This window comes from Mucilaginibacter achroorhodeus (assembly GCF_007846095.1).
In the GTDB taxonomy this organism is placed as follows: domain Bacteria; phylum Bacteroidota; class Bacteroidia; order Sphingobacteriales; family Sphingobacteriaceae; genus Mucilaginibacter; species Mucilaginibacter achroorhodeus.
This window is the reverse complement of record NZ_VOEI01000005.1, coordinates 173,015-230,685: the sequence shown is the minus strand read 5'-3', so window position 1 is coordinate 230,685 and position 57,671 is coordinate 173,015. Positions and strand designations below refer to the sequence as shown.

Annotated in this window: 46 protein-coding genes and 1 tRNA gene (2 of these 47 running past the window's edge); 16 read left to right on the top strand and 31 right to left on the bottom strand. The window is 43.0% G+C overall.

Annotated elements, in window-relative coordinates; translation table 11 throughout:
- Together FPZ42_RS14745 and FPZ42_RS14740 are read right to left on the bottom strand one after the other, a co-directional pair.
- Positions 1-1,023, bottom strand: the 5' portion of a protein-coding gene (locus FPZ42_RS14745) for a M56 family metallopeptidase (protein WP_146272444.1). Its footprint begins 921 nt before the window's first position; 1,023 of the gene's 1,944 nt are visible here — the first part of the coding sequence; the start codon lies at positions 1,021-1,023; its stop codon lies beyond the left edge, outside the window.
- A 2-nt stretch (positions 1,024-1,025) separates the two neighbouring features.
- On the bottom strand, positions 1,026-1,397 hold the full coding sequence (locus tag FPZ42_RS14740; protein ID WP_146272442.1) for a BlaI/MecI/CopY family transcriptional regulator: 372 nt from the start codon (positions 1,395-1,397) through the stop codon (positions 1,026-1,028).
- 130 nt (positions 1,398-1,527) lie between these two features.
- Between FPZ42_RS14740 and FPZ42_RS14735 the strand changes: the two genes are divergently transcribed.
- Positions 1,528-2,931 carry an MBL fold metallo-hydrolase RNA specificity domain-containing protein gene (locus FPZ42_RS14735; protein WP_146272440.1) on the top strand — a complete coding sequence of 468 codons (1,404 nt, stop codon included), beginning with the start codon at positions 1,528-1,530 and terminating at the stop codon, positions 2,929-2,931.
- Between the two features lie 199 nt (positions 2,932-3,130).
- Here the strand turns inward: FPZ42_RS14735 and FPZ42_RS14730 are convergent, their stop codons facing one another.
- Positions 3,131-4,093 carry an isopenicillin N synthase family dioxygenase gene (locus FPZ42_RS14730; protein WP_146272438.1) on the bottom strand — a complete coding sequence of 321 codons (963 nt, stop codon included), beginning with the start codon at positions 4,091-4,093 and terminating at the stop codon, positions 3,131-3,133.
- 178 nt (positions 4,094-4,271) lie between these two features.
- On the opposite strand from FPZ42_RS14730, the gene FPZ42_RS19230 reads away from it, so the two are divergent.
- The gene (locus tag FPZ42_RS19230) at positions 4,272-6,056 is read left to right on the top strand and encodes a DUF6600 domain-containing protein (protein WP_186458786.1); all 1,785 of its coding nucleotides are present in this window, start codon (positions 4,272-4,274) and stop codon (positions 6,054-6,056) included.
- 73 nt (positions 6,057-6,129) lie between these two features.
- Here the strand turns inward: FPZ42_RS19230 and FPZ42_RS14720 are convergent, their stop codons facing one another.
- Positions 6,130-6,978, bottom strand: a complete 849-nt coding sequence (locus FPZ42_RS14720; protein ID WP_146272436.1) for a ferritin-like domain-containing protein — start codon at positions 6,976-6,978, stop codon at positions 6,130-6,132.
- Between the two features lie 11 nt (positions 6,979-6,989).
- Complete coding sequence (locus tag FPZ42_RS14715; RefSeq protein WP_146272434.1) at positions 6,990-7,682, bottom strand: ferritin-like domain-containing protein; 693 nt, start codon at positions 7,680-7,682, stop codon at positions 6,990-6,992.
- A gap of 656 nt (positions 7,683-8,338) precedes the next feature.
- Between FPZ42_RS14715 and FPZ42_RS14710 the strand changes: the two genes are divergently transcribed.
- The 3 genes from FPZ42_RS14710 to FPZ42_RS14700 all read left to right on the top strand — a co-directional run bounded on the left by FPZ42_RS14710 (position 8,339) and on the right by FPZ42_RS14700 (position 10,398).
- A complete protein-coding gene (locus FPZ42_RS14710; RefSeq protein ID WP_146272432.1) occupies positions 8,339-8,650 on the top strand; it encodes a hypothetical protein in 312 nt (103 codons plus the stop codon).
- Positions 8,651-8,799: 149 nt separating this feature from the next.
- Positions 8,800-8,874 (top strand) — tRNA-Val (locus FPZ42_RS14705).
- A gap of 324 nt (positions 8,875-9,198) precedes the next feature.
- Positions 9,199-10,398, top strand: a complete 1,200-nt coding sequence (locus FPZ42_RS14700) for a site-specific integrase (protein ID WP_261382308.1) — start codon at positions 9,199-9,201, stop codon at positions 10,396-10,398.
- A gap of 1,147 nt (positions 10,399-11,545) precedes the next feature.
- Here the strand turns inward: FPZ42_RS14700 and FPZ42_RS14695 are convergent.
- The 9 genes from FPZ42_RS14695 to FPZ42_RS14655 all read right to left on the bottom strand — a co-directional run bounded on the left by FPZ42_RS14695 (position 11,546) and on the right by FPZ42_RS14655 (position 24,114).
- A complete protein-coding gene (locus tag FPZ42_RS14695; RefSeq protein ID WP_146272428.1) occupies positions 11,546-12,754 on the bottom strand; it encodes a relaxase/mobilization nuclease domain-containing protein in 1,209 nt (402 codons plus the stop codon).
- Complete coding sequence (locus tag FPZ42_RS14690) at positions 12,751-13,083, bottom strand: plasmid mobilization protein (RefSeq protein ID WP_186458785.1); 333 nt, start codon at positions 13,081-13,083, stop codon at positions 12,751-12,753. Before FPZ42_RS14690 ends, FPZ42_RS14695 begins: the two co-directional genes overlap by 4 nt.
- A 168-nt stretch (positions 13,084-13,251) precedes the next feature.
- Positions 13,252-13,536 carry a helix-turn-helix domain-containing protein gene (locus FPZ42_RS14685; RefSeq protein ID WP_261382307.1) on the bottom strand — a complete coding sequence of 95 codons (285 nt, stop codon included), beginning with the start codon at positions 13,534-13,536 and terminating at the stop codon, positions 13,252-13,254.
- A gap of 881 nt (positions 13,537-14,417) precedes the next feature.
- Positions 14,418-15,962, bottom strand: a complete 1,545-nt coding sequence (locus FPZ42_RS14680) for a DUF5689 domain-containing protein (protein WP_146272423.1) — start codon at positions 15,960-15,962, stop codon at positions 14,418-14,420.
- A gap of 29 nt (positions 15,963-15,991) precedes the next feature.
- Complete coding sequence (locus FPZ42_RS14675; protein WP_146272422.1) at positions 15,992-17,434, bottom strand: SusD/RagB family nutrient-binding outer membrane lipoprotein; 1,443 nt, start codon at positions 17,432-17,434, stop codon at positions 15,992-15,994.
- 12 nt (positions 17,435-17,446) lie between these two features.
- On the bottom strand, positions 17,447-20,851 hold the full coding sequence (locus tag FPZ42_RS14670) for a SusC/RagA family TonB-linked outer membrane protein (protein ID WP_261382306.1): 3,405 nt from the start codon (positions 20,849-20,851) through the stop codon (positions 17,447-17,449).
- 10 nt (positions 20,852-20,861) lie between these two features.
- Positions 20,862-21,821, bottom strand: a complete 960-nt coding sequence (locus FPZ42_RS14665; RefSeq protein ID WP_146272420.1) for a FecR family protein — start codon at positions 21,819-21,821, stop codon at positions 20,862-20,864.
- A 145-nt stretch (positions 21,822-21,966) separates the two neighbouring features.
- Complete coding sequence (locus FPZ42_RS14660) at positions 21,967-23,463, bottom strand: calcineurin-like phosphoesterase C-terminal domain-containing protein (protein WP_146272418.1); 1,497 nt, start codon at positions 23,461-23,463, stop codon at positions 21,967-21,969.
- Positions 23,464-23,535: 72 nt separating this feature from the next.
- Positions 23,536-24,114 carry an RNA polymerase sigma factor gene (locus tag FPZ42_RS14655; protein ID WP_146272416.1) on the bottom strand — a complete coding sequence of 193 codons (579 nt, stop codon included), beginning with the start codon at positions 24,112-24,114 and terminating at the stop codon, positions 23,536-23,538.
- A 798-nt stretch (positions 24,115-24,912) separates the two neighbouring features.
- Between FPZ42_RS14655 and FPZ42_RS14650 the strand changes: the two genes are divergently transcribed.
- Genes FPZ42_RS14650 through FPZ42_RS14635 form a run of 4 tightly spaced genes read left to right on the top strand, consistent with a single transcriptional unit; the run spans position 24,913 to position 28,106 of the window.
- On the top strand, positions 24,913-25,845 hold the full coding sequence (locus FPZ42_RS14650; protein ID WP_146272415.1) for a cytochrome P460 family protein: 933 nt from the start codon (positions 24,913-24,915) through the stop codon (positions 25,843-25,845).
- Positions 25,845-26,321, top strand: a complete 477-nt coding sequence (locus FPZ42_RS14645; protein WP_146272413.1) for a hypothetical protein — start codon at positions 25,845-25,847, stop codon at positions 26,319-26,321. The genes FPZ42_RS14650 and FPZ42_RS14645 overlap by 1 nt, the downstream gene beginning before the upstream one ends.
- Entirely contained in the window at positions 26,318-27,361 is a 1,044-nt protein-coding gene (locus tag FPZ42_RS14640; protein ID WP_146272411.1) for a sensor histidine kinase, read from the top strand. Before FPZ42_RS14645 ends, FPZ42_RS14640 begins: the two co-directional genes overlap by 4 nt.
- A complete protein-coding gene (locus FPZ42_RS14635; RefSeq protein ID WP_222431591.1) occupies positions 27,309-28,106 on the top strand; it encodes a LytR/AlgR family response regulator transcription factor in 798 nt (265 codons plus the stop codon). The genes FPZ42_RS14640 and FPZ42_RS14635 overlap by 53 nt, the downstream gene beginning before the upstream one ends.
- Positions 28,107-28,114: 8 nt before the next feature.
- Here the strand turns inward: FPZ42_RS14635 and FPZ42_RS14630 are convergent, their stop codons facing one another.
- Both FPZ42_RS14630 and FPZ42_RS14625 read right to left on the bottom strand, forming a co-directional pair.
- Positions 28,115-28,807 carry a response regulator transcription factor gene (locus tag FPZ42_RS14630; protein ID WP_146272410.1) on the bottom strand — a complete coding sequence of 231 codons (693 nt, stop codon included), beginning with the start codon at positions 28,805-28,807 and terminating at the stop codon, positions 28,115-28,117.
- Positions 28,804-30,153, bottom strand: a complete 1,350-nt coding sequence (locus FPZ42_RS14625) for a sensor histidine kinase (RefSeq protein WP_146272408.1) — start codon at positions 30,151-30,153, stop codon at positions 28,804-28,806. Before FPZ42_RS14625 ends, FPZ42_RS14630 begins: the two co-directional genes overlap by 4 nt.
- A gap of 121 nt (positions 30,154-30,274) precedes the next feature.
- Here FPZ42_RS14625 and FPZ42_RS14620 point away from each other — a divergent pair, with 121 nt between their 5' ends.
- Positions 30,275-30,949 carry a peroxiredoxin family protein gene (locus tag FPZ42_RS14620; RefSeq protein ID WP_315898399.1) on the top strand — a complete coding sequence of 225 codons (675 nt, stop codon included), beginning with the start codon at positions 30,275-30,277 and terminating at the stop codon, positions 30,947-30,949.
- A 16-nt stretch (positions 30,950-30,965) separates the two neighbouring features.
- Positions 30,966-31,490, top strand: a complete 525-nt coding sequence (locus FPZ42_RS14615; protein ID WP_146272407.1) for a 2,4'-dihydroxyacetophenone dioxygenase family protein — start codon at positions 30,966-30,968, stop codon at positions 31,488-31,490.
- Between the two features lie 82 nt (positions 31,491-31,572).
- Here FPZ42_RS14615 and FPZ42_RS14610 read toward each other — a convergent pair whose 3' ends face one another.
- The 3 genes from FPZ42_RS14610 to FPZ42_RS14600 form a co-directional block, all read right to left on the bottom strand.
- Positions 31,573-32,523: a bifunctional helix-turn-helix transcriptional regulator/GNAT family N-acetyltransferase gene (locus FPZ42_RS14610; RefSeq protein ID WP_146272405.1), complete on the bottom strand. Its 951-nt coding sequence runs from the start codon at positions 32,521-32,523 to the stop codon at positions 31,573-31,575.
- A 78-nt stretch (positions 32,524-32,601) separates the two neighbouring features.
- Positions 32,602-33,597, bottom strand: a complete 996-nt coding sequence (locus FPZ42_RS14605; protein ID WP_146272404.1) for an NADP-dependent oxidoreductase — start codon at positions 33,595-33,597, stop codon at positions 32,602-32,604.
- The gene (locus FPZ42_RS14600; protein WP_146272402.1) at positions 33,582-34,160 is read right to left on the bottom strand and encodes a hypothetical protein; all 579 of its coding nucleotides are present in this window, start codon (positions 34,158-34,160) and stop codon (positions 33,582-33,584) included. Before FPZ42_RS14600 ends, FPZ42_RS14605 begins: the two co-directional genes overlap by 16 nt.
- A gap of 121 nt (positions 34,161-34,281) precedes the next feature.
- Between FPZ42_RS14600 and FPZ42_RS14595 the strand changes: the two genes are divergently transcribed.
- A complete protein-coding gene (locus FPZ42_RS14595; RefSeq protein ID WP_146272400.1) occupies positions 34,282-35,175 on the top strand; it encodes a LysR substrate-binding domain-containing protein in 894 nt (297 codons plus the stop codon).
- Between the two features lie 23 nt (positions 35,176-35,198).
- Here FPZ42_RS14595 and FPZ42_RS14590 read toward each other — a convergent pair whose 3' ends face one another.
- Positions 35,199-35,624: a winged helix-turn-helix transcriptional regulator gene (locus FPZ42_RS14590; protein WP_146272398.1), complete on the bottom strand. Its 426-nt coding sequence runs from the start codon at positions 35,622-35,624 to the stop codon at positions 35,199-35,201.
- A gap of 108 nt (positions 35,625-35,732) precedes the next feature.
- Here FPZ42_RS14590 and FPZ42_RS14585 point away from each other — a divergent pair, with 108 nt between their 5' ends.
- The 3 genes from FPZ42_RS14585 to FPZ42_RS14575 all read left to right on the top strand — a co-directional run bounded on the left by FPZ42_RS14585 (position 35,733) and on the right by FPZ42_RS14575 (position 38,399).
- Entirely contained in the window at positions 35,733-36,479 is a 747-nt protein-coding gene (locus FPZ42_RS14585) for an SDR family oxidoreductase (protein WP_146272397.1), read from the top strand.
- 62 nt (positions 36,480-36,541) lie between these two features.
- On the top strand, positions 36,542-37,489 hold the full coding sequence (locus FPZ42_RS14580; protein WP_146272396.1) for a polysaccharide deacetylase family protein: 948 nt from the start codon (positions 36,542-36,544) through the stop codon (positions 37,487-37,489).
- A 46-nt stretch (positions 37,490-37,535) separates the two neighbouring features.
- Entirely contained in the window at positions 37,536-38,399 is an 864-nt protein-coding gene (locus FPZ42_RS14575) for an SDR family oxidoreductase (protein ID WP_146272394.1), read from the top strand.
- A gap of 433 nt (positions 38,400-38,832) precedes the next feature.
- On the opposite strand, the gene FPZ42_RS14570 is transcribed toward FPZ42_RS14575, so the two are convergent.
- From FPZ42_RS14570 to FPZ42_RS14535, 8 genes are read right to left on the bottom strand one after another with little or no spacing between them, the layout of a single operon-like run.
- Complete coding sequence (locus FPZ42_RS14570) at positions 38,833-40,008, bottom strand: glycoside hydrolase family 76 protein (RefSeq protein WP_146272392.1); 1,176 nt, start codon at positions 40,006-40,008, stop codon at positions 38,833-38,835.
- Between the two features lie 7 nt (positions 40,009-40,015).
- The gene (locus FPZ42_RS14565; protein WP_146272391.1) at positions 40,016-42,382 is read right to left on the bottom strand and encodes a GH92 family glycosyl hydrolase; all 2,367 of its coding nucleotides are present in this window, start codon (positions 42,380-42,382) and stop codon (positions 40,016-40,018) included.
- Between the two features lie 32 nt (positions 42,383-42,414).
- Complete coding sequence (locus FPZ42_RS14560) at positions 42,415-43,638, bottom strand: glycoside hydrolase family 76 protein (protein ID WP_146272389.1); 1,224 nt, start codon at positions 43,636-43,638, stop codon at positions 42,415-42,417.
- Between the two features lie 46 nt (positions 43,639-43,684).
- Entirely contained in the window at positions 43,685-44,803 is a 1,119-nt protein-coding gene (locus tag FPZ42_RS14555; protein ID WP_146272387.1) for a SusE domain-containing protein, read from the bottom strand.
- Positions 44,804-44,826: 23 nt separating this feature from the next.
- Positions 44,827-46,464 (bottom strand): RagB/SusD family nutrient uptake outer membrane protein, encoded by a 1,638-nt coding sequence (locus FPZ42_RS14550; RefSeq protein ID WP_261382304.1) that lies wholly within the window; start codon positions 46,462-46,464, stop codon positions 44,827-44,829.
- A gap of 22 nt (positions 46,465-46,486) precedes the next feature.
- Entirely contained in the window at positions 46,487-49,636 is a 3,150-nt protein-coding gene (locus FPZ42_RS14545) for a SusC/RagA family TonB-linked outer membrane protein (protein WP_146272385.1), read from the bottom strand.
- A gap of 24 nt (positions 49,637-49,660) precedes the next feature.
- Entirely contained in the window at positions 49,661-51,100 is a 1,440-nt protein-coding gene (locus FPZ42_RS14540; RefSeq protein ID WP_261382303.1) for a sugar porter family MFS transporter, read from the bottom strand.
- A gap of 17 nt (positions 51,101-51,117) precedes the next feature.
- The gene (locus tag FPZ42_RS14535) at positions 51,118-52,926 is read right to left on the bottom strand and encodes a class I mannose-6-phosphate isomerase (protein ID WP_146272382.1); all 1,809 of its coding nucleotides are present in this window, start codon (positions 52,924-52,926) and stop codon (positions 51,118-51,120) included.
- A gap of 259 nt (positions 52,927-53,185) precedes the next feature.
- On the opposite strand from FPZ42_RS14535, the gene FPZ42_RS14530 reads away from it, so the two are divergent.
- Positions 53,186-53,914, top strand: a complete 729-nt coding sequence (locus FPZ42_RS14530) for a GntR family transcriptional regulator (RefSeq protein ID WP_146272380.1) — start codon at positions 53,186-53,188, stop codon at positions 53,912-53,914.
- Between the two features lie 24 nt (positions 53,915-53,938).
- Here the strand turns inward: FPZ42_RS14530 and FPZ42_RS14525 are convergent, their stop codons facing one another.
- The 3 genes from FPZ42_RS14525 to FPZ42_RS14515 all read right to left on the bottom strand — a co-directional run.
- Positions 53,939-54,742 carry a Fic family protein gene (locus FPZ42_RS14525; protein WP_146272379.1) on the bottom strand — a complete coding sequence of 268 codons (804 nt, stop codon included), beginning with the start codon at positions 54,740-54,742 and terminating at the stop codon, positions 53,939-53,941.
- Positions 54,743-55,134: 392 nt separating this feature from the next.
- Positions 55,135-56,262, bottom strand: coding sequence for a glycoside hydrolase family 76 protein (locus tag FPZ42_RS14520; protein ID WP_146272377.1), 1,128 nt, complete (start codon positions 56,260-56,262; stop codon positions 55,135-55,137).
- A 217-nt stretch (positions 56,263-56,479) separates the two neighbouring features.
- Positions 56,480-57,671, bottom strand: the 3' portion of a protein-coding gene (locus tag FPZ42_RS14515; RefSeq protein ID WP_146272376.1) for a hypothetical protein. The gene runs 989 nt beyond the window's last position; only the last 1,192 of its 2,181 coding nucleotides appear in the window; the start codon falls outside the window, past its right edge; it ends in the stop codon at positions 56,480-56,482.

Sequence of the window (57,671 nt, the reverse complement as noted above, 5' to 3'; positions counted from 1 at the left end):
ACCCCCGGGAAAATCTGCGTTTACAGCGTTCACTTTTGCCTTTGGTACTGTATCAAGCGTTGCTTCATCGCTGGCAGTATCGCCAGGCGCAAAGCTATCCATTAATGAATTGCTTTCTTTGGTGTTACCGTTTATTACATCTTTAGCAGATGTTTCTAATACAGCCTCGGCCTTTGCATTGATGGTTTCAACAGTTTTGCTATCGCTGATGGTTGCCGACGATAATATCAGCATCAGCACAAATAATGGTGCAGATAAGCCATACTTAATGAGCTTAATACGCTGCGATCTGTTTTTCTGTAGCATAATAATTCGTTGTTTAAGTAAACTATGGTTAAAGAACGGATTAACCATACCGTGCGCAGGCGCTTCAAAAGTTTGGCTTAGCAACAGCATGGCGTAATCGGCCTTGTTGGTTCCGGCGTCAAGCGTATGTTTATCGGCAATAAACTCGTGCACATGCTTAATGGCATTGCGGTACAGGTAAACGATGGGATTAAACCAGTTGATGATCATAACCGCCTCGATGATCAGCACATCTGCCGAGTGGAACTGGCGGGCATGCACCAATTCATGGTTATGTATCACTTCATGCCCGTCTATCTCCTGCCCTACCTTAATTTTGTTAAAGAACGAGTATGATACTTTTGGCGAAGGATCATTGATCACCTTCCGCAGCATAACAAGCTGTATCAGTAACCTGGCAATAAGCAGCAATACACCAATGCCATACAGCACCCCTAACACTTCGCCAATGGTAAGCGGGTTATCTTTAATGGGGGTGATATCGGCAATGGTAACGGCGGTGGCACCATAAATTGAATACTGCACCTGCCTGGTAATAAACAGGTTTTGCACCCAATCGCTGTGTATCAGCGGAATAAAGAACGACAATATTGCCGTCCCTACCAGGTACACCCTGTTCAACTGGAAAAAAGTTTCGCGGCGTAACAGCAAGCCGTAAAAACAGAAGAACAGGCACAGGTAAATATTTACCAGTAATAAATAATGCCACCAGCTCATAACTATTTCTCTTTAAGTTTTTCAATCAGTTTCATGATCTCATCAGCCTCTTTTAAGTTCATCTTCTCTTTCTTGGCAAAAAATGATAGTATCCTGTTTACCGAATTATCAAAGTAGCCGCTTAAAAGCTTTTCGGCTGCAAAATCTTTGTATTGGTCTTTGCTTATCAACGGATAATACTCGTGGCTTTTGCCAAAGGCATTATGGCCAACAAACCCCTTTGTTTCTAATATCCTGATGATGGTTGATACCGTGTTGTACGCGGGTTTAGGCTCAGGCAAAACGTCTAATACGTCTTTTACAAAGCCTTTATCCAGCTGCCACAGCACCTGCATAATTTGTTCTTCGGCCCGGGTTAACTCTTTAATTTCCATGTATTGTGCAATGTTTGTAAGTACTTAAGACCAAGTTATAACTAATAAATTAATTATACAACTAAATGTTTAGTTATTTTAATAATAAACTTCTTTCGCCATTTTTGGTTACTGTTACAATCAATTATAAATGGAAATAACCTTTCACGGCGCTGCCCGCAACGTTACCGGCAGCAAGCATCTTCTTCGTTTAAATGATGGTACTACGGTTTTATTGGACTGCGGCATGTTCCAGAGCCTTGGTGAACATACCGAGGATATGAACGAACACTTTGGTTTTAACCCTAAAAAAGTAGATCACCTTATCCTCTCTCACGCACATATTGACCATTGCGGTTTAATACCCCGCCTGGTTAGTGAGGGTTTTGAGGGTAATATATTCTGCACATCGGCCACAATGGACCTTGCACGTATATTGCTGCTTGATTCGGCCAAGATACAGATGCAGGATATTGAGTACAGCAACAAACAGCGTAAAAAGCGCGGACAACCTTTGCTTGAGGCTCTTTACACCGAAGAAGATGCCATGGCAGCCATGCGCCTGTTTAAAATAGTAGATTATCACCAGGAATACGCTATCAGCAAAAACCTGCGGTTTAAGTTTACGGATGCCGGCCATATTTTGGGCAGTGCTGCCGTACACGTAACCGTAACTGAAGATGGTAAGACAACGCAGGTAACCTTTAGTGGTGATGTTGGCCGGTACGGCGATATGATCTTGAAAAGCCCCCAGCCTTTTCAGCAAGCCGACTATATTTTACTGGAAAGTACCTATGGCGATAGCTTACATAAAGATGTTGGCCCGGTTGAAGATGCATTGCTTGAGGTGATAAAACACACGTGTGTAGATAAAAAAGGCAAAGTGATCATCCCGGCGTCTAGCGTTGGCCGCACACAGGAACTACTTTATGCCCTTAACGCGTTGGAGTTACGCGGCGAACTGCCGGATGTGCCTTATTATGTGGATAGTCCGCTATCTGAAAAAGCTACGCAGATATTAAAGGACCATCCCGAAGAATACAACAGCGCCGTAAAAAAGGTGCTGCGGGTTGATGCTGATCCGTTTGGGTTTAAGGGCTTAAGATTTATTGAATCTACCGAAGAATCCATTGCCTTAAATGATGACCCGCGGCCTTGCGTTATCATTTCATCATCGGGCATGGCCGAGGCCGGGCGCGTGAAACATCATATTAAAAATAACATCAACAATCAGAAGAATACCATACTGATGGTTGGCTATGCTGAGCCGGGATCGCTTGGCGGCAGGCTGGCCCGTGGTGATAAAGAGGTATATATTTTTGGCGACCAATACCGGGTTAATGCAGAAGTGCGATCTATAAGAAGCATGAGCGCGCACGGCGATTACGAAGACCTGCTGCACTTCATCAGCTGCCAGGATCCGGCAAAGGTTAAGAAGATATTTCTTGTTCACGGCGAGTACGATATTCAGCAACATTTCGCCGAAACGCTGAAGAAAAACGGCTTCAATAACATCGAAATCCCCTACCAACACGAGAAAGTAGTACTAAACTAAGGGCATACTAAGCCTCTTTGAGGCCAAACTAAGGGACTTTGGACTTAAAAAACCCCGGTTTCCTGCACTGACATTTTCTTGTCAGCGTTCACGAGCGTTCACGGTGTTCATGGCGTTCATATCCGTGAACGTGAACGCCTTCGACTGAATGCTAACCAAAATCAAAGCCCCGCATTGCGGGGCTTTGACTCTTAACTTCTTACTTCTTAAGCCCTATTTCTCTCAGGCGCTCATCCAGATATTCGCCTGCAGTGATATCTGTGTATAATTTCGGATGCTCAGCATCAATGGTTGATGGCAGGCTGGCAAGGTCCATAGTTGATTTAGGGTGTAAAAAGAACGGCACTGAGAAACGCGAGTTCTTCATTTCCTCGCGCGGCGGGTTAACCACCCTGTGTGTGGTTGATTTTAACTTATTGTTGGTTAGCCTCTGCAGCATATCCCCTACGTTAACCACCAGGTCTTCGCCATGCGCCTTAACCGGGAACCAGGTGTTGTCGCGGGTTAGCAGTTCAAGTCCATCCGCGCTGGCACCAATCAGCAGGGTGATCAGGTTAATATCCTCGTGAGCGCCGGCACGCACCGCATCGTCAGGCAGTGCATCCGGGTTCTCTATAGGGAAATAATGCAGCGTACGGAGTATTGAATTACCATTGTGCACTTTATCATCAAAGTAATTTTCACCCAGCCCCAGATAAACTGCAATGGCGCGCAAAAGGTGAATACCGGCCCCTTCAAGCTTCTTGTAAACCTCCAGCGTTACGGTGTTAAACTCAGGCAGTTCGGCAACCTGCACGTTATCAGGGTAAAGCTCCTTTTCAGGCGCATCATCGGCAACAGTTTGGCCTATCTGCCAAAACTCCTTCAGATCGGGTATTTTAAAACCCTTAGCCGTTTCTTTGTTTTTGCCGGTATAACCACGCTGCCCCGCAAGCCCGGGGATCTCGTACTTCATCTTCACATCCCCTGGCAAGGCAAAAAGCGCTTTAACCTGTTTGTAAAGGTCGTCTATCAGTTCCTTACTTAAACCATGATTAGTGATGGTAACAAAGCCGGTTTCATTGAAAGCCTTACCAATAGCATTAGAAAAAGCTTTGCGCTGCTCTTCAGTGCCGTTTATATAGGTGTTAAGATCCAAACGAGGGATGTTTACTACGCTCATAATTAAAATGTTTAAAGCCAAAATTATCTATTTTTTATTTGAGAACGTAGGTGCCAACATAAATAACACTGTAAGTTTTAAGCTTAAGGCACATCACAGAAAACATTTACACCGTTAAACGTTTGTGTTATTGGCTAGTCTGTATTATAAAACCACACTAAACCCAATAGAAGCGAGCATGAAAAAATTAAGTAAAATATGGGGAATAGCCTTGGTGGCATTCATGCTGATGTTATCAGCGCCCAACAAGATATTTGCACAGGGATATGTATCTGACCAGGAATTTTATGACGAACTTTCGCCATACGGCACCTGGGTATATGACCAGCAATACGGCAATGTTTGGGTTCCAGACGTTGACCAAAACTTTCGCCCGTACGCCACCAATGGTTACTGGGCAATGACCGAGTATGGTAACACCTGGGTATCTGATTATCCCTGGGGTTGGGCAGCATTCCACTACGGCCGTTGGAGGTTTGATAATTATTACGGCTGGGAATGGATCCCGGGTAACGAATGGGCACCTGCCTGGGTAAGCTGGAGAGATGGTGGTGGCTATTATGGCTGGGCACCAATGCAACCGGGTATTGATATCAACGTATCATTCGGTGGCTATTCTGTACCTGATTTTTATTGGGTATTTGCACCGCAGCGTTATATAACATCACCTGATATTTACAGTTATTATGTGCCGTCATACCGTGTGTCAACCATTATAAATCGCACCACTTATATTCGCAACACTAATGTTTATAACAACGTAACTTATATAAGTGGGCCACGTCGTGATGACATTCAGCGTATTACACAGCGCCCGGTACGTGTTTACAATATCACCAACATTAATAGGCCGTCGCGTACCACTATTAACAACAACAATATTAATATTTACAGGCCGGTAATAAGGAGAGACGAAAATGCACGCCCTACTCGCGTTGTTGATGCGGAAGCTTACAGACGCCAAAATCCCGGACAAAGGATCGCGGTAGCTAACGGACGTGGCTACAACCCTGCAAATGCTTCGAGGCTGGCACAAACCGCCCGCAGTACCAACCCGGATAGCCGCTTGGTGCGGGTAGACAATAACCGCCCTAATGTTGACAATCTCGGCAACCGCAACAGCAGGCCTGATTTGAACCGCAACGACCAACGCAACAACGGCCAGCAAGCCGATCAGCAACGTCAACAACAAATGCAGCAGGCTCGCGGCGCACGTGATCAGCAAACAGCAGATCAGCGCCAACAGGTAGAGCAGCAACGCCAGCAGCAAATGCAGCAAGCGCGTGGTGCACGTGATCAGCAATCATCAGATCAGCGCCAGCAACAAATGCAACAACGCCAGCAAATGCAAGATCAGCAAAGGCAACAACAAGAGCAACAACGCCAGCAGCAAAACCAGGTTAGGCAACAACAAATGCAGATGCAGCGTCAGCAACAAGAACAGCAACGCCAGCAAGTGCAGGATCAGCAAAGGCAACAGCAGCAGGAGCAGCAACGTCAGCAGCAGGATCAGGTTAGGCAACAGCAAATGCAACAGCGCCAACAGCAAGAACAACAGCGCCAGCAGCAAATGCAGCAACAACGCCAGCAAGTGCAAGACCAGCAACGCCAACAGCAAGAACAGGTTAGGCAACAACAAATGCAACAGCGCCAGCAACAAGAACAACAGCGTCAGCAGCAAATGCAGCAACAACGCCAGCAAATGCAAGATCAGCAACGCCAGCAACAGGAACAACAGCGCCAGCAGCAAATGCAGCAGCAACGTCAGCAACAACAAGATCAGCAACGCCAGCAGCAAGAGCAACAGCGCCAGCAACAAATGCAACAACGCCAGCAACAGCAAGAGCAGCAACGTCAACAACAAGAACAACAGCGCCAGCAGCAACAACAACAAAGGCAGCAGCAAGAGCAACAACGCCAGCAACAAGAACAGCGTGGCGGCGGCCGCCCGGCAAGACAATAATTATAGTTGATTACAAACAACAAAGGCCCTGCAATTATGCAGGGCCTTATTTTTTCGCTGTATCAGTATGGTACTAAGATACAATGAATGAACCAGCAACCAATGCCAGAACCTGGTCTTTTGTTAATGGCTCATCAAAAGATGCTGTAGCAACCGCTGCAGATACATTAAGAGCTGTAACCAAATTTACACCACCTTGCGTTACGTTTTCTTCTCCGGCATAATTACCGTTGGCAGCAGCAACACCGGTATCATTACCTAATGAAGCTGTACTTACGATGTAAGGCTTAGTAGTTGATGATTGGTTTAAATTAAAGCGTAATTGCCTTATTGCAGATGCGTGACGTGCCTCAACCGCGTGGATCGATAATGCTGCAGTTAATACCGTTTGGTTACCTAAAAGATTTCCTGCCTGGCCTTTGTACGCTCTTACACCTGTATCTTCAAATACTTGCGCAACAGCAAGGAAAGTAGCATAGTTGCTAAATACATCTTTGAAAGGACCATTACCTTTGTTGTTTCCGCCGGTAAAATCATACGTGGCAGCGCTAACAGGTGTTGCATTAAGCGAACTGATCACCGTTTGTAAAAATTTTACGTGGGCAACTTCATCTCTTTTTATCAAACCCAAATAGGTTGAGTTTGCAGCCGGCACCAAGTTAGATGTTGCTAAACCCTGGGTGTAAAATGCTGCTTCAAGATGCTCAAGAGTTAATGCGTAATTAAGAACATCAACTACACTCGAAGATGATTGACCATAGGCTCTTTTGAACATGGTTCCTAAAGCAAACGGTAATGCAGCAACTGCTACTTTTGAACCAAAGCTGGTTATATTTTTAATGGCTGCACGGCGCGGGTTTAAACGATCGTAAACCTCTGGGTCAACCTTTTCTATTTCTTGTACTATATCAAATATATTCATGGCGATATTGATTAACCGTTATAATTAAATGCTTGTGCTGTTACCTTGGTTTTAAGGAAGGCATTAGCAGTTGGTAATACCTGCGCTATGGTGGCAGATTTGTTTAAACCATTAGAATCTATCTGATCATCCGGTACAAATGAACCGAAAGATATCAGGTTAGATATTAATGCTGCGTGTCTTGCCTCAACAGATACGATCTTACCGGCAATTAACAGGTAATTAGCATCTTTAATAAGGTAACCTGCGCCATCATAAGCTTGTACACCCAAATCTTCGAATGCTTTAGCTGTAGCCAAAACTTGTTGTCTGCTTCCGAAATCAATTTTGCTGAAATCAGGAGTTAAAGACATGATCGCCTTAGCACCTAATGCGGCTTTAAAAAATTCGCGGTGCACTATCTCATGGTCGCGTATATCTGTCATGTAAGTTAATTCCACGCTTGACATACCGCTGTAAGGGCTGCTAACTACTTGTGTGTAAAATGCTGCTTCTAATTGTTCAAGCGCATAAGCATAATTTAAGATGCCGATGTCGCCGCTGCCGATATCAGAGCTGCCGCCCGGGTCAACAACTATACGGTCCTTGTGGCAGGCAGTTACGCCTACCACCGCTGCAGTAGCAACGCCTGCGCCTGCATAACGTAAAAACGACCTGCGGGCCATATTCACATTACCGGTGATTGGGTTGATGTCTGTTTTCATAAATAATTTGTTTTAGTTTATATATCTTTAAGTGGAATTACGCTTGATTGTTCTGTGTAGTTTGGAGGATAACTTGCTTTATAGCAAAGCGGAGTTGTTATAGCAAAAAAGAGTAGGAATTGCAGGCATGAAATAAAAAAAGGCCGGAAGACTCTCGCAGTCTTACGGCCCTACATCTACCTATGAAAAACTCCCTTTGAGAAGGGTACCATTACAAGTACAAACCTTGTGCCGACAACATAATAAGCGCCGTTTTGCTTAAAAAGCAGGTTTTCTTAAAAGATCAACTTTAAATCGTAGAAATTTAGTCTCAAAGTGTAGAGAATTAACTCAAAAGCTATTCAAATTTCTTTTTGGATTAAAAACTCCGCATCAAAGCATTTCCCGGAAGTTTATTAAATAAAAAAGGCCGGAAGACTCTCGCAGTCCTTCGGCCCTACATCTACCTATGAAAAACTCCCTTTGAGAAGGGTAGATCATTTAAAACAAACTGTATGCCTAACGTTTAAAATGGCTAATAAACCGCTTTAAATGACTTTTTGCCGTTTAACATGCCCATCAGTTGTAGAACAAGCTTCCCACTGTGTAGAAAAAGTGCGGATAACTTTGATTGCTTATTTAAGAAACTTATTAGGAATAACGATGTTAGAGTAAATATGGATTACAATGTGTATTTATTGGCAACAGACCCAAACAACCCATGCAGGGATGTGATACACTCGAGAGACACCAGTTTAAAAATAAGAGTGTATTGTTTAAGTGAAGACCGGTTTACGCCAGACGAAAACGAGATACAGTTATATGGCTATGCACATAACAAGTTATATGCATTTGAAACCATTAATATAAATGCCGAAGACGCCTTAGATGTGGTTGGGGCCATACAATGGTATGCCGACTATATTGACTACCCTGAAATGGAAATATTGCCTGAAGACCCAAGGGGCGGGCATGGGATAGCCATGTGATAAAAAATAATCCTTTGCATATCTGCAACTTAGGGAATTTTTAAAAATATTTTAAATTTATCTTTTGGAGCATTAAAAGTAAACTCTATATTTGCATTCCCAAACGCAAGGGACCTCAAGTAAACGAAAGCTTACCGGAGAAAACACAAGGGAGCATAGCTCAGCTGGTTCAGAGCATCTGCCTTACAAGCAGAGGGTCACAGGTTCGAATCCTGTTGCTCCCACGAAAAGAGAGTCAAACAGACACAAAACCCCGTAAACAATATGATTTACGGGGTTTTTTATTTCCCATCAGTTCAAATCTTCGCATTTCGTAATAACTTTTAGAGTACCCAGGAGAGTACCAAAATTAATTTGATATTTTTGGTACTCTAAAAGCTCACAAATAATTGATTTACAATTATTTAAACCAATAAAATTTGTTGCTTTCAAGGCTTGTTTGATACGGTTTTTATGCATTAAACTGCAGCTAAAACCTAAGTAAAATCAGTATGTATCAAAATTTATGTAAGATGGAGTATTCAGGAAAATTTGGAATTCACTTTAAAATGCGCGCTGAACGCGCTAAAGATGGCAGAGCGCCGGTGTTTATGGGCATCGTTATAGATGCGGAGAAGATCTACATTGCACTTAAGGGGTTTGTCGTAGATATAGACCATTGGGATAAACTCAATGGATCAGGCAAAAAAAGCACCAAGCAAGGCAGAGACATCAACAAATATTTAGAGGACGTTAGATGGACAATGAAAGATCACTATCGTAAATTAGAGCTGACAGACGCTGCAATCACAGCAGAAAAACTCAAATGTGCTTTCCTCGGATTAAAAGAGGAGCAAAACACCCCAATGCTTAGCGAACTGGTGAAATATCACAATGATCAAGCATCTACCCTTCTATCAAAAGGAACAATGAGCCATTACTTCGTGACCCAGCGGTATATCAATAAATTTATAAAGCAGACATATCATCAGGACGATTTTAAGTTATCCGAGCTTAATTACAAATTCATCGCAGACTTTGAACTGTTCCTCTATAACCACCGGCCCAAGGATCACCAAAAGAAAATGGATACTAATGGTGTGCTTAAACATTTGATCAGGCTCAAAAAAATGGTCAATCTCGGATCGAGTCTTCGCTGGGTAGACGGAGAGCCCTTTAAAGGCTTCAAAATGCGTAAGAAAGCTGTAGACAAAGAATTTTTAAACGAATGGGAATTGCAGCGCGTAGAAGAAAAAGAATTTGAAATTGAAAGGCTTAACACAGTTCGTGATATGTTTATCTTTTCCTGCTACACCGGATTAGCCTTTATCGATATGGTTGGCCTAACCCCCGAAAATATTGTGACCGGATTAGATGGAGAGCCGTGGCTGCGCACTTTCAGACAAAAAACCCTTGTACCCGTAAATACTCCTCTGCTGCCTAAAGCATTGGCATTGATAAAAAAATACAAAAGCAACTACAGAGCACAAGTAAGTGGAAAAGTATTCCCTCTGATATCGAATCAAAAGATGAATGCCTACCTCAAGGAAATCGCGAAGATCTGCGGTGTCTCAAAAAATATGACCTACCACGTTGCGAGGCATACTTTTGCCACTACCGTTACGCTATCCAATGGCGTACCTATTGAAACGGTAAGTAAAATCTTAGGGCATACCAAGATATCGACGACTCAGATCTATGCCAGGGTTTTAGAGAGAAAGATAAGCGAAGACATGTCCATACTTAAACGCAAACTTGAAAAATCATAAATGCTACGTCTAATTTAAAAGTCGTGATCAAGGATCCGTACACTAGAATTCATTCTTTTCTTTATAGGTTGTTTCTAATTTATATTAGACACTGTTTCTAAAGCTTTATAAGAATGATTTGACTTGATGAGGCTGATAAACTCTTCACTTACTCGTTTGTGTATAAAGCCGTAATCACCAAATTTCTGCCGGTATTATAATTGGTTTTCGTTATAAAGAATTAGCTTCATTTTACTGAAACTCATAATCAAAGCATTCTTTCCGGTGATACCGGTATAAATGAAATCTGATTGATCGAAATAAAAAATAACAGGAAGCAATATTCTTGAAACTTTCATTGAAATTGATCTTAATGTTGCTACTACTTATCGTGAGACCATTCTGCTCAATACTGCGAAAGGCAACACGGTCCAAAGATTGCTGAGGCGTATCAAGAAAAAGCACGAGAAGTGAAGTGTAATACCCGTTACTCCTGGCTTCGTCAACCAGGTCTTTGAAAGATCCATCGTTAAATACAGTCTGAAGGATAATGTTTTTTCTTAGTCCAAGGGTCTGCTTAAATACAGATTTTGTCCGGCCCTTGTAAACGTCTGTCATGATGACCTCGAAATCTTTAAGTGCATCAAGTCTCGTTCGAATAAAACTTGACTTACCGGCTGCGTTGGGACCAACAACAAAGATCAATTCAGGTATATCCATTATGAACTCAACTCTTTTATGATCTTGTCTTCGACCTTGATAGGCATATCATAGTTATCGGTCACTATTGTTACCTCGACAAGGTACTTTCGTCTGTGGGCAATTCTTTTAGATAATAGTCACCATCTTCCTCCTGCTTGGAATAGAAAGGGTTTCCTAATTCAAAAGCCCTTTGCCTCCCAAGTTCATGGATATTGTCCATGTTGCTCAAAAGCCCGTCGACTATTTGCGATCTTTCCCTAATGCAAATTAACTTATTCCTGCTATTTCGGAAACAATGTCTCGAACTTATTTATAGAATTTGCGACAAGCGGGTAACCCGCTTGTCGCGGTAGAGCGAGGCTGGATGTGGAATGAAGACATAGCGCAAAGCGCGTGGTGCAATGCAGTATCCTGCCGCAGCCAACAATAACGGTTGTTATGCTGCGATCTTTTATTATCACAATCGCTACATTCTTAACCCTTTTCGCTTCTTCTTTCTTTTAAGATATGCAGCATCAGTAACGTCTTTAGCTATCGCAGGAAGATCATCACGATCAGTGCAGAGCAGCACCCGGCCAAGATCGCGATAAGGTACAGCCTGATGAGCCAGCGGCTCCCAAACTTTTGCTGTTCTTTGACTAGCTCTAAGGGTGCCGTTAGCCGGCTTAGACATGCTTCTATCTCGTACGCCCTCAGCTCCAGCTTGTCTAGCTGCTCCTGCAGCGAACGGACGTGTAAGGTCAGTTCCTCCCCGTATCTTCGTCTTGCGGTCAGCTGCATCTCCTGCATTTGTTTCAGCAAAGCTTTGACCTCTTCCTGAGAATCGGTCTGCCTGTCCTCTCGTGCGTGTTTCAATGCTTCTTCTTGCCCGATCGTTTGCCTGGCGAATGCTTGTGCCATCTCTTTCCTGTTCATATGCTATCATTGATCTGATACTACTCCATTTATAGGCATTGCCCAATGCCGCGCCTTTAAAGATCATCCCATCGTAGGTATAGGAAATACCGCTCACAAAGCCCGTTGATGCCTGGTTGAAAAGCAGGCTGACGCCTTTGCGTTCGAGGGCTTCGATAAAGTCTTTTGTATCTGCTTTGCTATCGTTTGAAAAGTATTTCAACGTGTCCTTGATAATGACCTGCAGCTTAACTTTCACAGATGGCTCCCCGGTCCGCTGCATCATCTCCAGTTCGTTCTTCGTCACTGCCCGTTCCTGCGCCTGCCTGCTGGAGGCAACCTGCCTTAGACCATGCTTCTTTTCCAGCTTTCTCAGCACCGCTTCGCTCCTTGCGTAATCCCTGGAATCGCTCACTACGCTACCGTCGTAAGCGATCCGGTTAACCAGCAGATGTACATGCGGATGTTCTGCGTCAAAGTGCTCGAACACCGCGTACTGATTAGACGCGAAACCCATCTCCGCCAGGTATTCCAGCGCAATATTTTTTTTCTCCTCACCGGTTAATTTTTCCTCCGGCGGAAAGTTGATCGAGGTGTGGTAAAAGTATTTCTGCAGGTTTGGCCGCAAGGCTTTGACCATCGCGATCTCGCGCATCACCTGATGCACTTTCATCTCCGAAAACGAGCTGTCCAAAACAGTAGCGACTCCCTTATTTACTTTCTCTAAGTTGTACAACAATGCACACCTGAACCCTTTGCCTTTTACCTGGTCGGCGGTCATGGTAAAAGCGCCCTGATGATCTCTTTCTGGAGGCTTAAAAGCTCGGTCAGCACAGCAGGCTCTATCGTACCGGATCTCAACTGATGCATTTGTTTCACCGCCTGGTTCAAGTTCACGCCGATGCGCTGCAACTCCCGGTAAAATGCTGCGTTCAACGGTGATGTTTTCATCACCGGAAATCTGCCTGCAAATACTTTTTGTCTTATCCAGTTAGCGGGGGTGATCCCCGCGCCTTCGGCGTAGCTTTTAAGCTTTTCATGCTCCGGATCTGTCAGCCGGATATTGACCTGGACCTTCCTTTTTTCTTCCCTCAACGATGGTCTTCCCATGATCCTGCCCTCCAACAAAGTGTTATTTCTACAAATCTGCTCATGGCATCCTGGGTCCTCCGCAGGAGCAAGCCCGTTTAAGCGTAGCGAAAACATGGCTTGCTCCTGAACGCGGATGACAAATGCCCGAACCGGGCTATCACTTTGTGATAGCCTATTCATAATAGCTTACTTGCTGAGCGGGTGAGGCGCAAAAGGGTTCTTGTTCTTCTGCCCCTCCAGGACCTTGACAATGTCCTCGTACTTGTAATAGATGATGCCGCCGATCTTACTGTAGGCCAGCGTACCGTTCACACGCAGGTTCTGCAGGGTGCCGTTCGATATCTTCAACAGGTTCTTCACCTGGTAGCTTTTCAGCCATTTCTGCTCGCCGAATTGCGGCTTGCCGGTTAACTCTTTGATCATCCCGAACAGCTCTTCCTTGAAGCGTTCGAGGTCTTCCCTGGTGATCATTTCCACATTCACTTTTCTCTCTCCTTTTTTTGATTTTTATACCATTGAATTGCCTTGATCATCGATCGAAAAAATACGTAAACCAAAGCCTGTTTCTCCTCTTTCCGACTCCCGGCTAAACATCGAGCTTTAGTCCGGTGAAAGAAAAAAATAAATGACTATCGGCTACGGTTTACCGACCGTTATCGTTATCAAAAATAGAAAGGTCTTTGCAAACTTTCCTACACAGAATTTGGGGCTGAAATATTTAGATAATGAACTAATTGAATACTTAGTTCAGGTGATTCAACAGATGTTTGTGAAATGTAGAAGCTAGTAAAAAAGTAGTGGTTAAGTTAGGTTATGAATTGAGAGAGCGAGTTGAAATCAAAAATTGCCATTCCATCATTCACGCACAAGGCAATTTGATTATTAAGCTTCTTATGAGTAATAGTCCATGTTAGCAGTATGTTCTCCTTGTAATTGGTCATAAAAATTAAGCTTTGCTCATTAGATCAAACACTTAATAAAAACTGGTTTTGTCCTTTATTAACAGTGCCGTAGCTTGTCCGTAGGTTTGGTTTACCACGATGTCTAAGATTACGATCGATCAATTTCAATTATTAAAGGATCTTACGCCACAAATCGAAAACAACTTATATTTAAAGGTCGAACGAAGTGAAATCCTCATGGCTCCGGGTTATCCTGCAAGCCGTTTTGTTATATCAAAACATGGCTTGCTTTACTTAGCTTATGCCCTATTTCAGCTTTAATTGACGTTATTCGGTTTCAGCAAATTTTTACCTATAGCTCCCTATCAAAGAAAAAACGCCGATCTCCTATAAGAAACCGGCGTTTAAAGTAAATTGAGAGCGAATAACAACCTATTAACAGGCAAATATTTAATTACTCATCATGTTCACATCTGCTCCGCTCTCGATCTCTGACAATGCAGATGTTGATTGCAGTTGATAGAATTTATAGCCCCTTGGTGTTATCCAGGTCTTATTCTTGGCATCAAATGCGCCACCGAGTTTTACAAAAAAGCCCTGGTCTGCAGGCGTTGAGTGAGGGATGATGTAGGTGTTCGTTCCCTGCAAAAAGAATGGCTGACTTCCACTTATCGGGTTGTAATGGTCGCTCTCCGGCACGCGATAACCTTTGTTGGTAGTTGCATTGTAAATGGTTGTTATACCGCTTCCTCCAAATAAAATGGCATCTACAGGAACCGAGGTTTCCGTAACGTTTATACCGTCGAATATGGCTATACCACCTGCATTACCACTATTAGGCAACAAACCGGAGCTTGCGCTGCCGAAACCATCGCCCACATTAGTAACATATGCTATCGAGCGTATCCATTTAGCCCCGCTGATATCAGTTGTATTAGGGCCATTGATACGTTTGTTGCTGCCTCCAACATAAAAGAACTCGCCTTTTGTAACGGTGCCTTCAGTAAGGTTAAATTTATAGGTACGGCCGCCGCCCGTTGCCCAGCCAGATCCCGGCGCATCACCTTTGTTAGGCTCTGCCGTACCGGAGTTGGTACAGGTTACCACTGCCATTGGCGTTTTGCTGAAATCGATATTACGGGTTGCCCTAAACTGGAAGTATTCATAATTACCATCAGCACCTTTGGTGTCATTGATATAACCGGTGATGATGACAGGCAGCATGCCCAAACTGGCGTTCGGATCGGCTGGTTTAATGATGTCGGTGATATCAGAAATGCCGCGCGGCCACAGTTGGAAGCCGGTACCGCCACGACTGCTTTTACCCACCAATAGCAAGCCTGCTACTGATGCACTTGCAGGTAGTTTGCTGGCAGCTAAAGCTGCTGTAGCTTCGGTATGCATCAGGATGCTATCTGCGCCGTTAACCAGGTAACGGTCGCCTGAAAAGGTATCATCCGGAGTAGGTGTTGGAGAAACTGTTGCCGTTTTGATTCTTACCAAGGTGCTTTCAAACTGATCAGGATTGGTTTTAATGGCATAGCTTGCTGACGATTGAATCGTGACCGGATTCTTCTCCGATATCTTCGTGATGGCAGTTTCGGCTAATCCGCTTATCTGCAGTAAACCATCAACGCGTTTAAGCGTAGCGCCCTCTACTTTCAGCATTAACGAATCGCCGCTGTGGTAATTCGTTGACGCGGCGCCCAACTCAATGGCTATGCCCCTCAGCATTCCGCGGCGAAAGTTCTGCATCACAACCAACCCTTTAGGCGCATTGCCGGAGTCGGGCATGCTGATGACCGTACCGATGATGTTGGTTGCCCCAAGCATGTTCTCCTTTGTAAGCGTAACATCACTACCTTTATAAATGGCCCTTAAGTCGGCAACGGCTATTATCGGGCTTAACTCGCCTGCTGCATAATCGTGCTTTTTGCACGCGCCAAGCAATATAGTGGCAAGGCAAATTGCTATGTATATAAATCTTGTTTTCATTGATATTATTAATTTGATCGTTCTTAACGTTACGGCCTTTGCCACCAAACCAGTGTGTTAGTATTATCAGGCCCTTGTTCTGCAACGGCTGCTTTATAATTGTTGGTGTTGGTATTTTGTATATATACAGGGTAATTTAATCTGGCCGGCATTACGCCATTATTCTCTAAACCCGGGCCTTTCGGCAACACGGGGTGGCCTGTTCTACGGTATTCAAACCATTGTTCCAAATCGGTGAAGAACATTGCATAATACTTTTGCTTGTGAATGAGCTCCATCTTTTGGTCAAGCGTATAGCTGTCATCCCACTTCACCTTAGCGAAGCCCAGGTAACCTGTTGGAACGGTAACGTTCCACAGTGTTATAGCATTAGTAACACCGGTTTCATAATAGCTTTGTGCCGATTTTGATGACACCCAACCCTTTGCTGCAGCCTCTGCGAGGGCAAACTGCAATTCAGAATAATTCATGACATTACCCAGCAAAGGCTCTATTTGCAAAGACGTAAGCAAGGTTGATTTGGCTGCAGGCGGCTGCCCGGGCAGGTAGCCGCTCGGGATGCCGGCGTATTCTCCTTCAACAACTGTAGCCCACCGGCCAATGCGCGGATCGCTCCATTCGTTCAAATTGTCAACAAAGAAGCTTCCTAACTTTGGTGTGTACCAATCCGCAGGGCGCCAAGTGGCAAATGGCGAAACGTAAGGCGCGGTGCCGCTCCATCGCAATATCGCCGACTCGGCATTGCTGGTCATGATGGGGTAGTTGGCAGGGTTCGTATCTACCATTTCTGTAATTTTGGCCGGAGTATTCATTTCGGCCTTGCCGGATAAACGCAACAACAAACGCAGGTAAAGCGAATTGCCAAACTTGCGCCAGCTTGCCGCCTTGCCGCCATATAGCGGGTCGCTTGACGACGCTACATCCGGTCCGGTCTTAAGTAATGTATTGGCCTGTTCAAGCTGTTTAAATATTTCAGTGTAAATATCCTTTTGCTTATCAAACTTTGGGGTAAAGTTGCCTTCCTTACCTTGGTTGGCATCGTAAAAAGGCACATCGCCGTAAGTATCTGTAAGCATGGAGAACAACCACGAACGGCATATCAAGGCAATAGCCTGGTAGGTTGTATTATTAGTTTCTACGCCACCTGTATAAACGTCGTTGATGTTTGTTAGGTTGATGTACCATTTACGATATAGATAATCTGCTTCCGAGGTTCGGATGTCATAACGGAATATCTTTCCCTCTCCATCGCCCATGTTCACTGTAACCTGCATCAGCTCGTTCTGTATGCGTTGGCTACGGTTCATGTTTGATGCTACAATATCAGTAACGGCAGGGGCCAAAAGTGCCTGCGGTAGTGCGTGGTCAACTGCATTTGGGTTAACGTTAATAGCCTTAAACCCTTTGGTGCACTCTGTTAGGGCAAGGATTGCTGCAAGTGCCGTAATTATTATAGGTAATTTCGTTTTCATGATCTTAGATGATTAAAAGGCTACAGTTAAGTTAAAGCCATAGGTACGGGTTGACGGGAATTGGCCAAGCTCGAAACCACGTGCTATGCCGTTGTCTGTAAGGGTGCCAAATTCAGGGTCAAATGCCGGCCATTTGGTTATCACAAAAAGGTCGCGGCCATAAATACCTACAGTAGCCCGTTGTAAGCCCAGTTTGCTGGTAAGTTTTGGCGATAGTGTGTAATCAAACCTCGCCTCGCGCAGCTTAATGTAATCCGTTGAATATGTTGCGCCTTCCACGTTATCACGGCCATAGTGTGCGTTGTAGTAGGTCACTACGTTTTCGGCAATGGTGGTGTTTTTACTAAATGTTCCATCAGCATTACGTACCACACCCTTACCAATGATACCATTATAGCGGCCAGGTAAAGTGTTTTTAGTTTTGCCCTGCTCTGCAAGTATGGCTGACGTTAATGAATAGCCAACTGCACCGTATTGCCCGTCAAACAAAAAGCTTGCGCTAAATTGCTTGTATCTGAATTGGTTACCAATGCTCATGCGCCATTTTGGTGTGGCGCTGCCAATGTATTTAACACTATCGGTAAGCTGCGGATAACCGTTATGGTAGATGATCTGCCCATCCGGTGCGCGCTCGTATCCGCGTCCGTACAAAGCATTCATGTTACCACCTGCCTTGGCACTTAACGAGCCGCGGTTGGCAGGGCCACTTTGCAATATCAATGGCAGACCGTTGGTTAACGATAGTACTTTGTTCTGGTTAGACGAGAACGTGTAAGTAACATTCCAGTTGAAGCCGCTTTTGCTTTTTATAGGTGCGCCATTAGCCTGGATCTCTATACCTTTATTTTGTACTTCGCCAGCGTTTATGATTGCCTCATCGTAACCGGACTCCCATGATATACTGTTGTGCAATATCTGGTTATTGGTATTGCTTTTATACAAGGCGACATCAAGGCCTAAACGGTTATCAAACAATCTCACATCAAGACCTAACTCAATACTATTGGTACGCAGTGCTACAAGGTTGGGATTAGCTACCATTGTTGGGTTAGCCAAACCGCCCGGAAATATTGGGTTTGATGTGTAGCTGAAGGATGTAAGATATGGTTCTTGTAGACCACTGCCCACACTTGCATATGATGCCCTTACTTTAGCAAATGAGATAGCTTTCGGAAGCTTTAGGATCTCAGAAAGCACACCACTTACGTTTACCGATGGATAAAAGAAAGATGAGTTATTGGTTGAGATTGGCGTTGCAAGTACGGAGGTCCAGTCGTTACGTGCGGTTACGTCCATAAATAGGTAGTCCTTGTAACCGAACGTTGCCAAACCATAAAAGCTGTTTATTTTGTACTTGCCTAAGGTTGGGATAGCAACAAGTACGCCGGCGCGGTTAGCCAGATTGAATACCCCGGGGAAAAGTAACGAGTCGGCACGCAGTTCGGTACGGTCATAGCGGTTGTATAACATACTACCGCCTGCCGATACAGACGCTGTAAAATCCTTTGTTATCTTTTTATTGTAGCGCAGCAAGAAATCGTTATTTACCTCTTGCGATGTAATGTCTTGCGTGCGATACATCCCTTTGCGGAATTTCTCAGTATCATAAGGCCTTTGTTGCGATCGCTTATCAACCGAGGATGTTAACGCCGTGCGCACCATCAAGCTAAAGTCCTTGGTGAAGTTATAAGTAGCCTGGATGTTCCCGATTAGATCGTTACGGTTTGATTTGTTGAGCATTTGATTCACGATCAGGTACGGATTATCCGGAAAACTGCTGAAAGGGTAGCTTTGGTTGATATTTTCTTTGCCCGGAAGCCAGTAATCCTTTAGCCAATCCAGATTACCGTTAGGCACCCAGAACATATTCCAGTACATCAACGACTGGTTATTATAGCCGGTTGATGGCAGGTTATCACTGCTTTTGTTGGTATAATTTACCTTAGCCGAGATCTGAAGTTTATTTGACACCTTTTGATCTGCCGATAGCGCAATCGATTTTCTGTCATAACCTGTGTTTGGAATGATCCAGGTATTGTGCAAATTAGTTGCCGAGAAACGCACTGATGTTTTGTCTGTACCGCCATCGAGCGTTACGCTGTTGGTGAACGTTTTACCGGTCTCAAAAAAGTTTTTACGAGCGTTGGGGTAAGCAATCCATGGTGTACGTGTTGTCCCGCCGGTATGGGTTGCCGGGTCGTATTGATAGAATGACTGTCCATCAAACTTTGGCCCCCAGGCAGAGCTTGTACTGCGCGTGCTGGCACCATCTGCTGTTGCACCAAATGAATAGTAACTTTCACCGCCCGATCCCTGTCCGTACTCATACTGATAATCCGGCCAACGCGATATTTGCTCAAACGCTGTGTTAGAATTGATGGTTACCCCAATACCTTTGCGGATACGGCCATGTTTGGTCGTTATAATAATGGCACCGTTTGCACCGCGTTGGCCATAAAGTGCCGCGGCACCGGGGCCTTTTAGTACGGTTACATCTTCAATGTCCTCGGGATTAATATCATTTAAGCCGCTGCCAAAGTCAACCGGCGATTCTGAGTCGAGGTATGCATTGCTGCCACTGGCCGTACGGCGGCCACTACCGTGGTTTATCACAACACCATCAACAACTATCAAAGCATCGTTCTCACCTGTAAGATTGCTCTCACCACGCAATATGATCTTGTTTGATCCGCCCGGCCCTCCGTTTGAACGTATGAGGTCTAAACCGGCTACTTTGCCCGATAAGGCGTCAGTCCAGTTGTTTGATAAAGCTTGTGTTAGCTGCTCGCCTTTTACCTTTGTTACCGCATAGCCCAAAGCCTTTTCCTCGCGCTTAATGCCAAGAGCCGTTACCACAACCTCGTTAAGGGCGTTACTGGCAACCGGCATTGATACCTTGGCGTCTTTAGTAAACTTTGTAAAAGCCATCACCTGCTGCTGAAAGCCAACCGCACTAAATGTAATGTTACTGCCGCTGGTCACTTTGATATTGAAGTTTCCGTTAACATTTGAAATACCCAGTACCTGTTTACCAGCGCCGGTAATGGTTACGCCCGGTAACGGTAAGTTGTCATCTGCCGAGTAAACCGTACCGTTAACATTAACTACATCAAGCGATCTAATGATGAGGTTACTCCCCATGTTTTTAAGGATTACACCTGCCTGCTTCTCAACCTCGCTGAGCAAATCTTGCAGGCTTAAGGTTGTTGATGACAGTTTGATCGTTTTTGAAGTGTTAAGCTCGGCATCGTAAGATACTTTGAGCTTGTACACAGTTTGCAACCGGTCGATCATTGAAGAAATGGTCACTTGCTTCCCCGGGAAGGTAAGCTTAGTATTTTGCGCAAGCGCAGAAACCACCGTTATACCCGTGACAAGTAACCCGAGCCACACTTTAAGTAAAAATTTACGATACATATGTGTTTAGTTAGAATAATAGGATTGTTTGCGGATTGATGAATTTGTATTTGGTACCCGTAGCGAAGCCGATACCATCAAGCACTTTAGTGATGCCGTAGTCTTTCATTTCTCCTGTAAATGCAGCTCGTTTAGCTGCTGATGGGGCAACCTGTATGTTGATGTTATAGTAGCGCTCCAGCTTATCCGCTACCTGGTTAATGCTGCTTTTACTGAAGTACAGTGTGCCGTTCAGCAGGCTCTGCGCATCGCGCATATCTGTGCGGCTTTTAACGCTATCGTGTTTAATAACATCTTGTGATAACTGTTCACCGGCTTTTAAGAAAGTTGTCTTGTTATCTGATACCACACCAACTAAGCCGGTAGCAACTTTTACTTCTTCTGCCAACCCTGCCCGGCTATATACATTGAATGATGTGCCCAGCACATTCACCTTTGTTTGGTTTGTGGTAGTGATGACGAATGGTTTTTTTGCATTATGCTTCACATTAAAAAAAGCTTCGCCGGTAAGTTTTACTTGTCTGTTTTGAGCATTGAAATCGCCGCTTATTTCAAGGTTTGAGTTTGGCGCCATAAAAACCTTAGAGCCATCCGGCAGGATAACTTCACGCCGTTCGGATATTGATTTTACCAACACTGGAGCCGCCGGTTTGGCGCCTTTATTATTCATGGCAAACCAGCCCATGAAGCAAGCCAGCAATACGGTGGCTGCTATGCCGGTGAGTGTGTATAATTTGTTAATGCTGCGCGTTTTAGCGGCAGGCTGTTCAAATATCCTTTCCACAAGTTTTGTCCACTCCGCCTGCACCACATCCTCTTTCACCGGCTCTGATAATTGCGTTTGCTTGTTTTGCAGCTGCTTAAGTATCAGCTTATTTTCGCTCTGCTCGTTTAACCAGGCTTGCACGGTTTCATTTTCATGCACTGTGGTTTCGTTGTTGAGGTAGCGTATCAATAGTTCCCAATTCATCCGGCGATCTTTTATATTAAGAGTTGCGGATGCGCTGCTTTCACCAAAAGAAATAGTTAAGCGTTTATGAATAAATTGTTAAGAGCCACCTGAAATAAAAAAGGGCCGCCCATTACAGGCAACCCTACACCTGAAGTAGAAAAAATTATAGTTGGATCTCTTGCGAGTATTGTTTGCCAAACCTGTCGGTAGCTACAACCTTAATAGCTTTTGCCCCCGCCGATGGCTTTGCGAAGAAAAGGTGATCGGTTAAGGTAGGATCAACCCATTTATGCTTTTTAGGTAGTTGCGGTCCGGCGTAAAGTTCTACCGTCCACGGGTCAAAATCCGTGCGTTGTTCCATAATGCCTTTTGCTTTACCATCCTCAAACCATTCAATTTTCCATTGTTTGTCCCAGTTCCAAACATTGGCTACAACTTCATCAGCTGCTGTTTTAAGGAAACCTCTCGGATATATCCTTAATTGGTAATCTTTAGGTTTACCAGTCGATTTATAGAACCAGCTTACCTCGCTGCCCTGTATTTCGTAAACAGCATAACCTTCTGGAGTGCCATCACTGCATATAGGGCCCGTCCACCACGCACCGCACACGGTACCGTGTACGTGCTCCATAATATTCCCCTCTTCCCATTTCTCGTTCATGTGTGTATGGCCCGACATGATATGCACTTTATACGGTGCAAGTATCTTGTACAATTGTTCCCGGTTAGATACTACGCCACCTAACTCATCTTCTTTAAGATTAGCACGACGCTTAACACCCGTATTGGTTGGGATATGAGACGATACGATAATGGTACTGCCGTGCGGTACATGTTTAAGATCCTGCTCCAGCCATTGCAACTGCTGTTCGGTAAAATAACCGATGTAGCGCTTTGCCGTACCGATGAAGAACACATCATCCATCATGATGTAATGGACCTTACCGCGGTTAAAGGAATAGTAAGTAGGGCCGAAATTTTTCTTAAAGGTAGATGCCGAGTAATCATCGCTTCGGGCATCCAAATCCATATCATGGTTACCTATGATGCTGAAGAACGGAACACCCGTAATATTTACCGCCTGCCGATAATCGTCGTATAACTCGAAATGGTCCCAAACCAGGTCGCCACAGCCAATTGCGTGTATCAATGTCCCGGCAGGATAATTTGCAGCAAGATCGCGCAGATCGGGCGCAGAACGGCTTATCAAAGCTTCACCATCTTTTTTAGAGATGATCTGCGGATCTGCCCAAACCACAAACACATGGTCTTTTTCGTCCCGCTCCAGGCGCTCTAACTGGAAGTTTGCGGTAAACGAATTCTGCTTGGTATCAATGGCTTTAAAAAACTGCGCAATGCCTTTGTTATGTGGTATAGCATAGCCAGCCGGGATAGTGATATAAACAAACTGTACAGTTTTGTTACTCAACAAACTGTAGTTACCATTTTTATCGGTAAGTGTAATGTTGATACCATCAGTAACGGGAACGCCGCTTATACCTTGCCCGTTGCTTTGCACCTTGCCTTTAAGCGTAAGGTTGGTGATATCAGTACTTTCAGCGGTTAATACCTGTGTGTTTGCACCGGCAATTGCTGGCGCGGTTAAGGCCACGCCCGATAGGCCGAGCGCTTTTATAAAGTCTCTTCTGTTAGTAGACATATCTTTTAGTTTATGCTATTGATGCTTTCTATTAAAGAGTAAGAATCATCGGTAGCCCACCAAAAGAAATTGTTAAAGAAGTGTGAAGATTATGTTAATAGCTAACAGGCCACCAGCAATCGTAGCTTTGTCAAAATTGCGGTTGTTCATGTAAAAGCTTAGTTGTTCAATGGCCTCGCGCATGTTGTATTCTACCTTTTTCTCACTGATATCAAGCGCCTTTGCAATCTCGTGATTCTTTAGGCCGCACAAGCGAAGGTGAATGATCTCTTTACGTAACGGTGGTAGCTCGTTCATTATTTGCTCAACTGCTTTGATGGCTTCTTTGGCAACAATTCTTTCCAGCGGATTAAAAGATTCTTCAGAAATATCCCAGCATTCTTCTGTTAGTGCATCTGTGTTATTTGTATTCAGCGCTTTGAGTGCAGCGTTACGCGCAGAACGGAAGAGATATGCTTTTATATTTTGGATATGGAGTTTGTCCTTTTGCAACCAAAGGTTGAGAAACATGTCAGACAGAACATCTTTCGCCTGGTCGTCATCTTTCACAATCGATCTCGCGTATCGGAAAAGGGCAGCATAATGCGCTTTAAACACCTCTTCAAACTTCTCAATATTAAATGGGGGCGTATCAGATGCAATCAGTTCCATAACCGGCGCAAATTTAATCTACATTAAAATTGTATCAGGAAATGAGAGGTTAACTTTTTGTTAAGTTTTAAAAAGAGTTTTGAAGTTTATTTGGTTAATAAGATTAGTATTTATAAACGATTTCGCCGAATAAATAACTTGCTCTAAAAACAACCAGCATAACAATGATGTTAAAAAGGCTTTAATCAGCGACCAAAATCCCTGAAAATAAGAGACGACATCTTCGTAAAAATTTATAGTTTACATCTACATTAACTTCAATATTTAATTCGATAATCTTTTTACTTTTTCTTTTTTTAATGTTAATGAAAAAATTTACCCATTTTGATGACAGGTAAGTTTGGTTTTAACATTATATTTAAGAAAAGCTTTTGCTGCAAAGTTGTGGAGACGAGTTGTTTGATGAGGGAATTCCGGACTTTTTTAAAGTCTTATTTCAGCATGTTTCCGTGTCATTCAGTTTCACCAAAATTTTACCTATTACGCGCACCATCAACAAAAAACGCCGATCTCTTGTAAGAAACCGGCGTTATTAGTAGCCCGTAGGGAAATAAGTTTGATTGTGCTTTAAAACAGATAAGTTTCATTCGAAGTCCAAACGAGACGTTTTTGAGTGTTATTTAGCTTCATTAGAACTTTACCCATTAATTGACACATCTAAAAACTACGTAGATTAGTATAGACGTTATCGCAAAACTTGTCCGGTTCAACCTTAAATTTGCCGCTTTCACTGCTTTTTGTTTCATCGATAAAGTGACTGAACGCTTATTTGCATCAATTACTAATAAATAACTACCTATGATGAAAAAGTTTTTCTTAACTGTCGGGGCAGGCTTAACTGTTATATTGCTCGGCCTCCAATTCTTCCGGCCCAAGATAGACCATCCTCTTCTTACAGGAGATCTTGATGCGCCAAAAGAAGTTAAAGATGTATTTGTTCGCGCCTGTTACGACTGTCATTCTAACGAGACCAACGTGCGGTGGTATGATAAGATACAACCGGTTTACTGGCAGGTTGCAGCAGATGTACGAGAAGGCCGTAAAGGCTTGAACTTTTCGCACTGGGATAAACTGGCTCCAGCCGACAGAAAGGCCAAGTTATGGGAAGCCGTTAACCAGATAGAAGCCGGAGCGATGCCTATAAAAAGTTATCAGATAGTGCATCCTGATTCTAAGGTATCTGAAAAAGAATTATCAAAATTAAAAGCTTATTTGCTTGGCCAGCTTCATAGTATCACTAACGATACGGCAAAACTTCATGACCGCGACAAGCAACTACGAACCATCAACAGTGAGAAGCAAAATGATTTACCTGTTTCACTCAATGGGATCACCTACATTCCTGATTATAAAAACTGGCAGGTGATAAGTACCTCAGACAGGTTTGATAACGGCACTATGCGGGTCATCTATGGCAACGATGTCGCTGTCAAAGCGGTAAAAAATGGCAAGAATAATCCCTGGCCAGACGGTACCATCTTCGCAAAAGCAGCTTGGGATAAATTGGACGATGGTAAGGGAAATATATCCGCGGGTGCGTTCAAACAAGTAGAGTTCATGATAAAGGATAGTAAAAAATACAAGTCGACCAATGGCTGGGGCTTTGCCCGGTTCAAAACACCCAAGCTGGTACCTTACGGTAAAACCGCCATGTTCACTACAGAATGTACCAATTGTCATCAACCGATGAAAAACAATGATTTTGTATTTACCTTTCCAATCAAGAACTAATGAGAACGCCATATTATTTGTTAGCAATAATTTCAGTTTCCCTTTTTACAAGTTGTGAGCAAACTACCCCGCCTGCAGAACTGATCAATAAAAAAGCATCATTGCCCGGCACATTCAGTATTTCTGATCTTCATCAACGCCTATTATCTTCGTTTTATAATACTAAGGACAACACCAATACCGTACTTTATGGTGATAAGGGAGCTGAGGCTGCGCTGCAGAAACATGGAATTTCGGCGTCATCCCCTTTCTCTCTTACTTTAGTGACCTGGCATCAGCAGGAAGATCCGCATTGGTTTGGCGCACGTATACCTGGCGATCTTATCTCTGTTGAGCGTTTAACGAAAGCTGACGGAGATGACCGTTTATCATATCAAAAGCTTGCAGGCAAACAACTTATTGCCATTAAGGATACCGTTGGTAATGGCGACCGCATTCGTTTTATCCTTGCACAGCAGCCATTAATACAACCATGATCCTGCAACGGTACATACAGCAAGCCAGTTCAAGCGTGTTTCGGGTTTCACCTCGCATGATCTGGATATCATCGGTATTTATGGGTGTACTCGCTTCTTTGCCCAAGATACTCCGCTTGCAGATAAGCATGGGCGAGGTGCTTATAGATTGCAGTATCGCCTTTATCTATTCGCTGTATGTGTGGTATTATAATTTATACACTTTACCCAAATTCTCGAGTGATAAGATCACTACGCGCTTTTTTGGTATCAGGTTGATCAGAAGTTTGATCATCGGTGTTGTTGTGATGGCCGGACTGGTATTTGCAGAAGTATGGATCATCAATCAATTACAGCTTACTTCAATGATGCTGATGTACCAATTCAGGGGAATACTCATAAATCTCACCATCTACATGTTTATCTACCTGCTTTACCAAAGCTATACCAACCATCTGATAGGCTTGGAATTGGAACGTACAAAGGCTGAACACCTTAGAACAGGTTATGAATTATTGAAACAACAGGTTAATCCGCACTTTTTATTCAACAGCCTCAATACGCTCAAATCAATGGTGGATATAAAAGATGAGCATTCGGGTGAATTCATTTTGAAGCTGGCAGATTTCTATCGCTTTAGCCTTGAGGCACGCAATGCTGATGAGGTTAAGGTAGCGCAGGAGCTAAAAGTGCTTGATGCTTATTTTTATCTACTGAAGGCCAGGTTTGAGGATGGCATTGCTATAGAAATAAAGTTGAGCGAGCAAGCATTGGCCCAGCCTATCCCTGGCTTTACGTTGCAGTTATTAGTGGAGAACGCTATTAAACATAATGTGGTTTCGTTAGATGAACCTTTGGTGATCAAGATATATTCATACCAAAACGGCATACTTATCAGCAACAACTTACAGCCAAAACAGGTTCCCGAACCATCTACCAAATTAGGCTTGGATAACATTACGCAAAGATTTCAGCATTTGACAGGCCGACTGATAGAGGTGGAAAGTGATGGACAAAACTTTACAGTTAAACTTCCGTACGATGGATATATTGGTGATTGAAGATGAGGTAAAAACCGGGAAAGCATTGATGCGGATGATACAAACCATCCGGCCTGGCAGTATGTTGCAAGGCCCTTTGCAAAAGGTGTCTTCCGCTGTAGCCCATTTACAACAGCAACCACAACCTGCCCTTATATTTATGGATATCCAGCTTGCGGACGGGCTGTCGTTCGAAATATTTAAACAAGTTGAGATTACCTGTCCCGTTATTTTCTGCACTGCATTTAACGAGTATGCACTGGACGCATTCCGGGCAAATGGTGTGGATTACATTCTAAAGCCATTTTCACCTGATGCCATACAGGCTGCCTTTGATAAATTGGATAAGCTTGGATTGTATCAGAAAGCGCAGCAACCGGATGCGGCGCTGATAGCCAAGCTTTTGCAATTACACGAACCTGAGTGGAAACAGAGCTTCCTGGTATATCACCACGGCAAATACCAACCGGTACCTACAGACAACATCGCTTACATATTTGTGAGAAACGAGACAACAACGATCGTCACAAATACTGGTGAACAATATGCGATCGATGGATCTTTGGAGGAAACGAGCGGCCAACTTGATCCAAAACTTTTTTTCAGGATCAACCGGCGATATCTGGTCTCCTTTAAGGCGATAAAGGAAGTGGAGCACTACTTCGCAAGAAAGCTACTTGTAAAATTGATTTTTTCTACAGAGGAAAAGCTTTTGGTAGGCAAGGACAAGGCGACCACGTTCCTGAACTGGTTAGATAAGCGATAGCAAATATTTCAAGCTTCAATCAGTTTATAGCCCTGCGCCCGAATGCTTTTTATTGAAATTGAAGGTTCGCTTTTCAAAAATTTCCGTAATCGGATTATGTAAACATCCATGCTACGGGCATTAAAGCGGTTGTCTTCTCCCCAAAGCTTTAACAATGCAGACTTACGATCGAGCAACTTGTTTTTATTCTGCAGCAGCAGCAACAAAAGGTCAGCCTCACGCTGAGATAAATAAGCAGTATCATCGGGGCTTTTAAGCAACAATCGCTGATAGTTAAATTGCAGGTCTCCCAATTGATAAACAGATATGTCTTCAATGCTACCTTCCTCGCTTTCGGTTCGTCTCAATAACGCCTTTATGCGCAATATCAGCTCCTCCATGCTAAATGGCTTTTTCATGTAATCGTCGGCGCCAAGCTCCAATCCTTTCAACACATCTTCTGTTTGTGTTCTTGCGGTTAAAAAGATCAGGGGAATATGCTTGTCTACTGTTCTGATATCTCTTACTAAAGTGAAGCCGTCTTTTTTCGGGAGCATTACATCAACTATACACAAAGCGGGTTTAAGCGAATTAAAAAGGCTCCACCCCTCAACGCCGTTACCGGCTACGGCAACTTCAAATCCACGGCTCTCCAACGACTCTTTAACAATTGACGCTAAGATCGGCTCATCTTCTATTAATAAAATCGAGGGTTTGATCATGATACCGGGAAGTTTATGATGAATTTTGTGCCCTGGCCAATATCACTTTTTACAGTAATATTCCCCTTCAAGGATTCTACCAAAGCCCTAACATGGCTTAAGCCCAAACCGTAGCCTTTTACATCATGCAGGTCGCCGTTATCTGCCCGATAGTATTTATCAAAAATATAGGGCAAGTCTTCACGGCTGATACCTTGTCCATTATCATTTACAATTAGTTGCCAATTAGCAGAATTGATAACAACACCCACTGTTATCGTTGATTTATCACCTGCATACTTGTTAGCATTATCTAACAAGTTGTTCAGGATCGTTTCTATCTTGTACGGATCGGTATTTACCATAACTTGCCTATCAGGAAGATTTAAATCGACCCGGTTACCGCCGATCAATTCAAACCGTTGTATTACATTTTTAAGCAATTCATGCAGGTCAACCTTTTCTGTTCTCGCTGTTCCGGATCTGCTATCTATAATGCTTATATCCATTATTCGGTCTACTTCGCTTTCTAATTTATCAATAATGTCTGAGTTGATGCTGGTATATCGCGCCAGCCGCTCAGGTTTAGTGGCAACAGCAAATTTGGCAATGGCTTCGTTAGATGAGCGTAGGATGGTCAACGGCGTTCTCAGCTCATGGGTAATATTGCTGATAAAGTCGTTCTTAAGCCTGTCGAGTTTTAATTGTCGCTTTATAATTACGCCTATGTACCAAAGGCTACCGGCAGCAAGTAAGATCAATATTAACGATACCACAGCCGGTAGAAGGTTGTGCCTCAGCATCCAACCACTGCTATCAAGCCTGGCTGCTATCACTACCGGCGACTTATAAAAATCAATTCTGGTGGCAACCTCATCGGGTGAAACATTTAATGGATTTTTGCGCAAGCTTAAAGTTACCGGCATAACAATATCATCTTTACAGAGCTCTTTTACATAAATGCTTTTTAATGCTTCTAAATCAAGCGGCTTATGCTCTTGCTGGGTCAATAATCTTGCAATAAGTGCTCTTACGTAAGGTTCGTGCTGCTTGTCTATTGCAACCGTGTGAAATTCGGCATCAAAAACCTTTTTGCGCTTTGGTGTATCCAGGTCAAATGCTTCCACACTTGGTTTGGTACGCATGAACACGGTAAGCGATGGCTTTTTATAGTTGAGCGAGGTAGGTAACTCCACTTGCAGCGATTGATACCGGTCTATACTTTTTTCAAGCGCATGCACAGCCGTTATACGGAAGCTGCGCTGCGCATTATCAAAATTGTAATAAAGCCAGTATATCTGGAAAAGCACTATACATATCACTGTAATAGTGGCTATTATAAAAGTAAGTCGAAATCTCTGCTTCACTAAAAACAAAGATAACGTTTATCACAAGCATCATTCAAAGCAGTTAACACTCGTTAACACTAAGCCTTTTGTTTTTAACATTCGTCCAGGAGGCAGCCGCTAACTTTGGCAGAAAAAAATTATGAAAAAATACTTAAGCGCTACATTGCTGTTAGTGATCTCGCTTTCCGCTTGTGCGCAGCAAAGCAACCAATCAAAATATAAACTTCCAGACGGTAAGATTGTCACCGCTGACAGATTGGACAGCGTCAACAAAGCTTGGGGAAGCCGTGGCTATCTTATGAAACACGACGACTCTGCCCCCGACGTAATAGCAGTTTCACCAATGACAGACGAATTTCTACAAAAGCAAGCAGAGGAGAAGGCAAGTCTAGATGCTTTGATAAACAAGCCTGCACCAGATTTTATCTTAACAGATCTGGCCGGCAAAAAGTGGAAGCTTAATGGCCTTAAAGGAAAAACCGTGGTTCTCAACTTTTGGTTTACCACCTGCCCGGCTTGTATACAGGAAATGCCTGAGTTAAACGAGTTGGCAAAAAGTTATAAAAACGCTTCGGTTGTGTTCTTAGCGTTAGGCCGCAATGATGCAAAGGAAATTAAACGCTTTTTGACAGTTCATCCTTTTAATTACACCCATCTTCAAAATGCTGATGCCGTTGGTGATCTTTACAAGATAAATTCATTTCCAACCTCAATGGTAATTGACCCTCAGGGCGTAATCCGATTTGTGCAAATAGGTGGAAGAAATATAAGCCAGCAGATAGTTGCAGCAATTAATAAAATTGACAACAAGTAACATAACTGAATACATTATGCCAGTTCAACATTTTAGCTTTTTTACAGACGGTTTGCTGCCGGGACAGCGCCAACTAACCGATTATACGGTAAACACGAATTTAGACGACGAGCGCCTTTGGATCCCATTCGGGCCGGGGGTTGCCTTTCAACCATGCCAGTTTAATTTGAGCAATGGTGGCTTTGTAGTAATATTAAAAGCAGAACCCGGCGCGCAAATGCCGCCACACTTTCATTCGACTTCCGTAATTGGTTACACGCTTAGAGGTAATTGGCATTATCTTGAACACGATTGGAAGGCAAAACCAGGAACTTTTATTTACGAACCAGCCGGTGAAGCACATACACTTGTTGTTGAAGCTATCGACACAGAACCTGCCATGATTTTATTTGTGGTGACAGGAGGGTTTATCTACATCGATAAGATAAAAGATGGTAATATGTTAGCCTATGACGATGGCTTTACCATTCTTGAAATTGCGCGCAAACATTATCAATCCGTGGGATTAAACGCTGCTGTTCTAAACGGATTGATAAGATAACCTAAAGCTTTATGCACTTTGATAAACCAGATTATCAAAGTGCATTTTGTCCCCTGTATTAGGAAGGAGTTTTAATCATCATTCAAGCAACTTTATTTTTATTTTCAGATAGGTCAAGATCGTAACGTTCTTCGTGCAGCGTTTTGCCCCACTGCTTTTGCTCAACCGATGCCGAGGGCATAAAGCCCGCCTTCATGTACATGGCAATAGCTCTTTGCTGTACATCTGTAGTAAGCAAGTAAACGTTGTTGAACTGCTGCTGGCGGCAATATGTAAGTGCCGTAGAAAGTAGATGTTTACCAACCCCTGTACCCCTGAAAACCGGATGAACCAAAAACCACCTTAGTTGGGCTTCGTTATTTGGTTTAGCCAAAATTGCTATACAGCCGATGATCTGCTCATTATAGGTAGCCAGCCATATTTTGTCTTTACCGGTATCATAATGTTCTAAAAACTCATAAAAAGTTTTAACAACGTAGCCTTCAAACTCTTGTGAATAGCCTGATTCGCGGGCATACAATACGCCATGTAAGTAGATGAGATAACCCACATCGCCTGGTTTTAAACCTTCGCGATAATTAACCTGGTGGGATAGTATCTTATTGCTGTAATCGGCAGATAACAAATTCTCCACCGTTTTCATTGAGTTGACCAGCATGTCCACCTCATCCCCCGAAAGCCTCTTTAAAAAATCAGCTATTTGCTGATCTGACTTACCCTGAAGCTCACTCAAAATCTTTGACCCCTCACTGGTAAGGCTAATCTCGTAAACTCTGGAATCTTCTTCAGATGATGTACGTACGATAACCCTATCACTCGTGAACATCTTAATTATTTTGCTGAGGTAACCTTTGTCAAGCCCAAGTAATGATGTCAATTGCTGGGCAGTAACCGGTTGGTGCAAGCCTATCTCGAATAAGATTCGGGCCTCCGCTAACGAATACGGGCCATTTAAAATATGTTCGTTAAGTAAGCCAAGATGATTGGTATAGAAACGATTAAAACTCCTTATCTGCTCTATTTCTCTTTTCATAAAGCAAATATAATATTAAGTTGATAAAAGTCAACTATATTTGTTGATAATTGTCAACTTATTTTAGTGTTTTGTTTTTTAAGCAACCTTCACTACCATTTTCCCTTCGTTTTTGCCATCGAACAGCCCTACAAACGCCTCGGGCAAACGATTCAAACCTTCTAAAATAGTTTCTGCATAATGGATCTTGTCTTCATTTAACCAAGTTTGTAAGCTGGATATGCCTTTGGCAAATTCCTTTGTATAATCGGCTATTAAAAAGCCCTGCACCAATAGCTTTTTATAGACGATCAGCGGTAAAAGTCGAGGCCCAAGGTCAACTTCGGTATCGTTATAACTGGCAATAGAGCCACATACCACTACCCGGCCATAGTCATTCATGTTTATAATTACTCCATCTGAAATTATGCCACCCACATTATCGAAATAAACATCTACACCATTTGGGCAAAGGCTGTTTACAGCCTTTTGAATATTATTAGTACTACGATAATTGATCGCTTCGTCAAATCCCAACTTGTTCTTTATAAAACTGGCTTTTTCATCAGAGCCCACAACACCAACAACCCGGCACCCCAGCTGTTTACCTATTTGCCCTGCTATACTGCCAACGGCACCGGCTGCGCCTGAAACAACCATAGTTTCTCCCGCTTTAGGCTTGCCAATATCTCTTAGCGCAAAATAAGCCGATAATCCTGTTGATCCTAATACTCCAAGGTATACGCTTAGTGATGTTGCATCTTTGGTAATTTTACTTAGGCCGTTACCGTTAGAGATCACGTAGTCTTTCCACTCCAGAAAGCCGATTACGTGATCGCTTTTTTTGAAATTTTGGTTTCGGGATTCTACTATTTCGGCTATCGCACGTGAGTACATCACGTCACCGGCGTTTAAAGGGGGCTGGTGACCTCCAGACATTTTTGCGCGCAAGTAAGGGTCAACGGAAATATAAAGCGTTTTAAGCAGTAACTCACCGTCTGCTATAGAAGGTAGTTGCTCATATTCCAGCGAAAAGTCCGTTACCTTTGGTTTGCCTGCAGGCAAATTAATCAACCTGATTAAATGGTTTTCCATGCTATATAATTATTTATTTTATAAGTGCCGGTTAAAGCTTTATGCTCAATGCTTTTGGCAAATAGTGGCGTTTCTTCGTGGTTGTGAATATCAGAAGCTGCCTGGCGGGCGGCGGCGGCTTCGGCGAGGGAGATACCGTGTTCTTTAGTAAAGCTAAAAAACTCCGGAGTTGCGGTGGCGTGGATCTCGTTGGTGTACTCACTTGAGTTTTCGTCTATTGCCGTAGCTTTTAGTTCCCATAACACCTGCACTTTGCTGCGACCATTTTTACCGATCACATCAGATAAAGAAAGCATGCGGCAATAATCAGCGCGGTATTCTGTAGCCACGTAATGCTGAATTACGAGCGCGTCTCCAATCATTTCGACATTTATGGACATCGGTTGGCCGTCGTAGGTAGTGGTTGCGCCAGCCGCAATATGGTTTACCGAACATTTTTGATATTCAGCGTCGGGCAGGTTTAGCAACCAATCGGCAATGTTAATTTTTTCGATAGGTGCATTGATAATTGCTTTTACTGTAGAATGAGATAAAGCGTTTTCCGGGGTTTGTTTAATTTCCATGGAGCTTTTTTTGATTATAATTCAAATTTCCATGCTTTTTATTAATCGTCTAAACGCTTTTTTTCTATTGCCTATATAGATAAAACCGATTTAAGCTTATTTTAGTAAAACATTTTTTCTGATGGAACTGCGACAATTGAAATACTTCATAAAAGCTGCTGAACTACATAACTTCACTGAAGCAGCTAACCAATTGTTTATCAGCCAAAGCACGCTTTCGCAGCAAATAAAGCAATTAGAAGATGAGTTAGGGATTTTGCTGTTTGATCGCATCGGTAAACGTGTGAGGCTAACGGAAGGGGGGCATTTATTTTTACCGTATGCGCAAAGAACTGCTAAAGATGCGGAGGATGGTCGAAACATTCTAAAGGATCTGATGAACCTGCAAACCGGAACCTTGACAATAGGCGTTACCTACGGATTGATACATGTGCTTACAAAAGCTATTGTCGATTTTAGTGAAAAGATACCCGGTGTAACTTTAGAGATCGGCTTCGGAACAACAAAGGAGCTTTTGATAAAATTGGCGGACGGAAACATTGATCTGATGCTTTCTTTTCTTCCTGTTCAGCAAAGCGCGACTTATATATCTGAAAAGCTTTTTTCATCATGTCTGGCGTTGATAGTACATCAGGATCATCCCTGCGCTAAAAACCAACATTTAAGCTTAAAAAAACTTGAAACGTTGCCATTGATATTGCCATCGACAGGTTACAGTATTCGCGATTTTTTTAACAAGATGGTTAGTAAGCATCAGGTTTCGCTAAATGTAAGGATGGAAGTAAATGATATTAATATGCTTTTGCAATTGGTAAATACCGGAAAATGGTGTACCGTGCTCATGGGTTCTTCGGTAAGCCAGTTTCCTGATCTGAAAGCCATTAAAATAACCGGAGAGACGAGTAGGGATGCTACCATAACCTGGCCGGCTAATACTTATCGCAAAAAAGCTGCGGACGTACTTGCTAACATGTTAAAGCGCTACGCTCAAGATTATCATATATCTAAGAGCTAACTTTTATGGCTGTGTATCACAAATCACGTGGAAGCGTTGGCTCTAATGCGAGATAATAATCTTTGACGGATCTCCTTTAAAGTATCCTCTTTATCCTTTTCCAGTTTTTTAACAATGTCCTTGACTTCGTAAGAATCATATTTTGATCCCCAGATCATAAATTCAGCTATAACAGGTACCAGGTCAATTCCTTTTTCTGTGAGGCTATAAATAAACTTGTTCTTCTTTTCTGGCGACACATTTGATGTTATAAAGCCATTGGTCTCCAGTACTCTTAATCTGTCGGCCAAGATATTGGTAGCTATTTTTTCCTGTGAAGTCAAAAATTCGCCATAAGTGGATTTCTCTGTAAACATCAGATCCCTTAGTATTAATAAAGTCCATTTATCGCCCAAATAATCCAGGGAAAAAGATATCGGACAGTCTGATCTGTGGATAATTTCTTTCATGACACTACAATTATAAATTACACTTGCAGATTGCAAGTAAATAATTCTATCTTTGTTTACTTGCAAAAAGCAAGCAAATTTAACTATAATTTTAAAACCATACAAGTCATGGAAATCACAAAGAAAACAGTATTGGTAACCGGTGGCGGTTCGGGCATTGGATATGCGACGGCAAAACTATTGAGCGAAAAAGGCAATAAAGTGATCATTACAGGCCGTGATGCTCAAAAATTAGAGAAGGCAGCAAATGAATTAGGTGTCAATTACATTGTGGGAGATGTGACCAGCACGGAATCTGTAAATGGCCTTGTTGCCAAACTGGAAAGTGAATATGGTGATCTAAGCGTGCTTATCAATAACGCCGGCGTGGGATTTGTTTATAAACTCGGCGAAGGTGCAAACGCATTTGATAAGGCAAGGCAAGAATTTGAAACCAACTATTTTGCACCTGTTCGCCTAACAGAAGCTTTGTTACCGCTCTTAAAGAAACAACCCGAAGCGGGCATTGTAAATATTACTTCTAATGTAGCCTTCCATCCGCTGGTGGTTTTACCAACTTATTCAGATGCTAAAACAGCCCTTCATTCACACTCGGTGTCTTTGCGCTTAACGTTATCATCAGATACCAATATCAAAGTTTTCGAGGTTATGCCTTCACTGATCAATACAGACGCTACCAAGGATATGGGTGGCGAGCAGCACGGTTTACCGCCGGAAGTAGCTGCTGAAGAAATTTATAACGGTATCATTAAAGACCAGTATGAAATTTTTGTTGGTGAAGCAGGCCGCCAACACGCCGACTACTTCAACGATCCAAAAGCCGCCATCTCAAAATTTAATCAAGGCCTTTATTAATTGATAAACCGGATAACGCTGCCTGATTAAAGGCAGCTTATCACTTAACAATAAAAATCATTATGTCTGATAGAAGAGATTTTATAAAGCAAACCGGCCTGCTATCGATGGCAGGCATACTTGGCGTAAATAAAACGACAGCCCAACCGATCAACAAAACATCTTTTGACCCCAAACCATCTAAGTGGGCAGACGGATCACGGCTTGTTGTTTCTGCTACGATGTTGTTTGAGGCTGGCGGCCAGCCCGATAATGCCCCAAGCCCTTTTCCGCCTAACATGAAACCGGGATTTAAGGATCTGCCGGCAGCTACCTGGTATGAATATGGATACAAAGAAGGTATCCCACGTATGCTTGACAATTGGGATAGACTGGGTATAAAAGTAACAACCCACATGGTTGGCTCGGCCGTTCTAAAAAATCCGGCATTGGCAAAAGAGATTGTAGACCGCGGGCACGAAGCATCTGGCCATGGCATGACCTGGAAAGATGAATATGACATGTCTTATGAAGAAGAAAAGAAATTTATTAAAGACGGCCTGGACGCTATTAAAAAAGTAACAGGAAAAACCGCGGTTGGCTATAACGCAAACTTTTTGCGCCGCAGCCAAAACACGCTGAAGATATTGCAGGAACTTGGTTGTATTTACCATATCGACGACCTGAGCAGAGATGAGCCTTTTATTATTAACGTTAATAACAAAGATTTCGCAGTTGTTCCATACACCGTTCGTAACAACGACCTGGGTATGATCGAACTGAAGAACTTCTCCCCTGATCAATATCTTACTCAAATAAAAATGGAGTTTGACCAGCTTTATGAAGAAGCAGCAACCCGCCGCAGAATGCTCTCGGTAACTTTCCACGATCGTGTAAGCGGCACGCCGCAAATGGTTAGGGCTGCAACAGAATTGATAAAATATATGCAAAAGCATACGGGCGTTGCTTTTAAACGCAAAGACGAAATAGCCAAAATGACCTTAAAAGACCCTACAAGTTTGCGGGAATAACCACTCCCATAACAGACTTGGTAATATAACTTAATCCATTAACGCTATGTTAAAGATATTGGTTACCGGTATTACCGGAGAAATTGGAAAACTTACAGTAAGCCATCTATTAAAAAAGGGTGTACCTCCGAGTGACATTATCGGGCTATCCCGTAAAATAGACGTGAATGACGGTTTGATTGAACAAAACGTTGAGATGCGTATAGGTGATTACCTCAACTACGAATCACTTTTAAACGCCTTTAAAGGTATCAACAAAATAATGCTTACGAGTGCGGTCGCCTTTTCTGATAGGTTTACTCAGCATTATAATGTTATTACTGCCGCTCGCCAGGCAGGTGTAAAGCATATAGTATACATGGCTATTATGCGCAAAGAAGGTTCACGAAGGATAATGCCGGAGATCACGGAATCAGACCTGTTTACCGAGCATCTGCTTAGATCGTCAGGACTTAATTACACTATTGTTTATCATCCGCCTTTTACTGACGTCTTATCTCTATATTATGGTGCGCATCCGCTTGAAGATGGAATTGAAATCCCGGCATCTAATGGAAAAATGGCACCTGCAACAAGAGATGAACTTGCAGAAGCTCATGCGGAGATACTTTCCACCGCCGGACATGAAAATAAAACCTATTCGTTAGGTGGCAGTGAATTGATTTCGTTTGAGGATATAGCACACGTATTTGGCGAAACATTCCACAAGCCTGTTTCCTTTTCAACTATCTCAAAAGAAGAATATATAGACAAATTTGTTGCTAAAGGAACGCCTCGCAAAGTTGCTGATTTCCTGACCAGTTGGGTGGTTGCAATCGAAGAAGGCGAGTTTGATCATCAATCAGGAGATCTGGAGCGGTTATTGGGAAGGAAAACCAAATCTTTTATAGAATATTTACAATCAAATTAATTGCTTAAAGCACAGTTTAACATTGATTGTTATTTTACTGATGCTATCATTATTCAATAAGTGTTTTAAGACGACAGCCACCAAGATTGATTTGTCGGATATTTATTAGGTTCGATTCCGCGAGGGATCGAACCCTTAAATGAACTTTTGATTATAAGTCGTTTTTATTACATTAGATATACTTCTTTCAAATTCAATCAAAACAGATCAAATTATTCGATTACTTTATCGGTTGCCTCTTAATATTCAGAAACATCAAATAACGATAATTAAGCCATTGCGGAGAAGTAGGCAGATTCGACCAAGTCTAATAAATTTGTTCAGGTATTTCCGAAAAGATATTGAAAGGTTTAAATGAGTGATTTTCGGGTATGACTATATCTTGATCTTATTCCTGCATTGGCAATCAACACAAACCTTATAAAATCAATATCTACCTTTTGATAAGATACAACCTTGCATAAAGCTCCGCGATACAAGCTTCGTCAAGCAACCATTTCGGCTTTTCCAATTGGCTTTTTTCAGGCAACCAGGTCTTAGTTATAAAGCCGTATTTATCCCGGGAGTTTTGCCACGCATAGTTGAGATCATGCTCAATAGCTGAGATGTATCGGTAATCCTTATCAATTTTGTAAAGTGCTTCATAACCTCTGAATAGCACTGTTAAAAACCAGGGAACATCAATATGCATCTGCAAATTTCTGTCGTGCGGCAAGTTGCTGAAATACTTGTTACTGCTTGCAGCTAACTGTCTGGCTTGCATAAGATACTTTGCTTCACCGGTAAATTTGTATATTAAAACTGCAGCCTCTATTAGGGACCCTGTATTGTATGTCCAAAAAGTCCGATTTTGTTTGCCGTCAAGCTTCACGTCATTAGCTATAATCCCGGTAGTAGAATCGCGTAGGGTTGAATACATCCAATTGTAGAAGCGCTTACCCTGCTCAAGATAGTACGGCTCCTTGCAGCCTTCATATATCTTTAAAGCTGTTAACGTAGCCATGCCATTACTACAGGCAGGTTTCTGATCATTATGCCCTTCTAACCAGGCGACGCCGCCACCAACATCGCTGTTCCATCCGCTTAAAATAAATTTAAAAACTTCTTTGGCACGTTGTAGATATAAAGGGTTACGCGTGTTAAAGTAAGATTCCATGTAGTCAATACCCACCAGGCCATTGTCATCATAGTAACGATCAGCTTTTTCAAATTCAACGGGGTAAGCCTGGTAGCCTGGAGGCTTACGCAATGGATCGCGATATTGTTCAACCCCGATAACTAAAGTATCCTGATAAGGTTTATATTTAGCTTTGAGCCCAGGGCATCTCATCAGGATGTTGGTGGCTGTAAATACGCCGCTAAAAGGCCACAAAAAGCTGACTTCCTTTACTTTCACGGCTTCGCCCTGAAAATAATTGAGCGAGTCGCTTTTTCCTGTCGGATAATTTTCGGAAAAAAGACCCGGGTATTTGTTTACCCGGTATCGGTTCCACACCAATTGATATATGGCCTCGGCTCGTTGTTTATATTCCTCGGCTTTTACTTGAGCAAACACGATGGAGGGCAAAAAACACAACACCGCTGATATTCGTACCAATAGATTTTTCATACCAATATTATTGAGCCGACGGCGGCGGAAACTTAGTGCCCCAGGATAGATTTGGCTTGCTCCCCATCACAAATTTCAATTCGCCACCTTTCATTAATTCATCGAGGTATAGCCAACAGTTATCCAATGTTCTGCCATTGAATGTGACCGACTGAACATACACATTCTCTTTTGAGTTATTTTGCGTTTCGATGATGAGCTTCTTACCATTACCCAGTGTGATACTTGCTTTTGCAAAAAGCGGGCTGCCCAGTTCAATTACCGGCCTCAGATCAGTAAAACCCTTTACGTCAAACAGGCCAAGTGCGTTTATGACGTACCATGATCCCAATTGGCCCTGATCTTCGTCCTGACCGTACCCGTAACCATGCACAGGTTCTGTACCGTAGAACTCCTGTCCTATCGCCCTTGTCCATTTCTGGGTAAGCCATGGTTTGCCTGAAAAATTAAAAAGCCAGCTAATGTGAAGATTAGGTTGGTTACCATGATTATAGATGGAATTGATACCCGCAAATGCGTCGATAGTTTTACCACCGCCGAAGCCCTGTTTTTCTGAAACGGCAAAAATGCTATCGAGGCGTTTGTTGAAATTAGTCTTACCTATAGCAGTAATCAGTGCAGCTGGGTTTTGCGGTACATAAAACGTGTATTGTACAGCGTTGCCTTCCTGGAAACCGCGCCATGGCTGGTAAGGATCAAACTTTTCGATGAAGCTGCCGTTGGCGCGTTTAGGCTGCATCAGCTTATTTTGTGGATTGAAGATATAACGCCAGCCATTTGACAGTTTGATAAATTTCTGATAATCTGCAGTTTTACCCATGGCTTTGGCCATTTGTGCAGCTGCAAAAGCACTATAGCTATATTCTAAAGTATGTGAACCGGCAAAATTTGACCCGGTTGAATCGGTCACAAAATCACGACCGGTTTGGTCAAAGTAAGGCACATATCCGTACTTTAAAAAAGCTTTGATATCTAATTTGCCAGCGCCTACCGCACGGTTCTTGTAATTCAGCTCATTAGCCTTAACCGCTTCATAAGCCAGGTCTACATTATAGTTGCGGATACCAACGTTATATGCACCAGCTACCGCAAGCCCTACAAAGTTGGTACCCACGCCTGATACATATTCGCTGTTAGCGATACCATCGCCGAACCAGCCTTTATCTTTATACAATTGAAGTTCAGTATTCACAAAACTTCCATACCACTCCGGATATGACAGTGACCACAATTGGGTAATATTCCAGAACCCGCCCCAGATTGCATCAGAGTTGATGAATTCCGCTTTTAAGCTATTATTATCCTGTGATGGTAAACGGCCTGTTTGGCCACCATGTTTAGGATAGTCACCATTGATATCGCTGGCGATACCACGGCCCAACAACGCATGAAAAAGACCGGTGTAGAATTTTGTTTTGTTTTGAAGGTTGCTGTCTTCAACATGGATTTTACCGAGTTGCTCCTGCCATGTTTGCTGCGCCTGTTCTTTAGCTTGGTCAAAGCTCAGGTTTTTAGCCTCGGCCATGAAATTAGCTTTAGCATTGGCGTTTGATGTATATGAAAGGCCAGTTTTCACCTCGATGGTTTCGTTATCTGTTGTCTGATAATTTAAGACCAGCCCAGCGCCCTTGCCTTCGGCATTATTTTTTTTGTCAAATATCTGCTCCGCCGTAAAAGCGGTTACGCTTACAGGCTTTTTGCTCAGCTCACCATAGAAATACATATTCACCTTCCCTTCCGGATCATAGATCTTTACATATTTTGGATAGGTACTAACAAAGCCTTCGAAGTGCGTGTCATCAAGCATTTTAATATTGGCATTGGTCACTATGTCACTTTCACCTTGTTTATTTCCGATATCCAGGATAATGTGTGACTGATCATTTTTAGGAAAAGTATATCGCTGAAAACCCACGCGCTTAGTAGCTGTTAATTCAGCTGTGATGTGGTAATCGTCTAAAAGTACACGATAGTAACCAGGTTCTGCCACCTGATTCTTCCTGTCAAAACCGGAGCGGTAACCAGGTGTTTTTCTTTCAAGATCACCTGGTTTGGTTATGATACTCCCGGTAGTAGGCATGTAGCTTACGCCCCCAACTTGCCATTCATGAAAATGAACAAAACCTTCAATGGAGTTTTGGCGGGTATCGTAACCAACCGCCTCCCAACCTGAAGGGTTGCCATAGCTCCCGTTTGTTGATGGTGCAAGCTTTGCCATACCATAAGGCACTGCGGCAGGTGTATAAAAAAACCAGCGGCTATGAGCTGTACCAATATTTGGGTCAACATATTTTAAAATACTCTCGCGCTTGGTACTGCAACCGGCCAATACAAATGCAGCGAAGGCAGCTATAGCGAAATAATTAAGTCTCATGTAAATTAGATTATCAGAGCAAAAGCTCCTTCTTATTTGTTAGGGTATTTTGACATCATGGCTTGTATACGTTGCATCCAGGCCTGATCAACACCTTCAATTTCCGGTGAACGATCATTCCCTGAAAAACCTGCAAAATAATAATAGGCCTTGGTATCGGCATTGCGGTTAGCTTTATTCAAAGCATCAATGTTGTTACGGGCGTAGGTAAGCCATTTTTCGTTTTTATCCTGTTCGTACAATCTTATCATTCCCTGGGAACCCCAACCACACCATGCCGGATTGACGCGGGTCTGAGTCGGGTCGGTGTTGAAAATGTACCCCTTATACTGTGCGTTCCACAGCACAGCATTCATTGCATTGCCTATAGCCTGCGCTTTTGCCAGATAGGACGGATCTTTTATCGCCTGTCCAAAAAGAATGTCAGCCTCCAGCATGATGGCATTATCATAAGTGAATTTTTCATAATGTTTAGTGCCTGCACCACCGCCATCAACTTTCCAGATGTATAGCCCGCTTGCCGAATCAAACATGTTCATCACTAACCAATCATTCACTTTCGACGCCCAGTCGCGGTAAATGGTCTCGCCGGTAAGAATATACAGTTTCGCAAAAAGCTGCATGGCAACGCCATTTGATTGTGTTGGTTTATCGGGTTTTGATGTATTCCACCAGAATCCCCCGCCATATGTACTATCCCACAAGCCGCTGTTTATCAACCAGTCGGCACATGCTTTGGCTTTTGCAAGATAGGCCGGCTTATCAGCACCATTGGTAACTTCATAAGCTTCAAGATACACCATGCCGGTAAGACCATTATCATCAACAAACTTATCACCGGCCGCGCCGGTGCCGTTAAGATTTACTGAGGCAAAGTAGCCCCCACGCAGATCAGTTTTATCCCAAAAGTTCTCCATGAACTGGAAAGTCCTGTTCATGTAGGTAGCTTGCGAAGCATCGCCCGCTGCGATGAGTGCGGCATCAGCATATATCTGGCTTACGTTATACCACTCATAACAGTTGTTAGCGTGGGTGGTCGTGTTGGCCCGGTAGCTGAAGTTTGACGTAAGTAGATTATTGGAAATAAAATTTCTGGTCTCTTTCGCCAAAGACAGGTAATCAACAGCTGTTACGGGCGGATCTACGGGCGGTTTTGTGCCACCTCCACCTGTGCCGGGATTGATGTCTTTATCCTTGCCGCATGAGGTAACCAAAACAGCGATTGCAGCGGTTAATCCTAAGAGTAATTTTTTCATAACGATAGCTTAAACAGCCCCATTCTGTATGTGGGGCTGTGTGATGTTAAAGGACAGTTACTTTGTGAGTATAAGCTGTTGGTTGTAGCATAACATCAACCTTCACATTTTTTCTATCTGCAGAAGGGTCAAACTTGTAGGTGTTATCCCACTGTGCGTTTGTAACCGGTACCAGGTAAAAGTAGGATGCAGGCTGGCCTGCAGGTGCAACGTTATTAGCATTTGTACTACCTTGATATTCATTACCGGCGGCTGTGTGCAGTATAAACTTATACCGTTCATCGCGTCCCCATGAGAACTGGTAAAATTCCACCGCAATTTTTGGCGCTTCAAATACACCATTACCAATATAATTAAGGGTTCCTATCTCCGTGCCATATGCAGACATATATAAACCTATCGACTGTACCTGCATTGATTTTGTAGTGGCGGAAGTAAAATCATAATTCAGACGATAAGTTTTGGCTTCTCCGGAAACACTAACGGTTGCAGCGCCCTCCTTTATGATGCCATTTTCTATGTAATACTTTTTCCCACCATCGCTATTCTTATCAGTCAGATAATAATCTCCTGCCTTTAGTGATGTGTACACTTCAAATACACCATCTTCGGTCTTTTTAAGTTTGACAGCTTTGCTTATATCGGTCCCACCTTCTGTGGCAGAACCTGTGATATACAGATCAACAGGGTTTTCGGCAAAGCCCGCGGGTCTCTCCAATTGCAACGTACGCGATGCTGATCCTGGCCTGGCATTTGTTCCTTTTGATGCTATCACTGTCCACTTAAGCTTACCCGCGCTTAAAGAGGCAATGCCGGCAGCGTTGGCTATTTTATTAAGATCTTTATGACTGATGGTCAACTGTGTTTGTACGCCAGCACCATCAGATAAAATCCTGGTTACCGGTTTGCTGAAATCGCCCCCCTCTTTGTCAAACGCAACCTCGTAAAGGATAAGGCCTCCGTCATTGTTATCCGGTGCATCCCATTTAAAAAGCACACTCGCAGCAGTATTTGGTTCGAGTTTTACGTCTGCATTATCATTTGGGGTAGCCAGTGTACCTACCGGATTAAGATTTAAGCTCAGTGGTTTGTTGTCTTTTTTACAAGAAGTGGTGAATGTCACCGCAAGCAGCAACATGGCTGCAAGCATCATTAGCTTTCTCATGATCAATATTGTTTTAATTAGGTCTAATTGGTATAACCGGGGTTTTGACCAAGGTTTTTGTTCAGGTCAGCATCGTGTGCAGGAATAGCCCATAAATAATCGCGGTTAGCGTTAAATTTGCGAAGCTGCGTTCTAATGTAACCGTTATCTGTACTTTGATCGTTCGAGAATTTGGCGCCATGTATGTACCCATTCATAACGGTTTCAGCAACTTTCCACCTTCTTATGTCGTCTGCACGGATACCTTCCATGGCCAACTCCACGCGGCGCTCGCGGCGGATAATATTGGTCATGTTAGTGTTGCCCGGGTAAGTGACAGCACCTGCATCGGTAAAGCCAGCACGCTGGCGTAAAGCACCTATGGTTTTATTCCATACGGTTGCATCCATCTGGCCAACGCTTTGTTTGGCTTCGGCATAATCAAGCAATATCTCGGCATATCTTATCAAATGCAGGTTATTACCTGATACGAAGTTTGCCAATGCGCTTGGGTCATAGTACTTTCTCCAGTAATAAGCCGTTGCCGATGCGGCCTGCGATCCGGCGCTGTATTCGTCCAACCCTGGCTGTACAGGGTCGGTACCGGGTTTAATGTAAATGGTTTTAGTTGTATTATTTGCGTTGACCCAAGTGTAGCGGTCATAAACGATGGTTGCGGTTAAGCGCGGGTCTCGATTTATGTAAGGGTTATTTTCATTGTAACCTGAGCCTGCTTCTTTGACACCTTTACCATTCAGCATAATGTAATCGTCCACCAGTTCCTGAGTAGGTGCCATGCTGCTTACGCGGCCGCCGACAGTACGTGGTGCAAAATCCCAAAAGTTCTGCCATGTACGTAGTGTGGGAACATACTGTAATGATAAGATGCTTTCTTTGGTGTTTTTATTCACGTTAGGGTCGCTAAAAAGTGCACTGTAGCTGCTCTCCAAGCTATATGAACCATAAGTACCCTGATCGTTCATCAATTTCTCGCAAATGTTCACTACATCAGTCATGCGGTCGCCTTGGTATAATAACACCCTTGCTTCTAAAGCAAGTGCAGCACCTTTAGTGATACGGCCATTTTCATTTGCAGGTAAATTGGTACTTGATGGCAGATCATTCACGATCGCTTCCAGTTCATCCACAACAAATTTCACCACCGCTGTTTTTGGCGAGCGGGATATGGTTTGTGCTTCTTCCGGTGATATATCTTTGTCCACGATTGGAACATCACCATACCACTTGGTGAGATTGAAATGCTCAAATGCCCGGATAAAACGGGTTTCTGCTATCAATCTTGCCTTGGTGGCAGCAGGTAGCGTAGTATTTTTATCAATGTTTGCCAGGAATATGTTGCAGGATTTGATAGCCGAATAATAGTTATTCCAATCACCCGCAAACTTGCCTGTTTGTGATGTAGCGTTGCCGCTGGCAATAACATTCAAGTCGCCTGATGGTGAATAGGCATTATCAGACAGCGCTTCGGCATCAAAGTACAGCCCGCTGTTGTATATCAGGCTGTAATTATTATTAAGTGCGTTGTAAACATTGGCATCAACCTGCCAAAAAGTAAGATCAGAAAACCGGTCTGTTGGTGCAATATCAAGTTTTTTACAACCTGATGCCGCTACAACCGCAACAGATACGATCAAAAGCTTTTTAAAAAATTTCATTTTCATATATTTTAATTATTATCTGTTCTTAGAAAGTTATATCAAGGCCTGCCCCATAGAATACCGGTAAAGGATATTGTCTTGCACTGTTTGATGCTGAGGCAGGATTTAGGTTGTTGCCGAACTCTGATGTTTCCGGATCGATGAACTTCAATTTACTAAGCGTTGCCAGGTTTTGGCCTATAAGCGACAGGCGAAGACGCTGGATGCCCAGCTTCTTTGTTATCGCCTGACTAAAACTGTATCCTATATTGACGTTCTTCAAGCGGGCGTAAGCAGCATCGTACTTATAAAGGTCTGAACCGGTGCGCCAGTTGTTGGTATTTGACGGCGAACCAATATTTGCCAATATTGGATAACGTGCGTTTGGATTACTCGGGGACCAGATATCGGTTTGGTGATCATAAACTGTAGCGCCATAGCCATAATGGAATGGCTCAACCAACTCCCCGCGAAGAAATGCATCGCGTTTACCTACACCTTGAATGAATATGGACAAGTCAAAGCCTTTGTAAGCGATGCGGTACGTGAAACCGAAGGTATAGCGCGGGAATGGGTTACCTAAAATCGTTTTATCCTTCTCATCAATGATTCCGTCACCATTACGGTCTTTAAACTTTAAGTCACCGGGTTGCACGCTGTTACCGGCTATTTTAGGAGAGTTGTCAATATCCTGCTGGTTTTGGAAAAAGCCATTTGTTTGATAACCGTAATATTGAGTAATCGGCTCTCCAACCCTGCGTATCAATTGAAATACGTCTTGGTTATAAATTGTCTCAGTTGCGCTGCCGGTTAACTTTAATAGGGTGTTTTTGTTATCTGCAACGTTTACACTAAAACTTTGGCTAACATCTCTGCCGCGCAAATTGTAAGTAACTGAGGCTTCCCAGCCGGTATTACGTACTTTTGCTACGTTGTAATCCGGAGAGCCTGCTCCAAATATAAAAGGCACATCCGCACGGGGTGCCAGAATGTTGCTGCGGATCTCCCGGAAATAGTCAAAGGTAGCAGTCAGTTTATCATTGAAAAGGCCTGCATCCAAGCCAATGTTTAATTTTGCAGCTTTCTCCCAGGTGATGTCACGGTTTGCAATATTAGTACCCGCACCGCCAACTATGTTGTTGCCGTAACCATAAGCGTTAGGGTAATTAAAGTAAGTGGTTTGATACTGGTAATTATTAACATTCTGGTTGCCCACGGTGCCATAAGAAGCCCTCAGCTTTAATGTACTCAGTGAATTCCTTAAAGGCTCCATAAAGGATTCTTGTGTAACTATCCAGCCCGCGCTTACTGACGGAAAGAAACTGGCTCTGTTGCCTGCCGCAAATTTAGACGAAGCATCTTCGCGGAACAGCGCTTCAAATAGGTATCGGTCTTTGTAAGCATAATTTAAACGGCCAAATGCAGAAAGCAGGCTGGACGAGTTTACCGCGATACTGTTAGTAGAATTTTGCGTATCTACGATTGTGCCGGTGGTTGGCGTACCCAACAGAGGATCGGTCAGTGTTTTTTGAAGTTGAAAACCACGCTGGCTGTATGTTTCACTGGAAACTCCTAATTGTATCTTAAAGTTGTGATCGTTTATCTTTTTGGTGTATTCAGTAGATATTTTAGTATTGGTCAATAATGATTTACTGTTACCATCCAAAACGGTCAAATCATTACCATATACACCTGCGGGTAAATAATTAACCTGTGTACGGCGGAAGAATGTACCGTTGTTTTGAATGGTACCCCCAAATTCTCCTATCAGTTTTAAATCCTTGGTAATGCTCAACTGACCATTGAAAGCACCAAAGATCTCGTCATTATCGGCCTGGTTATAGCCGCCTTTTTCTAATACACCATATTCGTTATACTGTGAAGCAACCGGATTGGTAAGGTAATTACCATTCTCATCTTTCCAGTTGTAGTTGTGCGGAACACGATTGGCATCAGCAAAAATATTGTTGTCGCCAACACTATTAGTTTTATTCCTGGTTTTGGTGTAGTTTAAAATAATATTAGACCTGAATTTCCCAACTATAGATGTTTGGTTCAACCTCAGATTGTATTTTTGGTAACCAAAATTGGCACCCGTGCCCCCATTACCGATCAGATTGCTGCCCTGGTCCTGGTAACCCGCCGATACGTAATACGAATTATTTTGACCACCTCCGCTAAAACTTACATTGTGAGATTGCAAAGGTGCCTTCTTCAACAGATGTTCAATATCCCAGGTACCGTTACCCGCATCCTTAAGCGCTTGTATCTGCTCAGGCGTATAAGCAGGCGGTAAACCCGAATTAACAAGCGATTGGTTTTTGTAATAAGCGTTATCCCATGCGTCAACCTTATGAACAAGCACTTTTGCATCCTGAAAACCAAAACTACCGTTATAATTAACAGTTGGTTTTGAATCTATCTTTCCGGCTTTAGTAGTTACCAATATCACCCCGTTTGCCGCACGAGAACCGTAGATGGCTGCAGAACCGGCATCCTTAAGTACGGATACACTGGCAATATCATTTGGATTAAGCGTGTTTAAATTACCACCAACAATACCGTCGATAACTACAAGCGGAGTGTTGTCTCCAAGTGTACCCACACCGCGGATGTTGACCGTTACGTCGCTACCAGGATTGAGGTTTGTTTGCTGGATGATTAAGTTAGGAGACTCGCCTTGCAATGCCTGATAGGTGTTAAGTACAGGCTTATTCTCAATGTCCTTTGAACTGATGGTGCCTACAGCCCCGGTAACGTTAATACGTTTTTGCGTACCATAACCCACAACCACTACCTCATTAAGGCTGGTATTATTAGGCTTAAGGCTTACATTGATCTCGTTTCGATCGCCAATGGCATTTGTTTGTGTTGTATAACCTATAAAAGAATAGGTTAAACTACGGCCCGCGTAAGCATCCGGAATATTAAGTCGGTAACGTCCGTTTACATCGGTAGTGGTACCTACCGTTGTACCTGCTATACTGACATTTACGCCTGGTAATGGCTGATTATTTTCGTCGGTTACGCGACCTGTTACCGTTTTATCAAAATGGAAAACCGTGCTGTATAAATTTGTAGCAACAGAGGCGGCTTGCACTGGACCACTTGCCCCTGCTGCTGTACATAACAGTATAAGTATCGGTCTGCTGTATAGCCATTTGAGTTTTACATTTTGTAATAGTTTCAATCTCATAATTATTGGGTTAGTTTGGTTTGGTTATTTATGGTTAGTAGCAAGAGGTAAGGAATCATTGGAGCTATCTTGATAGTGATTGTCCTTCCAGTATTTTTCGATATTTTCAAGCGAGCGGCCTTTCGTCTCGGGGATCAACCGCCAAGTAAGCCACAGTGCTGGAGAACAACAGATGGCGAACAACCAGAACGTCCATGATGATCCGAGACCTTCAAGCATCAGCGGGGTCAGCTGTCCAACCAGGAAATTGCCTACCCACAATGACAGCGTTGCCAATGACATTGCCTTACCACGCACTGCATTCGGAAATATTTCACTTACGATAACCCAGCATACCGGGCCAAACGAAAAGGCAAAACAGGCAATGAACATGAGGATGAATATCAGTATCCATGGCCCTGAAGTAATGTTTAAGGCAAATAGCACACCGATGATCAGTAGCGCGGTTACCGCACCCCCTACACCTGCGTAAAGTAGTGGCCTGCGGCCCCAGATATCAATGGTAAAAATGGCTACAAAAGTAAATACAACATTTACCAGGCCTATTGTTACCTGCCCCCCCAGGGCACTGTTAAGGGTGAAGCCCGCCTGTTCTAAAATGCGAGGGCCGTAATAGATCACCGCATTGATACCACATACCTGTGAAAGAAATGGGAGCAATAAGCCGATCCATAATGCCTTGCGATATACAGGTTTAAAAAGCTCTTTAAGAGATGTATCATCGTTACCGTTCTGGCTTTTAAATGACTTTATCTCATCGGTTGCAGCTTCTTCGCCGTCTATCTTGATAAGTATCTGTTTTGCCTTTTGCTCCTGCCCTTTGAGCAATAGCCATCTCGGCGATTCTGGTACTGCGAATAACGAGAGCAGGAATATTCCCGCCGGCAACGCACCCAAGCCAAGCATGGCGCGCCACACCTCCGCTGAAAAAATGGTTCGCATCCCCACCCCAGCGTAATTATCATGCGTATGTGCTGCCAGATACGCATTGGTAAAATAAGCCACCACGATACCGATCGTCAATGCCAATTGATAGAGGGATACCATCATACCACGGTAACGCGATGGCGAAAATTCTGAAATATATAAGGGCGATACCATTGAGGCTACACCAATACCTAAACCACCGATCAAACGGAAAATAATAAGCGCCGTGAATGAACCAGACCACATGCAACCTAAAGCCGAAGCCAGAAACATGATGGCAGAAATGATCAGAACTGGTTTGCGCCCGTATTTATCACTCAGTTTTCCAGAGAAACTTACGCCTGCAATACAGCCAAGCAGTGCACAACTCACAAACCATCCCTCGCTGACTGCATCCAGTGAAAAATCTTTTTTCACGAGGCTTACCGTACCTGATATTACCGCGGTGTCAAAGCCAAAAAGAAAACCCCCAAGGGCTGCTACCAGGCAAATAAGGTAGAGATATAAACTACCGGTGTTAGCTTTTCTATGTTGCATTGTCTTTTCCATGGCCATTATTTCAAAAATGCTTTTACCACTTTAGCCTGGCCACCGCCTGTGTTGGTCAGCGTGTATGAATCTGCGGCAGCAGGCACAACAAACGTTTCAGCATAAGCAAATTGCCTTTGAGTACCATCAGCGGTTTGCAGTAATACGGTTTGCCCTTCTACCAGCATCATTACGTGGCAGGTACTATCTGTTTTAACATTTACTGAGTGATCAAATTCCAGGCGGTGCACATCATAAAAATGATCTTTATGAGTTGGCAGGTGTATTAGCTGGTAACCAGGTTCGCTTTCAATTATCTGTGGTTTTGAGATCAGTTCCTCTTGTACGTTATTACCTTTACGGGAAAAATCGAGGTTCTTAAATGCGTGGTCAATGTTAATAGGTCGTGGCTTTCCGTCCAGATCAAGGCGAACCCAATCATACATTTTAAATGTAAAAATATAGGGAGTCGCACTTATCTCTAATACCAGATTTCCGGCTCCGGCGCTATGGACTGTGCCATTAGGTATCAGGAACAGGTCATGTTTGTTAGCTTTATGAACTTGTACATACTCTTCTATATCGATAGCCTCGCTCGTAACTTGACTGTGTTCGAGCGCTGATTTGAAGGCTACAGGGTCAATCGTACCCTGAAATCCAAGATAAACGCTTGCGTCGTTGTTGCAATCAAGGATGTAGTATGTCTCATCCTGCGTAATATTCTCTCCAAAATTTTCTTGTATGTACTCCAGTTTCGGATGGCATTGTATCGAAAGATTGCCGCCATTATAAGTGTCCAGAAAATCGAAACGGATGGGGAATTCATCTCCGAATTTGGCTGCGTGTTTACCTAACACATTTTCGTTGTTAGTAAACATGATCGTATCAAATGATACTTCCAGTAAGTTACCGTTGCTTTCGAAAACCAATCCGTTCTCCGGTACGATCAATTCAAATGACCACGCAAGGTTCACTACATTCTTATTCAGACCACTGATGTGGTTTTTTATCCACTGCCCGCCCCATGCCCCCGGTTCAAACCAGGGACGCACTCTTAACACCGAGCGGCTAATTTTATCAAGACCTATTTTAAGGTCTTTAGTAAACATCCAGTTGATGGTTTCCGGCCACTGTGCATCGGCTACTACCTCAATACGATTTAGAATGGCTTTTTTATGCTGATTGAGTAAAACCCAATCAACAAAGTAAAAGCGTTTGTACATTTTAAAAGGTTCCGCTATCTCCCCGCTTCCCAGGTTGGTTATACTACCTGCACGCATCCTGAACTGAATTTCGTTTTTTGGCAGGTCTACATAAATCAGCGGAGCATCCCAACCTGCTAAAGCAGCGCCGGTCCCAATCATGATATTGATAGGAAAATCGTTTTCCGGCGTTTGCTTTGTGATAGCAGGCTCAAATAAATCAACTAATTCAAGTTTTGCTTTTGTGCCCCATACAGCGTTATCTTCACCAAGAAAAGGTGCAACCAGTTTATCAACCTCTTTTGAGTTCTTCAGGAAATCGGAAGCAGATATCCAGTTGACGCTTAACTGCTTTTCATCAAAACACTGCTGAAGCCCTAATTGGATACGATCCCAAAAAACTCCACCAAATCCATCTATCACCACAATTTTATGGTCAATGATATAATCGGCCAGTGCACTAAATCCGCTGAATATTTTACCATCGCCTAAATGCTCTGCAGGATAGATCTCATATTGACTTTTCTCCGAAGGCTTATCGCTTAAATACGCCGGCATAAGGAATTGTTGAGTTTTTCGTACCTCGGGGTATATCGACGTTTGCTGTAAAAGTTCAAGTGAATCAGAATTCATTTTTGTAGTAATGTATGTACATATCACCGAGCTGATATGACTAAACAGTCACATAGAGTGATTATGCAGTATCTATTTGTATAATTGTTGGTTTATAATGTACAAACATATAAACTATAACTTCTAATCCAAATTTATTTTGACAAAAATTTCAGGCGCTTGAACTCATTTATTTGCAATTTAAGTGTGTATAATTTACAATATGTACATACATTTGTGTCAATTTATTTAAATGCCTATTATTGTAGTTCTAAGCACTATGAAATACGCAATCGATCACAAGAGCCCTATTCCCCTTCATATTCAAGCAGAAGAGTTATTACGAAATTTGATTAGTCAGGAGGAATTTCAGAATGGTAAATTATTACCTAACGAAGTGGAGTTATCTAAGCTTTTAGCTATTTCGAGAACAACATTGCGGCAGGCTATCAACAAGTTGGTATATGAAGGTTTATTAATACGTAAGAAACGTGCCGGCACAAAGGTCAACCAATCAACCGTAAGCTCCAAATCCAACAATTGGCTTAGTTTCTCGCAAGAGATGAAATTGCGTGGAATCAACATCAAAAATTTTGAACTGCATGTTACCTGGGTATTTCCCGATGAAACGCTGGCCAATTTCTTTGAGATCAAGGCCGACAAAAAAGTGTTGAAAATGGAGCGCGTTCGTGGCAAGAGCGATGGCCCTTTTGTCTACTTTATATCTTATTTTCATCCGCGAATAGGGCTTACTGGTGATGAGGATTTTAAACGCCCATTATATGAGTTGCTGGAATTGGATTACTCTACTATAGCAAGTTTGTCGAAGGAAGAGATTAGCGCACATGCGGCTGAGGAAGTCATAGCAGAGAAACTTCAGATCGAGCCTGGTGAGCCTGTACTCTTTAGAAAACGCTTTGTGTTTGACCAGGGAGAGCGGCCAATAGAATATAACCTTGGATATTATAAAGCTGATAGTTTTGTTTACACGGTTGAGAGCAGGCGGTAAAATGAACGCCGGAATGCCTTAAGATCAAATCAGAAAACTGAAACCCCTACCTTTTGAAGGCTTAATCATCTCCTGATACTTGTCAATTTCACTTAGTAACAATGAGATATATTCACTACGCATAAATATTCTGAAATGCTCCGGATCCTCCGTCTCCTTAGTCTTGACAATTGCCTCGATATATGCAGCTTTGTTTTCACTGTGCACTATTGCCAAAGGAAGACGATATTTAGCCTGAATAAAGTTCATTAGCAATCTGGATGTCCTGCCATTTCCATCGTAGAAAGGATGTATTGCAACCAGGTGATAATGCGCATCGAATGAAAGATTAAGTTGTTCTTCTATCGAAATATCTTGCACCATCATGTTGTGAACTAATTTTACAAGTTCCGAGGTCAAGTTTTCAACCTTGTCATAATTTGGAAAGTATGTGTTACCAGCTGACACATTGCCTTTTCGAAACAGGCCTTTGGTGGAATCAAGGGTACCGAACATTGTGTTGTAAATTTTTCCTGTACTTTTCATCACCTCTGCATTTATCTTTTGTATCAAATCCACACTGATTGCATCCCCTTTTTTAGCAGCCTCAAGTGTGAAGAGCAAAGCAGTATGATGATCTCTGACCATCAGGCTTTCTTCCAAAGGTTTTCCTTTCGGTGTACGCCCTTCGTTAATTAGGACCTGTGCTTCCACTTCCGTAAGTGTTGATCCCTCGATACGCGTAGAATGGTGATCAATCGCGATCAGGTTAAATTTTTCATAGTCTATAACATCCTCTAAGTGAAGAGCTTTATATTGATTGATCAGAGACAGGATATCTGTTGTCATTTAACAAAAATATGCATTATACTATACAAAGATTACTCTTTTGCTAACATCTCCATGTTGAGAACGAAGTTCCTCTTGGGCAATAAAAGAAATTGTGCTTTTGATTGGATTCTTTTATCTAAAAGTCTATCTTAGCAATAATTCAGGCTGTCTGATTAGCAGAGTACCCATAAGAGTACCAGCGTCATGCGATAGATTTAAATAACTGAAAATAAGCATATTGCAAATAGGGTTCGAATCCTGTTGCTCCCACGAAAAGAAAGCCTTCAGATTAAGTTCTGAGGGCTTTTTTGTTTTATAGCACGATTTTCAAGAGTCGTAAAAGCTCTTCCTGATAGGGTGCGGTCAATACAGTAAGTACTGGCGCTACGCTGTTAAAATCATCGTTGCTATTATTCAGGCGGACATAGTTGCATAAACGTTACTATACTGCTGCTCTCGTAAGATTGCATAACGCCTGTGGGTGCCGGCAAGGCATAATTGCGCCAGCAAAGGTCGCGCTGTTTATCGCGGTTGTTCCAGCCGGCATCAACGTTCTGCCGTATCCAGCTTAAATACTGGGTTTGCCCTGCATCTTTTATGAGTTGCATGATATACTGCGCAAAGATCGCCTTCAATACACCCTGTTCGTTGAAGTCACCTTCGGCAGGCAGTATGTTGTTGGTGCACATTTTATTTTTTGTATAATCCGCTATCAACTTTGCATCGTTAAGGTAGGCAGAATTCTTAGTTTCATTATACAAAGCTATCGCCGCACCAATGGCAGTGCCCTGGTTGTAGGTGTAATCTTCATACCCAGGCGCGTTGTTACCTATTTTATGATCAGCAACCCGTCCGTCTGAATTTACCAAGTTAGTTTTTGCCCACTGGTAAACAGATAAGGCTTTGTCGTAATAGGTTTTGTTACCTGTAATTTTGTACAACCGCATTGCAGCTATCACAGTTGGGAAATTTATGCATGCGTTTTTACCGCTGTGCTTAAAATCCCAAAACATACCGCCATCAACGGGATCGTAAGAGCCATTCCATACCCTGTCAAACCCGGCGATTGCCTTTTGCAGGTAGGTAGCATTGCCCGTTAATTGATTTGCACGGGCAAGGGCCATTACCCACCACATCATGTCGTCATAAATAAACCAGGTAGTGGTGTTGCCCCAATTATAACCGTCATATTCGTTAAAACCGCCCTGGTACATATCGTTAACCATCGCCATCTGCGATTGGTCTTTTGTACGCTCATAAACGTTCATGGCCATATCCCAATAAATAGCCTGTGTCCAAATGGCACCCAAATTGGTTTGCAACGTGTTGGCGTAATACAGCTTTTTGGTTGGGTTGTAATAATACCGGTTAAAAGCCGTATACGCCGTTGTTGCATCTGTGGTGGTAAATGTAGGGCTGTCCGTTGTTGTGCTATTCCCTGGTTTGGTTGTTTCCGTCTTTACACCTTCATTGCCTTTACTGCAGCTCGCCGCTGCTATCAAAAAGCCGGTAAGTAATAGCATGTATGTTTTTTTCATAAGTAGATATGTGTTTATTCGTAAAAATAGAGAACCGCTCTGATGTTCATACAATAATCAGCCTCCAAGTGGCCATTCAACTGCATTAAAAAGAATCTAAATTTTCAATTTGATATATGTTAAAAGGTAAAACAGGGCGATAATAAGCTGCGCTACGCATACACGCTATGCACCGTGTATGGTAGTGAGCAGCCTTCCTTAAACCAACCCCCAAAGTTTACCAACTCAAGGTCACTTTTATTCCATCTGGGCTGTTTGCAAAGCCCAGGTAAACAGTTTTTGATGATTCGTCCCACGATGTTTTTACATCCATAATTTGCTGCCCTTTAGCATCTGCCACTTTGGTAGACTTTGGTTTGGCAGGCAAAAGCACCCGCATGCTGTTAAGCGTTTTAACGGGACTTTTTACAACGAATGAATAGGTATTTCCCTGCACCTTTTCATCATAGGCACGGGCGGCAGCGGCTAAAACCTGCGGTTTGTTTTTAACGGTTACACGGTTTACGTTATAAAGTAATGATTGCTCGCCCGGGTTGATCACCTTTTGCGCCAACACAGGCAGTTGCGGGTCGAACAGATCTATTACGGGCCCTTTAATGATATAAGGTTTGGCGTCCGCATTTTCATCCAATACCGAAATCACGTCGTAGGCGCCACGCGCCAGGTAAAGGCTATTTTTAAATTCCAACTTACCGGCTTTGGCGTCCGCTTCATAAGCTTGTTTAACCGTTTCTACAAAGTGGCTGTCGCCGTTGCTTTGCATGGCATACTCCTTAGGATTTTGGCGAAGCACATAAACAGTACCTCTACCTACCTCATATTTTTCTTTACCATTAGCCAGTGTAATGCCCAAAAGTTTGAACAAGTGTTCTGAAGGCGACTTAAAGCTGTTGCCTTTAGTATCCCACCATTCCATTACTGATTGATAAGGGTCATCATCCTTTCCGGTATAAATCAATATGCCACCCTGTTTAACCCATTTGGCCAATGCCCGGTGCACATCGGGCGAGTTAGGTTTCATGTTCGAATAGCTAACTACTAATACTTTGATATTCTTCAATGTAGCAGCATAGTTCAGGTTTTCCATGTGCACGGTTTGTACCGGCACCCCCCTTTTAAGGAGCGGAAGTGTTTGCCCATAGAAGTTTGAAAATTGCGGATCCTCGAAACCGTTATGTGTTGGGAAGCGCTGGAACATTAGCGAATTGCTCATGAGCACACCAATGCCATTTACGCCGGTTACCTTGTTGGCTGATAGTGGCATACTGTTGAGCGCATTTACCATTATTTGCATTTGCGTGGAGTAATACTGTGGTATCAGCACTTTCTCATCGCTGTTGGCAACTTTGTACGGATGGGTGTAGATACGTTCCGGCCATGGCATCACCTCGTAATCGGCAACCATAGGG

Bases quoted from the DNA above. Each gene is read 5' to 3' on its own strand.
- FPZ42_RS14740 (WP_146272442.1), bottom strand. From the start codon at position 1,397: ATGGAAATTAAAGAGTTAACCCGGGCCGAAGAACAAATTATGCAGGTG.
- FPZ42_RS14735 (WP_146272440.1), top strand. From the start codon at position 1,528: ATGGAAATAACCTTTCACGGCGCTGCCCGCAACGTTACCGGCAGCAAG.
- FPZ42_RS14730 (WP_146272438.1), bottom strand. From the start codon at position 4,093: ATGAGCGTAGTAAACATCCCTCGTTTGGATCTTAACACCTATATAAAC.
- FPZ42_RS19230 (WP_186458786.1), top strand. From the start codon at position 4,272: ATGAAAAAATTAAGTAAAATATGGGGAATAGCCTTGGTGGCATTCATG.
- FPZ42_RS14720 (WP_146272436.1), bottom strand. From the start codon at position 6,978: ATGAATATATTTGATATAGTACAAGAAATAGAAAAGGTTGACCCAGAG.
- FPZ42_RS14715 (WP_146272434.1), bottom strand. From the start codon at position 7,682: ATGAAAACAGACATCAACCCAATCACCGGTAATGTGAATATGGCCCGC.
- FPZ42_RS14710 (WP_146272432.1), top strand. From the start codon at position 8,339: ATGGATTACAATGTGTATTTATTGGCAACAGACCCAAACAACCCATGC.
- FPZ42_RS14700 (WP_261382308.1), top strand. From the start codon at position 9,199: ATGCGCGCTGAACGCGCTAAAGATGGCAGAGCGCCGGTGTTTATGGGC.
- FPZ42_RS14695 (WP_146272428.1), bottom strand. From the start codon at position 12,754: ATGACCGCCGACCAGGTAAAAGGCAAAGGGTTCAGGTGTGCATTGTTG.
- FPZ42_RS14690 (WP_186458785.1), bottom strand. From the start codon at position 13,083: ATGGGAAGACCATCGTTGAGGGAAGAAAAAAGGAAGGTCCAGGTCAAT.
- FPZ42_RS14685 (WP_261382307.1), bottom strand. From the start codon at position 13,536: ATGATCACCAGGGAAGACCTCGAACGCTTCAAGGAAGAGCTGTTCGGG.
- FPZ42_RS14680 (WP_146272423.1), bottom strand. From the start codon at position 15,962: ATGAAAACAAGATTTATATACATAGCAATTTGCCTTGCCACTATATTG.
- FPZ42_RS14675 (WP_146272422.1), bottom strand. From the start codon at position 17,434: ATGAAAACGAAATTACCTATAATAATTACGGCACTTGCAGCAATCCTT.
- FPZ42_RS14670 (WP_261382306.1), bottom strand. From the start codon at position 20,851: ATGTATCGTAAATTTTTACTTAAAGTGTGGCTCGGGTTACTTGTCACG.
- FPZ42_RS14665 (WP_146272420.1), bottom strand. From the start codon at position 21,821: ATGAATTGGGAACTATTGATACGCTACCTCAACAACGAAACCACAGTG.
- FPZ42_RS14660 (WP_146272418.1), bottom strand. From the start codon at position 23,463: ATGTCTACTAACAGAAGAGACTTTATAAAAGCGCTCGGCCTATCGGGC.
- FPZ42_RS14655 (WP_146272416.1), bottom strand. From the start codon at position 24,114: ATGGAACTGATTGCATCTGATACGCCCCCATTTAATATTGAGAAGTTT.
- FPZ42_RS14650 (WP_146272415.1), top strand. From the start codon at position 24,913: ATGATGAAAAAGTTTTTCTTAACTGTCGGGGCAGGCTTAACTGTTATA.
- FPZ42_RS14645 (WP_146272413.1), top strand. From the start codon at position 25,845: ATGAGAACGCCATATTATTTGTTAGCAATAATTTCAGTTTCCCTTTTT.
- FPZ42_RS14640 (WP_146272411.1), top strand. From the start codon at position 26,318: ATGATCCTGCAACGGTACATACAGCAAGCCAGTTCAAGCGTGTTTCGG.
- FPZ42_RS14635 (WP_222431591.1), top strand. From the start codon at position 27,309: ATGGACAAAACTTTACAGTTAAACTTCCGTACGATGGATATATTGGTG.
- FPZ42_RS14630 (WP_146272410.1), bottom strand. From the start codon at position 28,807: ATGATCAAACCCTCGATTTTATTAATAGAAGATGAGCCGATCTTAGCG.
- FPZ42_RS14620 (WP_315898399.1), top strand. From the start codon at position 30,275: ATGAAAAAATACTTAAGCGCTACATTGCTGTTAGTGATCTCGCTTTCC.
- FPZ42_RS14615 (WP_146272407.1), top strand. From the start codon at position 30,966: ATGCCAGTTCAACATTTTAGCTTTTTTACAGACGGTTTGCTGCCGGGA.
- FPZ42_RS14610 (WP_146272405.1), bottom strand. From the start codon at position 32,523: ATGAAAAGAGAAATAGAGCAGATAAGGAGTTTTAATCGTTTCTATACC.
- FPZ42_RS14605 (WP_146272404.1), bottom strand. From the start codon at position 33,597: ATGGAAAACCATTTAATCAGGTTGATTAATTTGCCTGCAGGCAAACCA.
- FPZ42_RS14600 (WP_146272402.1), bottom strand. From the start codon at position 34,160: ATGGAAATTAAACAAACCCCGGAAAACGCTTTATCTCATTCTACAGTA.
- FPZ42_RS14595 (WP_146272400.1), top strand. From the start codon at position 34,282: ATGGAACTGCGACAATTGAAATACTTCATAAAAGCTGCTGAACTACAT.
- FPZ42_RS14590 (WP_146272398.1), bottom strand. From the start codon at position 35,624: ATGAAAGAAATTATCCACAGATCAGACTGTCCGATATCTTTTTCCCTG.
- FPZ42_RS14585 (WP_146272397.1), top strand. From the start codon at position 35,733: ATGGAAATCACAAAGAAAACAGTATTGGTAACCGGTGGCGGTTCGGGC.
- FPZ42_RS14580 (WP_146272396.1), top strand. From the start codon at position 36,542: ATGTCTGATAGAAGAGATTTTATAAAGCAAACCGGCCTGCTATCGATG.
- FPZ42_RS14575 (WP_146272394.1), top strand. From the start codon at position 37,536: ATGTTAAAGATATTGGTTACCGGTATTACCGGAGAAATTGGAAAACTT.
- FPZ42_RS14570 (WP_146272392.1), bottom strand. From the start codon at position 40,008: ATGAAAAATCTATTGGTACGAATATCAGCGGTGTTGTGTTTTTTGCCC.
- FPZ42_RS14565 (WP_146272391.1), bottom strand. From the start codon at position 42,382: ATGAGACTTAATTATTTCGCTATAGCTGCCTTCGCTGCATTTGTATTG.
- FPZ42_RS14560 (WP_146272389.1), bottom strand. From the start codon at position 43,638: ATGAAAAAATTACTCTTAGGATTAACCGCTGCAATCGCTGTTTTGGTT.
- FPZ42_RS14555 (WP_146272387.1), bottom strand. From the start codon at position 44,803: ATGAGAAAGCTAATGATGCTTGCAGCCATGTTGCTGCTTGCGGTGACA.
- FPZ42_RS14550 (WP_261382304.1), bottom strand. From the start codon at position 46,464: ATGAAAATGAAATTTTTTAAAAAGCTTTTGATCGTATCTGTTGCGGTT.
- FPZ42_RS14545 (WP_146272385.1), bottom strand. From the start codon at position 49,636: ATGAGATTGAAACTATTACAAAATGTAAAACTCAAATGGCTATACAGC.
- FPZ42_RS14540 (WP_261382303.1), bottom strand. From the start codon at position 51,100: ATGCAACATAGAAAAGCTAACACCGGTAGTTTATATCTCTACCTTATT.
- FPZ42_RS14535 (WP_146272382.1), bottom strand. From the start codon at position 52,926: ATGAATTCTGATTCACTTGAACTTTTACAGCAAACGTCGATATACCCC.
- FPZ42_RS14530 (WP_146272380.1), top strand. From the start codon at position 53,186: ATGAAATACGCAATCGATCACAAGAGCCCTATTCCCCTTCATATTCAA.
- FPZ42_RS14525 (WP_146272379.1), bottom strand. From the start codon at position 54,742: ATGACAACAGATATCCTGTCTCTGATCAATCAATATAAAGCTCTTCAC.
- FPZ42_RS14520 (WP_146272377.1), bottom strand. From the start codon at position 56,262: ATGAAAAAAACATACATGCTATTACTTACCGGCTTTTTGATAGCAGCG.